The sequence below is a fragment of the Lentzea tibetensis genome (assembly GCF_007845675.1).
GTDB lineage: Bacteria > Actinomycetota > Actinomycetes > Mycobacteriales > Pseudonocardiaceae > Lentzea > Lentzea tibetensis.
Genome location: NZ_VOBR01000007.1, coordinates 281730 through 338927 on the forward strand (window position 1 = coordinate 281730; position 57198 = coordinate 338927).

Annotated in this window: 54 protein-coding genes (2 of these 54 running past the window's edge); 28 read left to right on the top strand and 26 right to left on the bottom strand. The window is 69.4% G+C overall.

Annotated features, from left to right (window positions below):
• The 4 genes from FKR81_RS13735 to FKR81_RS13750 form a co-directional block, all read right to left on the bottom strand.
• Window positions 1-568, bottom strand: partial view of a hypothetical protein gene (locus tag FKR81_RS13735; RefSeq protein ID WP_146351782.1) — the 5' portion only. The gene continues 215 nt to the left of window position 1, outside the view; 568 of the gene's 783 nt are visible here — the first part of the coding sequence; it begins with the start codon at window positions 566-568; the stop codon falls past the left edge of the window.
• The gene (locus FKR81_RS13740) at window positions 561-986 is read right to left on the bottom strand and encodes a hypothetical protein (RefSeq protein ID WP_146351784.1); all 426 of its coding nucleotides are present in this window, start codon (window positions 984-986) and stop codon (window positions 561-563) included. The genes FKR81_RS13735 and FKR81_RS13740 overlap by 8 nt, the downstream gene beginning before the upstream one ends.
• Before the next feature lie 109 nt (window positions 987-1095).
• Entirely contained in the window at window positions 1096-1566 is a 471-nt protein-coding gene (locus FKR81_RS13745; protein ID WP_146351786.1) for a hypothetical protein, read from the bottom strand.
• A complete protein-coding gene (locus FKR81_RS13750; RefSeq protein ID WP_235921521.1) occupies window positions 1566-2999 on the bottom strand; it encodes a helix-turn-helix domain-containing protein in 1434 nt (477 codons plus the stop codon). The genes FKR81_RS13745 and FKR81_RS13750 overlap by 1 nt, the downstream gene beginning before the upstream one ends.
• Window positions 3000-3440: 441 nt before the next feature.
• Here FKR81_RS13750 and FKR81_RS13755 point away from each other — a divergent pair, with 441 nt between their 5' ends.
• The 7 genes from FKR81_RS13755 to whiA all read left to right on the top strand — a co-directional run bounded on the left by FKR81_RS13755 (window position 3441) and on the right by whiA (window position 9645).
• A complete protein-coding gene (locus tag FKR81_RS13755) occupies window positions 3441-3863 on the top strand; it encodes a hypothetical protein (protein ID WP_235921522.1) in 423 nt (140 codons plus the stop codon).
• Between the two features lie 11 nt (window positions 3864-3874).
• Window positions 3875-4273, top strand: coding sequence for a Rieske (2Fe-2S) protein (locus FKR81_RS13760; RefSeq protein WP_186762960.1), 399 nt, complete (start codon window positions 3875-3877; stop codon window positions 4271-4273).
• 103 nt (window positions 4274-4376) lie between these two features.
• Window positions 4377-4880 carry a Rieske (2Fe-2S) protein gene (locus tag FKR81_RS13765; protein WP_235921523.1) on the top strand — a complete coding sequence of 168 codons (504 nt, stop codon included), beginning with the start codon at window positions 4377-4379 and terminating at the stop codon, window positions 4878-4880.
• A gap of 43 nt (window positions 4881-4923) precedes the next feature.
• Window positions 4924-6825 carry an excinuclease ABC subunit UvrC gene (uvrC, locus tag FKR81_RS13770; RefSeq protein WP_146351794.1) on the top strand — a complete coding sequence of 634 codons (1902 nt, stop codon included), beginning with the start codon at window positions 4924-4926 and terminating at the stop codon, window positions 6823-6825.
• A gap of 17 nt (window positions 6826-6842) precedes the next feature.
• The gene (rapZ, locus tag FKR81_RS13775) at window positions 6843-7700 is read left to right on the top strand and encodes an RNase adapter RapZ (RefSeq protein WP_186762969.1); all 858 of its coding nucleotides are present in this window, start codon (window positions 6843-6845) and stop codon (window positions 7698-7700) included.
• Window positions 7701-7702: 2 nt separating this feature from the next.
• Window positions 7703-8668 carry a gluconeogenesis factor YvcK family protein gene (locus FKR81_RS13780; protein WP_146351980.1) on the top strand — a complete coding sequence of 322 codons (966 nt, stop codon included), beginning with the start codon at window positions 7703-7705 and terminating at the stop codon, window positions 8666-8668.
• Entirely contained in the window at window positions 8659-9645 is a 987-nt protein-coding gene (gene whiA, locus FKR81_RS13785) for a DNA-binding protein WhiA (protein ID WP_146351798.1), read from the top strand. The genes FKR81_RS13780 and whiA overlap by 10 nt, the downstream gene beginning before the upstream one ends.
• 104 nt (window positions 9646-9749) lie before the next feature.
• Here the strand turns inward: whiA and FKR81_RS13790 are convergent, their stop codons facing one another.
• Window positions 9750-12149: an ATP-binding protein gene (locus FKR81_RS13790; RefSeq protein WP_146351800.1), complete on the bottom strand. Its 2400-nt coding sequence runs from the start codon at window positions 12147-12149 to the stop codon at window positions 9750-9752.
• Window positions 12150-12270: 121 nt separating this feature from the next.
• On the opposite strand from FKR81_RS13790, the gene FKR81_RS13795 reads away from it, so the two are divergent.
• The 7 genes from FKR81_RS13795 (at window position 12271) to FKR81_RS13825 (ending at window position 17327) form a co-directional block, all read left to right on the top strand.
• On the top strand, window positions 12271-12480 hold the full coding sequence (locus FKR81_RS13795) for a hypothetical protein (RefSeq protein WP_146351802.1): 210 nt from the start codon (window positions 12271-12273) through the stop codon (window positions 12478-12480).
• 138 nt (window positions 12481-12618) lie between these two features.
• Window positions 12619-13623 (top strand): type I glyceraldehyde-3-phosphate dehydrogenase, encoded by a 1005-nt coding sequence (gap, locus tag FKR81_RS13800; RefSeq protein ID WP_146351804.1) that lies wholly within the window; start codon window positions 12619-12621, stop codon window positions 13621-13623.
• 11 nt (window positions 13624-13634) lie between these two features.
• The gene (locus tag FKR81_RS13805; protein WP_146351806.1) at window positions 13635-14831 is read left to right on the top strand and encodes a phosphoglycerate kinase; all 1197 of its coding nucleotides are present in this window, start codon (window positions 13635-13637) and stop codon (window positions 14829-14831) included.
• Window positions 14831-15619, top strand: coding sequence for a triose-phosphate isomerase (gene tpiA, locus FKR81_RS13810; protein ID WP_146351808.1), 789 nt, complete (start codon window positions 14831-14833; stop codon window positions 15617-15619). Before FKR81_RS13805 ends, tpiA begins: the two co-directional genes overlap by 1 nt.
• Window positions 15620-15708: 89 nt before the next feature.
• Entirely contained in the window at window positions 15709-15951 is a 243-nt protein-coding gene (secG, locus tag FKR81_RS13815; protein WP_146351810.1) for a preprotein translocase subunit SecG, read from the top strand.
• Between the two features lie 66 nt (window positions 15952-16017).
• Window positions 16018-16362, top strand: coding sequence for an RNA polymerase-binding protein RbpA (locus tag FKR81_RS13820; protein WP_146351812.1), 345 nt, complete (start codon window positions 16018-16020; stop codon window positions 16360-16362).
• Between the two features lie 104 nt (window positions 16363-16466).
• A complete protein-coding gene (locus FKR81_RS13825) occupies window positions 16467-17327 on the top strand; it encodes a MarR family winged helix-turn-helix transcriptional regulator (RefSeq protein ID WP_146351814.1) in 861 nt (286 codons plus the stop codon).
• Window positions 17328-17460: 133 nt separating this feature from the next.
• Here the strand turns inward: FKR81_RS13825 and FKR81_RS44975 are convergent, their stop codons facing one another.
• Window positions 17461-18366: a hypothetical protein gene (locus FKR81_RS44975; protein WP_235921524.1), complete on the bottom strand. Its 906-nt coding sequence runs from the start codon at window positions 18364-18366 to the stop codon at window positions 17461-17463.
• 196 nt (window positions 18367-18562) lie between these two features.
• On the opposite strand from FKR81_RS44975, the gene FKR81_RS13835 reads away from it, so the two are divergent.
• Both FKR81_RS13835 and FKR81_RS13840 read left to right on the top strand, forming a co-directional pair.
• Entirely contained in the window at window positions 18563-19168 is a 606-nt protein-coding gene (locus FKR81_RS13835) for a hypothetical protein (protein ID WP_235921525.1), read from the top strand.
• Complete coding sequence (locus tag FKR81_RS13840) at window positions 19165-20796, top strand: serine/threonine-protein kinase (RefSeq protein ID WP_235921526.1); 1632 nt, start codon at window positions 19165-19167, stop codon at window positions 20794-20796. Before FKR81_RS13835 ends, FKR81_RS13840 begins: the two co-directional genes overlap by 4 nt.
• Window positions 20797-20840: 44 nt before the next feature.
• Here the strand turns inward: FKR81_RS13840 and FKR81_RS13845 are convergent, their stop codons facing one another.
• From FKR81_RS13845 to FKR81_RS13860, 4 genes are all read right to left on the bottom strand, one after another.
• On the bottom strand, window positions 20841-22016 hold the full coding sequence (locus tag FKR81_RS13845; protein ID WP_235921527.1) for a sensor histidine kinase: 1176 nt from the start codon (window positions 22014-22016) through the stop codon (window positions 20841-20843).
• Between the two features lie 164 nt (window positions 22017-22180).
• Window positions 22181-22828: a hypothetical protein gene (locus tag FKR81_RS13850; RefSeq protein ID WP_146351817.1), complete on the bottom strand. Its 648-nt coding sequence runs from the start codon at window positions 22826-22828 to the stop codon at window positions 22181-22183.
• Window positions 22829-22901: 73 nt separating this feature from the next.
• Window positions 22902-23543, bottom strand: coding sequence for a DUF4360 domain-containing protein (locus FKR81_RS13855; protein WP_146351819.1), 642 nt, complete (start codon window positions 23541-23543; stop codon window positions 22902-22904).
• Between the two features lie 53 nt (window positions 23544-23596).
• Window positions 23597-24220 (bottom strand): DUF4360 domain-containing protein, encoded by a 624-nt coding sequence (locus FKR81_RS13860; protein ID WP_146351821.1) that lies wholly within the window; start codon window positions 24218-24220, stop codon window positions 23597-23599.
• Between the two features lie 213 nt (window positions 24221-24433).
• On the opposite strand from FKR81_RS13860, the gene FKR81_RS13865 reads away from it, so the two are divergent.
• Window positions 24434-24817, top strand: coding sequence for a response regulator (locus FKR81_RS13865; protein ID WP_186762962.1), 384 nt, complete (start codon window positions 24434-24436; stop codon window positions 24815-24817).
• Here FKR81_RS13865 and FKR81_RS13870 read toward each other — a convergent pair whose 3' ends face one another.
• The 7 genes from FKR81_RS13870 to tkt all read right to left on the bottom strand — a co-directional run bounded on the left by FKR81_RS13870 (window position 24818) and on the right by tkt (window position 36147).
• Window positions 24818-27826, bottom strand: coding sequence for a substrate-binding domain-containing protein (locus FKR81_RS13870; RefSeq protein WP_146351825.1), 3009 nt, complete (start codon window positions 27824-27826; stop codon window positions 24818-24820).
• Window positions 27827-27910: 84 nt separating this feature from the next.
• Window positions 27911-28687 (bottom strand): 6-phosphogluconolactonase, encoded by a 777-nt coding sequence (pgl, locus tag FKR81_RS13875; RefSeq protein WP_146351826.1) that lies wholly within the window; start codon window positions 28685-28687, stop codon window positions 27911-27913.
• A complete protein-coding gene (gene opcA, locus FKR81_RS13880; RefSeq protein WP_146351829.1) occupies window positions 28684-29760 on the bottom strand; it encodes a glucose-6-phosphate dehydrogenase assembly protein OpcA in 1077 nt (358 codons plus the stop codon). Before opcA ends, pgl begins: the two co-directional genes overlap by 4 nt.
• Window positions 29757-31310, bottom strand: coding sequence for a glucose-6-phosphate dehydrogenase (gene zwf / locus FKR81_RS13885; protein ID WP_146351831.1), 1554 nt, complete (start codon window positions 31308-31310; stop codon window positions 29757-29759). Before zwf ends, opcA begins: the two co-directional genes overlap by 4 nt.
• Window positions 31307-32923 (bottom strand): glucose-6-phosphate isomerase, encoded by a 1617-nt coding sequence (locus tag FKR81_RS13890; protein ID WP_146351833.1) that lies wholly within the window; start codon window positions 32921-32923, stop codon window positions 31307-31309. The genes zwf and FKR81_RS13890 overlap by 4 nt, the downstream gene beginning before the upstream one ends.
• Window positions 32924-32932: 9 nt before the next feature.
• The gene (tal, locus tag FKR81_RS13895) at window positions 32933-34045 is read right to left on the bottom strand and encodes a transaldolase (RefSeq protein WP_146351835.1); all 1113 of its coding nucleotides are present in this window, start codon (window positions 34043-34045) and stop codon (window positions 32933-32935) included.
• Window positions 34042-36147, bottom strand: a complete 2106-nt coding sequence (tkt, locus tag FKR81_RS13900; RefSeq protein WP_146351837.1) for a transketolase — start codon at window positions 36145-36147, stop codon at window positions 34042-34044. The genes tal and tkt overlap by 4 nt, the downstream gene beginning before the upstream one ends.
• A gap of 231 nt (window positions 36148-36378) precedes the next feature.
• Here tkt and FKR81_RS13905 point away from each other — a divergent pair, with 231 nt between their 5' ends.
• Window positions 36379-37302, top strand: a complete 924-nt coding sequence (locus FKR81_RS13905) for a heme o synthase (protein ID WP_146351839.1) — start codon at window positions 36379-36381, stop codon at window positions 37300-37302.
• Window positions 37303-38108: 806 nt separating this feature from the next.
• On the opposite strand, the gene FKR81_RS13910 is transcribed toward FKR81_RS13905, so the two are convergent.
• The 3 genes from FKR81_RS13910 to FKR81_RS13920 form a co-directional block, all read right to left on the bottom strand.
• Entirely contained in the window at window positions 38109-38747 is a 639-nt protein-coding gene (locus FKR81_RS13910) for an HD domain-containing protein (protein WP_146351841.1), read from the bottom strand.
• A 63-nt stretch (window positions 38748-38810) separates the two neighbouring features.
• Entirely contained in the window at window positions 38811-39458 is a 648-nt protein-coding gene (locus FKR81_RS13915) for a hypothetical protein (protein ID WP_146351843.1), read from the bottom strand.
• Window positions 39459-39463: 5 nt separating this feature from the next.
• The gene (locus tag FKR81_RS13920) at window positions 39464-40525 is read right to left on the bottom strand and encodes a hypothetical protein (RefSeq protein ID WP_235921529.1); all 1062 of its coding nucleotides are present in this window, start codon (window positions 40523-40525) and stop codon (window positions 39464-39466) included.
• Between the two features lie 132 nt (window positions 40526-40657).
• Between FKR81_RS13920 and FKR81_RS13925 the strand changes: the two genes are divergently transcribed.
• On the top strand, window positions 40658-41239 hold the full coding sequence (locus FKR81_RS13925) for an FKBP-type peptidyl-prolyl cis-trans isomerase (RefSeq protein ID WP_146351847.1): 582 nt from the start codon (window positions 40658-40660) through the stop codon (window positions 41237-41239).
• A 62-nt stretch (window positions 41240-41301) separates the two neighbouring features.
• Here FKR81_RS13925 and FKR81_RS13930 read toward each other — a convergent pair whose 3' ends face one another.
• Window positions 41302-42261: a quinone oxidoreductase family protein gene (locus FKR81_RS13930; RefSeq protein ID WP_146351849.1), complete on the bottom strand. Its 960-nt coding sequence runs from the start codon at window positions 42259-42261 to the stop codon at window positions 41302-41304.
• Window positions 42262-42301: 40 nt separating this feature from the next.
• Window positions 42302-43909, bottom strand: coding sequence for a DUF885 domain-containing protein (locus FKR81_RS13935; RefSeq protein ID WP_235921530.1), 1608 nt, complete (start codon window positions 43907-43909; stop codon window positions 42302-42304).
• Window positions 43910-43947: 38 nt separating this feature from the next.
• Here FKR81_RS13935 and FKR81_RS13940 point away from each other — a divergent pair, with 38 nt between their 5' ends.
• The 3 genes from FKR81_RS13940 to FKR81_RS13950 all read left to right on the top strand — a co-directional run bounded on the left by FKR81_RS13940 (window position 43948) and on the right by FKR81_RS13950 (window position 45633).
• Window positions 43948-44229, top strand: coding sequence for a hypothetical protein (locus tag FKR81_RS13940; RefSeq protein WP_146351853.1), 282 nt, complete (start codon window positions 43948-43950; stop codon window positions 44227-44229).
• A complete protein-coding gene (locus tag FKR81_RS13945; protein WP_146351855.1) occupies window positions 44226-45074 on the top strand; it encodes an ATP-grasp domain-containing protein in 849 nt (282 codons plus the stop codon). Before FKR81_RS13940 ends, FKR81_RS13945 begins: the two co-directional genes overlap by 4 nt.
• Window positions 45075-45222: 148 nt before the next feature.
• On the top strand, window positions 45223-45633 hold the full coding sequence (locus FKR81_RS13950) for an RlpA-like double-psi beta-barrel domain-containing protein (RefSeq protein ID WP_222598261.1): 411 nt from the start codon (window positions 45223-45225) through the stop codon (window positions 45631-45633).
• A gap of 18 nt (window positions 45634-45651) precedes the next feature.
• Here FKR81_RS13950 and FKR81_RS13955 read toward each other — a convergent pair whose 3' ends face one another.
• Window positions 45652-47229 carry a solute symporter family protein gene (locus FKR81_RS13955; RefSeq protein ID WP_146351859.1) on the bottom strand — a complete coding sequence of 526 codons (1578 nt, stop codon included), beginning with the start codon at window positions 47227-47229 and terminating at the stop codon, window positions 45652-45654.
• Window positions 47226-47618 carry a DUF485 domain-containing protein gene (locus tag FKR81_RS13960; protein ID WP_146351861.1) on the bottom strand — a complete coding sequence of 131 codons (393 nt, stop codon included), beginning with the start codon at window positions 47616-47618 and terminating at the stop codon, window positions 47226-47228. Before FKR81_RS13960 ends, FKR81_RS13955 begins: the two co-directional genes overlap by 4 nt.
• 319 nt (window positions 47619-47937) lie before the next feature.
• On the opposite strand from FKR81_RS13960, the gene FKR81_RS13965 reads away from it, so the two are divergent.
• The 4 genes from FKR81_RS13965 to FKR81_RS13980 are packed head-to-tail and all read left to right on the top strand — an operon-like array spanning window position 47938 to window position 52251.
• The gene (locus tag FKR81_RS13965) at window positions 47938-50601 is read left to right on the top strand and encodes a sensor histidine kinase (RefSeq protein WP_235921531.1); all 2664 of its coding nucleotides are present in this window, start codon (window positions 47938-47940) and stop codon (window positions 50599-50601) included.
• A gap of 3 nt (window positions 50602-50604) precedes the next feature.
• A complete protein-coding gene (locus FKR81_RS13970; RefSeq protein ID WP_146351863.1) occupies window positions 50605-51024 on the top strand; it encodes a roadblock/LC7 domain-containing protein in 420 nt (139 codons plus the stop codon).
• 2 nt (window positions 51025-51026) lie between these two features.
• Window positions 51027-51653, top strand: coding sequence for a DUF742 domain-containing protein (locus tag FKR81_RS13975; RefSeq protein ID WP_146351865.1), 627 nt, complete (start codon window positions 51027-51029; stop codon window positions 51651-51653).
• Window positions 51634-52251: a GTP-binding protein gene (locus FKR81_RS13980; protein WP_146351866.1), complete on the top strand. Its 618-nt coding sequence runs from the start codon at window positions 51634-51636 to the stop codon at window positions 52249-52251. Before FKR81_RS13975 ends, FKR81_RS13980 begins: the two co-directional genes overlap by 20 nt.
• Window positions 52252-52845: 594 nt before the next feature.
• Here the strand turns inward: FKR81_RS13980 and FKR81_RS13985 are convergent.
• Entirely contained in the window at window positions 52846-54420 is a 1575-nt protein-coding gene (locus FKR81_RS13985; protein WP_146351868.1) for a carbohydrate-binding protein, read from the bottom strand.
• Complete coding sequence (locus FKR81_RS13990; protein ID WP_146351870.1) at window positions 54420-55961, bottom strand: glycoside hydrolase family 88 protein; 1542 nt, start codon at window positions 55959-55961, stop codon at window positions 54420-54422. Before FKR81_RS13990 ends, FKR81_RS13985 begins: the two co-directional genes overlap by 1 nt.
• A 156-nt stretch (window positions 55962-56117) precedes the next feature.
• On the opposite strand from FKR81_RS13990, the gene FKR81_RS13995 reads away from it, so the two are divergent.
• Window positions 56118-56582 (top strand): GbsR/MarR family transcriptional regulator, encoded by a 465-nt coding sequence (locus FKR81_RS13995; protein WP_146351872.1) that lies wholly within the window; start codon window positions 56118-56120, stop codon window positions 56580-56582.
• A gap of 9 nt (window positions 56583-56591) precedes the next feature.
• On the top strand, window positions 56592-57198 hold the 5' portion of the coding sequence (locus FKR81_RS14000) for an ankyrin repeat domain-containing protein (protein ID WP_146351874.1). The gene runs 500 nt beyond the window's last position; 607 of the gene's 1107 nt are visible here — the first part of the coding sequence; it begins with the start codon at window positions 56592-56594; its stop codon lies off the right edge, out of view.

The window sequence follows — 57198 nt, forward strand, 5'->3', positions numbered from 1 at the left end:
CGTCGCGGTCCAGCGCGGGTTCGAGCCGTTCCCGCACCACCTTTCGCACGGTCTTCACGGCGTCTTCGGCCGCCTGCTTGCGCTGCTCGAGCTCACCACGCTCGTGCAGGTATTCGGCGTGCGCTTGTTGCGCCAGCGCCAGCTGTTCGTGCGGTCGCTGTTGCGCGGTGACCACGAACGAGTCCCACTTCCGCTTGTGCTCCTTGAGGTTCCGCGCGCCCGGCCGGGTGAACGCCCGCGCGGCGTGCACCGCCTGCTTGAACTGCCGGAGGTAGTTCGCGCTCGCCTCCTCGGCCTTGACCAGCTTCAGCTTCGTGTCCGCGGCGCGCGGCAGGCTGATGCTGAAGTGGTCGCGGCACAACGCGATCACCTCGGGCGTGAGTTCGGGCCAGTCGTCGAGGTCCACCCGGTCCTGGCGCTCGGCGACCGCGCGCACCTTGCGCTCCACCGCCGTGATCCGGCTGGTGATGCTCGGCAGCTGCGACGCCGCGGCACTGCCCTGCTTCGCCGCCTCGTTCGCCGTCCTGCGCAGCTCGGCGAGCTGTTGCTTGAGCTGGTCGTCATCCACCGAAGGCACCTCCGAACACCAGGCACAGCAACGCCACGGCCACCGCGACCACCCCGGCGACGAGGCGCACCCGCGCGTTGTTCCCCGTCGGCTTCACCAGGAGCAGCACGCCCACCGCCACCGTCGGCAGCAGGAACACCAGCAACCACTTGCTCGACAGCACCGCGGCCACGACACCGAGCGCCGTGATCACGCCGCCGAGCACCTGGTTGACCGGTCTGAGCTTCTCGGCCTCGCGTTCCAGCCGGATCTCGTCGAGCTCCCTGCGGACGTCGAGCATGGCCTGGAGGCGGGCCTCGACGAGCGCGACGGCCGCCCGGCACGCCTCGCTGCCCGGCTCGGTCGCCTCGAGCCGGTCGATCTCGGTAGCTAGTTGGCGGCGGTGGTCATCCATGCGTGCGGCGGAATCGGCTGCCATGGCGGCTGATGGTGAACCGGCCGCGGCCGTGCCGAACACCCCGTACCGCCAGGAATAGGCCGCTCGGCGTCACAAGACCACTGGATCGGCGTCCGGCCGCGTCTGCCGTTCAGCCGCGACGCGCCCCGTCCGGCCACACGACCTCGACCCGCAGACCCCACGCGTGCGCCTCCTCGACGACGTCGCCGGTGCCACCCCGCCCACCGGGTTTGCCGTCCCACACGGCGACGAGCAGCTCGACGGACGCCAGCATGCGCTCGTTGGCCGCGACGTAGGCCTGCCGCCCGGAGAGCAACCGGGGCAGCACGCTCACCACCGTCGCGCGGGCGCGCAGCTCGTCGTAATCAGCGAGCTGGTGCGGCTTGAGCCGGTCGCGGTAGTCGAGTGCGGGCAGCACGACCTCGACCTGCCCGCCGCGGTCCAGCACGGCGCGCGCGAACACCTGGTCCGCGCCGGGTGCCAGGCAGGTCACGCCGACCAGCGGCGACGTGACCTGCGACAGCACGTCGAGAATCCCGGCCCGGACCAGGGGGACGCACGAGGGCACCAGGTTGCTGTGCCCGGTGATGCCGACCCGCATCAAGCCGTCCGGATGGCGCGGATCGCCTCGGTCGTGTCCTGCACGGCCTTGAGGTGGCGATGCCCCGCCGCTTCCTTGGCGAAGTCCTGCAGCTTGCGCAGGACCCGTCCGGACGAGAGCTTGGCCGCGGTCGGCAGCACCTCGTTGATCAGGCCGCACGCGGCCTCCGGGTCACCGGCGACCATCTTGGTGCGGGCCAGTCCGATCACGTCGAACGCCCGGTTGCGGACCTTCGACGGGTCGCGCAGCGCCAGGGCCCGCGTGATGTGCTGCTCCGCGTAGATCGCCTGCTTCGGGTCGTGGACGGCCAGGTCGCGGCACCGCGCCCCGATCACGCCCTCCAGCTCGGCCTCGTCGAAGCTGTGCAGGAACCGCGGCTCCTGGGCGGTCTCCCGCTGGGCGAACACGTCCTGCGCCATGCCGACGGCGTGGTGGAACTCGCGCACCCTGCCCATCTGCGCGTACGCCCACGCCTCGCGTGTCAGCAGCAGCGCCCGCAGGACCGGTGTGCCCGTCCTGCGCGTGCCGTACTGGCCGAGCTGCACCAGGTCCAGGCCGTCGTCCGCGCGACCGAGGTCGAACATCTGACGCGCCATCGCCGCGAGGCACAGCGCCGCGAAACCGTCGTTCTGGCCCGCCTTCGCCATCCGGACCGCCAGCACGTAGTAGCGCTGGGCCGCGTCGTGCAGCCCGGCGTCGAACGACATGCTGGCCGCCACCTTGGACAGCTCGGCACCGATGAAGAAGGCCCGTTCCGTCGTCGGGCCCGCCGGCGCGCGCTGCAGGCGTTCGGCCAGCTCGTCGAGCTGCCCGAGCACCGCCTTGCGCGCCAACCCGTATCCGCCACGGCCACCCCAGCCGCGCAGCCCGTCCGCGACGCGTTGCAACGCGGCGAGCTCCTCCTCGCTGATCGCCGACGCCGACGACCACCGCGACAGGTTGTGCAGCGGATGCAACCACCGCTGCAGCGGCTCGACCAGTGCGGACCCCACCGTCACCGCGGCGGCTCCGGTGAGCGCCGCTCGTCTGCTGATCGCCAAGTCGCTCCTCGCCGTCTCCTCGACCGAACGGGCAATGCTCGTCGCGTCCCACGGAGCCGCGAGCACATCGGGCGGAGCCGCGCTCGCGGGGCCCGCTTGGCTTGGGATGACGGCGCGGTCGAACCACAGCCGGTCGATCGGAACGCGCAAGACGTGCGCGAAGTGACGCAGCTTGTCCAGTCGCTCGATCGGGTTCTCCCCGGACTCGTAGCGCGACAGCTGCGCCTGGCTGATGCCCAGCCAGGCCGCCATGCGATCCTGCGTGACCCTGCTGACGTGCTGCGGGTTGTGCCGGTACGCGGAGATCACCGCGCCCATGTCCCTGTCCGCGAAAGCGGCCGCCATCGCCGGGTGCTCCCAGAACGACTCGGGTACGTCCGGGGGTCCGTGCACGTCAGATCGGGCGTTGCGGCGACACCGGTGGCAGAGGCTGTCCGAGTTGTCGGCCGCGATGAACGCCCCGCACGGGCAAGCGCGCCTGGTACTGGGTCTACCGGTTCCCATGCGCATCGCCCCCGTCACTGAGCGTGTTAGAAGTGTAATCGCTGGTGATCGATAGTCCATGCATCTCATGCATAAGTCGTAATGAGTGGCGTGTCGCGGGCCTTGTGCACCCGTCCGGCGGATGGGCTTGATGCATCCGCTGCATGAAAGTCATCCACGCCCCGAATGGTGTTGTCGACAACTGGGACGCACCCTGCACATCAGCAGGTGACGGGTCGATCCCCGACATCCGCTCCGCCTGACCCACCACCGGGGAGGACGTCGCCGATGACCATCACGACCGCGGATACCGGTAAATCCGGAATCCCTCAGAACAGAGCACATGATCGGTTGATCGGCGAGGCAGTCGCCGGATACCGCCTGCTCGGCTGGCAGGTGTCCGTGACCGAGCAGGGCGTGTTCCTCCCCTTGGGGCCGGCGACAACAGCGCTGGCCATGCCCGCCCGGATCGGGTCGCGCGTCCTCGCCGACCTCAAGTCGCGCATGCTGGCCGGCCCCGTCACGGTCATCCCCGGCCCGCGCGAGCACTGGATCTTCCTGGCCGAGCTGGTCGCACTGCTGCCGACGCACCTGAAGGCGCCGCCCGAGGTGCAGTTCGTCCGGTCGCCGCACCGGATCGCGCTCCCGCCCACCATGACCAGGTACGGCTCGCTGCGCTGGGCCAACCCGCCATCGCACAGCAGGCACTGGTTCCCGCCGTTCACGGCGGTGCTGGCGCTGGCCCGGACGGCGACCGCAGAGGACCGGCGGTAGAGAATCGCAGGGTGCATCGCCGAGCCCTGTTGTGCGGGCTCGCCGCAGCTGCCTTGACGGCCTGCGGTGGGTCCGCCCCGCGCAAGACCGGTGGAGTCGGGACCGCCCGCCCCGGTGACAAGATCGCCGCCGCCGCTGACGTCCCCGTTGGCGGCGGTGTGCTCGTCGACCTTCCGGGTGACGCGCAGCTGTTGCTCGTTCAGCCGGCCGAGGGACAGATCAAGGCCTTCAACCCCTCGTGCCCACATGTCGGGTCTCTGGTCAACCCACCGGCCCGCGGGGTGATCACCTGCCCCCTGCACGGAAGCACGTTCGACGCGGCGACCGGGGTCGTCGAAAAGGGCCCCTCACCTCGTGGTTTGGCCGAGGTGGCGGTCACTCGTTCGGGTGGAGATGTGCTGCTGGCCTAGCTGTGCGGAACCTGTGGATCTTCCAGGGTGGTGAACTTTTCGGACGGGTGGTTCGTAGTCGTGGGGTGAACCCGGACACATCCCACCACCACGGAGGAGCGTCTTGAACTCCACCGATCAGACCACCCGCCGGTCCATGCTGTGCGGCATCGCCGTCGCGCTGGCCGTGCCGAGCGGAATCCTCGTCACCGCCTGTGGGAGCACTCCCACAAGCGGAAGCACGGGCAGCGGGTCGGGGACCACGGGGAACACCGGGAGCGCGGGCAGCACCGGTAGCGGCTCGCCTCCCACCGGACGGGGCAACCCGAGCCTCAGCGCGCTGGTCGCGCTCGCGGACGTCCCCGAGGGCGGCGGCGCCGTGGTCGACAACCCCAACGGCGGCAAGATGGTCATCGCGCGCACGTCGGCGACCGAGGTGAAGGCGTTCAACGCGACGTGCCCGCACCAGGGCAGCATCGTGGGGGAGCCCAGCGGCGGCACGATCACGTGCCCCAGCCACGGCAGCCAGTTCGGCTCGTCCGACGGCTCCCTGAAGAAGGGACCCGCCACCAAGGGCCTGACCGCGATCAACGTCAAGATCGAAGGGGATCAGATCGTCCTGGCCTGAGGCCTGACGGTTTCTGTCAGACCCCAGCACTAGGCTGAACGGCGTGGCAGACCCCTCGACGTACCGCCCACCCGTGGGCACGATTCCCGAAGCCCCTGGCGTCTACAAGTTCCGCGACGCCGGGGGCCGGGTCGTCTACGTCGGCAAGGCGAAGAGCTTGCGCGGCAGGCTCAACTCCTACTTCGCGGACCTGGCCGGGCTGCACCCGCGCACCCGCCAGATGGTCACCACGGCGGCGAGTGTCGAGTGGACCGTCGTCAGCACCGAGGTCGAGGCGCTCCAGCTCGAGTACAACTGGATCAAGGAGTTCGACCCGCGGTTCAACGTCCGCTACCGCGACGACAAGTCGTACCCCGTGCTGGCGGTGACGCTGCACGAGGAGTTCCCCCGGCTGCACGTGTACCGGGGCGCGCGGAAGAGGGGCGTCCGGTACTTCGGCCCGTTCGCGCACGCGTGGGCCATCCGCGAGACGCTCGACCTCCTGCTCCGGGTCTTCCCGGCGCGCACGTGCTCCGCCGGTGTTTTCAAGCGGCACGGCGAGATCGGCCGCCCGTGCCTGCTGGGGTACATCGACAAGTGCTCGGCGCCGTGCGTCGGCAAGGTGTCCGCTGACGAGCACCGCGACATCGTCGACGACTTCTGCGACTTCCTCGCGGGCAAGACGGACCACATGATCAAGCGGCTGGAACGCGAGATGTCCGCCGCCTCCGAGGAGCTGGAGTTCGAGCGGGCCGCGCGGCTGCGCGACGACCTGGCCGCGTTGCGCAGGGCGATGGAGAAGCAGGCCGTGGTGCTCGGCGACGGCACCGACGCGGACGTGGTGGCGTTCGCGCAGGACGATCTCGAGGTCTCGGTCCAGGTGTTCCACGTGCGCGGCGGCCGGGTGCGCGGCCAGCGCGGCTGGGTGCTGGACAAGGTGGAGGACGTCGACGACAAGGTGCTCGTCGACCAGTTCGTCACGCAGTTCTACGGCGAGGACGTCGAGTCCGTGCCGCGCGAGGTGCTGGTGCCGGAGGTGCCGGACGACGCGGAGGCGTTGCAGAACTGGCTTTCCGTGCAGCGCGGCGCGAAGGTCCAGCTGCGGGTGCCGCAACGCGGTGACAAGCGGGCGCTCATGGAGACCGTTGCGCGTAACGCGGCGGAGGCGTTCGGGCAGCACAAGTTGCGGCGCGCGGGTGACCTCACGGCTCGTTCCGCGGCGCTGCAGGAGATCCAGGACGCACTGGGGCTCGACACGGCACCGCTGCGCATCGAGTGCGTCGACGTGAGCCACGTGCAGGGCACGGACGTCGTCGCGTCGCTCGTGGTGTTCGAGGACGGGCTCGCGCGCAAGTCCGAGTACCGCCGCTTCGCGGTCCGCGAGGGCGCCCAGCAGGGCGACGTCGGCTCGATCGCGGAGGTCGTGCGGCGGCGGTTCCAGGCGATGCTGCGGGAGAACACCAACACCGGGCCGAATCCGGGCATCGATCCGGAGACCGGCCGCGCGCGGAAGTTCGCGTATCCGCCTAACCTGCTCGTCGTCGACGGTGGTGCACCCCAGGCCGCCGTGGCGGCGGACGTGCTGGCCGAGCTGGGCGTCACGGACGTCGCGGTGGTCGGTCTCGCGAAGCGGCTGGAAGAGGTCTGGCTGCCGGGCGAGCCGGACCCGGTGATCCTGCCGCGCACCAGTGAGGGTCTCTACCTCTTGCAGCGGGTGCGAGATGAGGCACACCGGTTCGCGATCGCGTACCACCGGCAGAAGCGGTCGACGAGGATGACGGCGTCCGCCCTGGACGGTGTGCCTGGGCTGGGTGAGACGAGGAAAGCCGCTCTGCTCAAGCACTTCGGCTCGGTGCGCAAGCTCCGGCAGGCGAGCGTCGATGAGATCAGCGGGGTGCCCGGCGTGGGCCGGCGCACCGCCGAAGCAGTGTTCGCAACGTTGAGTCAAGAGGAGACGAAGTCGTGAACGCGGAGAAGTCCGGCATCGAAGTCGCGGTGGTGACCGGGCTGTCCGGCGCGGGCCGCAGCACGGCCGCGAAGTGCCTGGAGGACCTGGGCTGGTTCGTGGTGGACAACCTGCCGCCCGAGCTGATCGCGACCATGGTGGAGCTGGGCGCGCAGGCGCGCGGCGCCATCACCAGGGTCGCGGTCGTCATGGACGTGCGCAGCCGTGCGTTCACCGAGGACCTGGCGTCGATCATCAAGGACCTGGACGCCCGCGGCTACAAGCCGAAGGTGCTGTTCCTGGAGGCGACGGACGACGTGCTGATCCGCCGGTTCGAGGCGGTCCGGCGCGGTCACCCGATGCAGGGCGACGGCAGGCTCGCGGACGGCATCGAGGCCGAGCGCATCCTGCTCACGCCGCTGCGCGAGGAAGCCGACCTGGTGCTCGACACCTCGGCGCTCTCGATCCACCAGCTGCGCGCCAAGATCGAGGACACGTTCGGCAGCGAGTCGGCGCAGCGCACCCGCGTGACGGTGCTGTCGTTCGGCTACAAGTACGGCCTGCCGATGGACGCGGACCTCGTCATGGACGTCCGGTTCCTGCCGAACCCGTTCTGGATCCCCGAGCTGCGCGAGTTCACCGGACTCGACGGCGAGGTGCGCAACTACGTGCTGTCGCAGGAAGGCGCCGAGGAGTTCCTCGACCGCTACCACGAGCTGCTGCGCCTGATCGGCGCCGGCTACCGGCGCGAGGGCAAGCGGTACCTGACGCTCGCCATCGGCTGCACCGGCGGCAAGCACCGCAGTGTGGCGTTGTCCGAGGAGCTGGCCTCGCGGCTCGCGTCCGAGGACGGCATGGCGGTCAAGGTCGTCCACCGGGACCTGGGGCGCGAGTGACGTTGTCGGCAGTCGCACTGGGAGGTGGCCACGGCCTGCACGCCACGTTGTCGGCGTTGCGACAGCTGACCGAGGACGTCACGGCCGTGGTCACCGTCGCGGACGACGGCGGCTCGTCCGGCCGCCTGCGCCGCGAGCTCGGCCTGCTCCCGCCGGGCGACCTGCGCAAGGCCATGGCCGCTCTGGCGGGGGAGGACCGCGACAGCCAGCTGTGGACGGACCTGTTCCGGCACCGGTTCGGCGGCACGGGCGCGCTCGCCGGCCACGCCGTCGGCAACCTCGTGCTCGCGGGCCTGTTAGAGCAGCTCGGCGACCCGGTCGCCGTGCTGGACGTGGCGTGCCGCCTGCTGGGCGTGCGCGGCCGCGTGCTGCCGATGTGCAACTCGCCGCTGAACATCGAGGCGGACGTCAAGGGCCTCGACGAGGACGCGGAGGTGGTGCGCCGGATCAGGGGTCAGGTCGCGATCGCGACGACACCGGGACTGGTGCAACGCATCCGCTTGAGTGCCCCGATAGGGCGACCTGTCGGCTGCCCGCAGGCGGTCGAGGCTGTACTCGGCGCCGATCTCGTGCTACTCGGCCCCGGATCGTGGTTCACCAGCGTTTTGCCGCATCTGCTGGTGCCGGAACTGCACGACGCGTTGCTCCGAACGGCCGCGAAAAAGGTTCTCGTGCTCAATCTCGTCCCCCAACCGGGGGAAACCGAGGGTTTCTCCCCGGAGTGCCATCTGGACGTACTCTGCGAGCACGCACCCGGTCTCCGGGTGGACGCGGTGATCGCCGACGTCGACTCGGTGCCGACGCCGGACCGGCTGACGCGCGCCGCGGCGGTACTGGGGGCGCGGACGCACCTGGCCAGGATCGCCGCACCCGACGCAGCGGAACGACACGATCCAGGTGCACTGGCAGGCTGTCTTCTCCAGGTGCTGGGGAAGACCGGAGTGGGAGGAACGGGCACGTGGCGATGACCTCGGCGGTCAAGGACGAGCTGAGCAGGCTGGCCGTCTCGAAGACCTGTTGCCGCCGCGCTGAGGTGTCCTCACTGCTGCGCTTCGCGGGTGGCCTGCACATCGTGTCCGGCCGCGTGGTCGTGGAGGCCGAGCTCGACCTCGGCTCCGCGGCGCGCCGCCTGCTCAAGGAGATCCAGGCGCTGTACGGCCACCACGCCGAGGTGTTCACGATCTCGTCCAACGGCCTGCGCAAGGGCACCCGCTACGTCGTGCGCGTGGTGAAGGACGGCGAGGGCCTCGCCCGCCAGACGGGCCTGCTCGACCCGCGCGGCCGCCCGGTCCGCGGCTTGCCCGCGCCGGTGGTGTCCGGCGGCGTCTGCGACGCCGAGGCGGCGTGGCGCGGCGCGTTCCTGGCCCACGGTTCGCTGACCGAGCCCGGCCGCTCCTCTTCTATGGAAGTCACCTGCCCTGGCCCCGAGGCCGCACTGGCTCTCGTGGGTGCGGCGCGCCGGATGGGCATCGGCTCCAAGCAGCGCGAGGTCCGAGGCGCCGAGCGCGTCGTCATAAGGGATGGCGACGCCATCGGCGCGATGCTCACGAAGCTCGGCGCACACGACAGCGTGCTCGCGTGGGAGGAGCGCCGCATGCGGCGCGAGGTCCGCGCCACCGCCAACCGCCTGGCCAACTTCGACGACGCCAACCTGCGCCGCTCGGCCCGCGCCGCGGTCGCCGCCGCCGCACGGGTGGCTCGCGCGCTGGAGATCCTCGGCCCCGAGGCACCCGACCACCTCGCCGCCGCCGGGGCGCTGCGGCTGGCACACCGGCAGGCCTCGCTCGAGGAGCTCGGCCAGTTGTCCGACCCGCAGATGACCAAGGACGCGGTCGCCGGTCGTATAAGGCGTCTCCTGGCGATGGCGGACAAGCGGGCCAAGGACCTCGGGCTGCCGGACACCGAGTCCGCCGTGACCGCGGACATGCTGGAGGCCGAGGTCTGAGCGGGCTGCCGCAACCTGAGCGTTGACAGTCGTGAGTGATTGGGAGGCCTAGGGCACTCCTGATCACTCACGACCTTTGACCAGCTGCGATCGGGCATTCCGGCCTACTGGGTGTTGCGCCCCGCCCACACCGCGAGCTGCGCCCGAGACCGCAACCCGAGCTTGCTCCGCACGTGGGTGACGTGCCGAGCCACTGTGTGCGGCGAGATCCCGAGCCGCTGCCCGATCTGCCGATAGGTCAGCCCCTCGGCCACCAGCCCGGCGATGTGCCGCTCCCGCTCGGTGATCCGCTTGTCGGACGAGCCGCCGTTCTCGGGGAGCGCGGGCCGGTCGGTCAACGCGTAGTCGACGGCTTGCCGCATGGACATCCGCCGCCCGCTCGACTCGGCGGCCCGCGCCCGGCCCGCGGGTGTGCGGGCGAGCACGGCGTCCATGCCGACGGACAGCTGGTCCTGCCAGTAGGGCTCGGCCCGGTAGTCGAACTTGGTCCGCACGGCGGTCGCGGTGGCCAGCAGGCTCAAGGCGCACACGTCGTCGGCGCCGGTCCCGATCAGAGCCAGCGCCAGACCCTCCAGGTCGTAGAACTGGTCGGTCGGGTGCTCCAGGCTCGAGGTCAGGCTCTCGCGGAACATCTCGGCCGCGGTGTCGAAGTCGGAGCGGGCCAGTGCGATGGCGCCCGCGGTGTGCAGCATCGGGTTCAGCATGTGCTGCCAGCCGTGCTCCCTGATCAGGTCGACGGCCTCGGTCACCAGGGGTGTGGCGGCGTCGGCGTCGCCGTGCTGGAGCTTCGTCCACGACAGGGAGTTGAGGATGATGCCGACCGCGATCGGGTCGCCCACGTCCCGTGCCAGGCGCAGTGCTTCGGCGAACCGGGCGTAGCCGCCGTCGAGGTCGCCGAAGTAGCAGTCGGCCGAGGCGAGCACCTCCAGTGCGCGGGCGGTGGTGTCCGGGCAGCCCAGGGCCGTCTCGAGCTCGTAGGACAGGGTCGCGAAGCGGCGGCAGAGCTCCCAGTTGCCGCGGGCCCGGTGGTGGCCCGCGGCGACGTGCGCCAGCAGGCTGCGGTGCACCGGCGGCAGCTCCGGCCTCGCCAGTGCGGCGTTCAGCAGCGGGAGCGGGACGCCACGTGGTTTCTGGGGGTTCGCGGTCCACGCCGTCGCCGCGACGGCCAGTGCGTGCCGCGGCCAGTCGCCGACCTCGGCGGTGCGGGCGATCGCGATGTCGAGCACGCCCATGTGCCGGTCCAGGCGCCGCACGGGCTCCGGGCCCGGATCGAAGCGCGTCGCCTCGGGTTCGACCACGGACGCCACCCACTCGACGACGCGGTCGTGGACCACCGGCACGTCACCGTGCTGTTCGGCCAGTTCGCGGCCGAACAGGCGGATCGACTCCAGCTGGCGGAACATCGTCGCGCCGCGGGCGGCGCGGTCCGACACCAGCAGCGACTTGTTCTCCAAGCCCGCCAGCAGGTTCAGCGCGTCGTCGACACCGCAGGCCGCGGACGCGAGGTCCAGGTCGAACGGCCAGCCGAGCACGGCGAGCCTGCGCATGGCGGTCTGCTCGTCGGCGTCGAGCAGGTCGTAGCTCCACTCGATCGCCGCGCGCAGGGTGCGGTGGCGGGTGTCGGTGGTGCGCGGCGCGTCGGTCAGCAGAGCCAGGCGGTCGCCGACGCGCGCGAGGATGTCGGCGGGCGTGAGCAGCGCTATCCGCCGCGCGGCCAGCTCTATCGCCAGCGGCATGCCGTCGAGGCTGCGGCACAGCGCGACCACGTCGCCGACGGTGTCCTCGGTCAGCTCGAACGTGTGGTCAACGGCGTTCGCCCGCTCCAGGAACAGGCGCACCGCGTCGAACCGCGGCGCCATCGTCGCGTCCACCGGCGCGCCCGCGGCGGGCAGCTCCAGCTCGCCGAGTGCGAACACCTGCTCGCCTGCGACGCGCAGCGCCTCTCGCGAGGTCACCAGCACGCGCAGCCGGGGGCAGTTGGCCAGCAGTGACGCGACCAGCGTCGCCACGTCCTCCAGCAGGTGCTCGCAGTTGTCGAGCAGCAGCAGCATCTTCTGGTTGCCGACGGACGCCGCGATGCCCTCGGCCACCGGCCGCGTCGACGGCGGGCGGACGCCCAGCGCGGACGCCACCACGTGCCCGACCCGGCCCGGATCGCTCGTCGTCGCCAGGCCGACCCACCACACGCCGTCGGGGTAGTCCTTGCGGTGCCGCTCGCCGAACTGCACGGCGAGCCGGGTCTTGCCCGCACCCGCCGGCCCGACGAGGCTGATGAGGCGGTGTTCGTTGCTGAGCCTGGTGAGCGCGGTCAGCTCGGCGCGCCGCCCGACGAAGCTGTCGAGCGACGTCGGCAGATCGCCGTGCGCGTTCGAGTGTTCGTCAGTGCGCGTCGCCGAGCGTTCGCGGTAGGCGCGCTGACGACACGCGTTCGAGCAGTAGCGCCTGCCCCCAGCCGCGTCGGTCAGCGGGTTGCCGCACGTCTCACAGGCGGCGATTGCCGTCATGCGGCCGACCGTACCGGTCGTAACGGGTCGTAACACCCGCTGATTCGGGGTATTGCCGCCTCAAATCGGGCGCGGACATGATCTCGGTGCTGCCAGCCGCCACCCGGACGGAGGTACGGCGATGACTGTGCAGGTGAGATCGGCAGGAGGCGTGGTCCCGCGAGAGGACCGCGAGGTCGTCGACGAGTGGATCGCGCGGATCGTCGGCGTGGTGGGACCGGGAGCGGAGACGGGTGATCCCGTCGAGGCTTGCCGGACGGCCGCGGAAGCGGCCGAGGAGCTCAGCGCGTACCTGTGGATCCTGATCCGCAGACACCAGCGAACGGCCTGATGCGCTAGTCCGATCGGTCGATGCCGGTGGGCCCTGAACTTGCTCGATAAAGAGATTCCGGTGGCCTATGTGACCAGGGACTCCGTTCGGAAGATAGGGTGGCTTTGTTCCTGCCATCGAGCTTCAAGGAGTCCTGCCGTGACGGTTCGCGTAGGTGTCAACGGCTTCGGCCGCATCGGACGCAACTTCTGGCGCGCCGTTCGGGCCGGCGGGCACGACATCGAGATCGTCGCGTTCAACGACCTCGGTGACGTCGCCACCATGGCCCACCTGCTGAAGTACGACAGCATTCTCGGTCGTCTGGACGCGGAGGTGTCGGTCACCGACGAGGGGATCTCCGTCGACGGCAAGGTCATCAAGGCGCTGGCCGAGCGCGACCCCGGCAAGCTGCCGTGGAAGGACCTGGGCGTCGACGTCGTCGTCGAGTCCACCGGCTTCTTCACCGACGCGTCGGCCGCGCGCAAGCACGTCGACGAGGGTGGCGCGAAGAAGGTCATCATCTCGGCGCCCGCCAAGGGTGAGGACCTCACGGTCGTCCTCGGCGCGAACGAGGGCCAGTACGACGGCTCGCAGACCGTCATCTCGAACGCGTCCTGCACCACGAACTGCCTCGCGCCGCTGGCGAAGGTCCTGCACGACAACTTCACCATCGAGCGCGGCCTGATGACCACGATCCACGCGTACACGCAGGACCAGAACCTGCAGGACGCGCCGCACAAGGACCTGCGCCGCTCGCGTGCCGCCGCGCTGAACATCGTCCCGACCAGCACGGGCGCCGCCAAGGCCATCGGCCTGGTGCTGCCGGAGCTCAAGGGCAAGCTCGACGGTTACGCGCTGCGCGTCCCGGTGCCGACCGGCTCCGCGACCGACCTGACCGTCACCCTGGGCCGCGAGGTCACGGTCGACGAGGTCAACGCCGCGTACAAGGCCGCTGCCGAGGGCCCGCTGGCCGGCATCCTGCGCTACAACACGGACGAGATCGTGTCGTCCGACATCGTCACCGACCCGTACTCCTGCATCTACGACGCGCCGCTGACCAAGGTCATCGGCAACCAGGTGAAGGTCGTCGGCTGGTACGACAACGAGTGGGGCTACTCCAACCGCCTGGCCGACCTGGTCAAGCTCGTCGCCTCCAAGCTCTGAGGAAGTAGACGTTGAAGACTCTCCGCGAACTGATCGCCGAGGGTGTCGCGGGTCGGCGCGTGCTCGTGCGCGCCGACCTCAACGTCCCCCTCGACGGTGACCGGATCACCGACGACGGCCGCGTCCGAGCGTCGGTCCCGACCATCAAGGCGCTGTCCGACGCGGGCGCCCGCGTCGTCGTGGCAGCGCACCTCGGCCGCCCCAAGGGCGAGCCGGACCCCGCCTTCTCGCTGGCGCCCGTCGCCGCGCGGCTCGGTGAGCTGCTCGGTGCCGAGGTCGCACTCGCGCAGGACGTCGTCGGCGAATCCGCCAAGGCGGTCGTCGGCGCGCTGTCCGACGGCGGCGTCGCGCTGCTGGAGAACATCCGCTTCGACGCGCGGGAGACCGCCAAGGTCGACGCCGAGCGCGAGGCGCTGGCCCACGACCTGGCCGCGCTGGCCGACGTCTTCGTGTCCGACGGCTTCGGCGTCGTGCACCGCAAGCAGGCCTCCGTCTACGACGTGGCGAAGAAGCTCCCCGCGTACGTCGGTGGCCTCGTCGAGGCCGAGCTGGCCGTGCTGCGCAAGCTCACCGACGACCTGGCGCGCCCGTACGTCGTGGTGCTCGGCGGCGCGAAGGTGTCCGACAAGCTCGGCGTCATCGCGAACCTGCTGACCAAGGTCGACCGGCTGCTCATCGGCGGCGGCATGGCGTACACCTTCCTCAAGGCCCAGGGCCACGAGGTCGGCGGCTCGCTGCTGCAGGAAGACCAGCTCGACCAGGTCAAGGGCTTCCTCACCGAGGCGGAGAAGCGCGGCGTGGAGCTCGTGCTGCCCGTCGACGTGCTCGCGGCCACCGGTTTCGCCGCGGACGCCGAGCACGACGTCGTCGCGACCGACGCGATCCCGGCCGACCGGATGGGCCTCGACATCGGCCCCGCCTCGCGCGAGCTGTTCGCGTCGAAGCTCGCCGACGCCGCGACCGTGTTCTGGAACGGCCCGATGGGCGTGTTCGAGTTCGAGGCGTTCTCCGGCGGCACCCGTGCCGTCGCCGAGGCGCTGGTGAAGAGCGAGGCGTTCACCGTCGTCGGCGGTGGCGACTCGGCCGCGGCCGTGCGCGCGCTCGGTCTGCCCGAGGACGGCTTCTCGCACATCTCCACCGGAGGTGGCGCTTCACTGGAGTTCCTGGAAGGCAAGGAACTCCCCGGCATCAAGGTGTTGGAGTCCTGATGGCACCGCGTCAGCCGCTGATCGCGGGCAACTGGAAGATGAACTGCAACCACCTCGAGGCGATCGCACTCGTGCAGAAGATCGCCTTCTCCCTGCCGGAGAAGTACTTCGCCAAGGTCGAGGTCGCCGTGCTGCCGCCGTTCGTCGACATCCGGAGCGTGCAGACGCTCGTGGACGGCGACAAGCTGCTGCTCAAGTACGGCGCGCAGGACATCTCGCCGCACGACAAGGGCGCCTACACCGGTGAGGTGTCGGGCCCGATGCTCGCCAAGCTCGGCTGCCACTACGTGGTCGTCGGGCACTCCGAGCGCCGCGAGTACCACGGCGAGGACGACAAGCTCGTCAACGCCAAGCTGAAGGCCGCGCTGAAGTACGAGATCACGCCTATCTTCTGCTTCGGCGAGAAGCTGGACGTGCGCGAGGCGGGTGGGCACCTGGAGCTGGTCAAGCAGCAGCTCACCGACGGCCTCGCCGGCTTCACCGCCGAGCAGGTCGCCAAGATCGTCTTCGCGTACGAGCCGGTGTGGGCCATCGGCACCGGCCGCACGGCCAGCTCGTCGGACGCACAGGAGGTCTGCGCCGCCGTTCGCGCACTGGTCGCCGAGAAGTACGGCGAGGACACCGCGTCGACCGTCCGCGTGCTCTACGGCGGTTCGGTGAAGTCCAGCAACATCGGTGAGCTCATCGCCCAGAAGGACATCGACGGCGCCCTGGTCGGCGGCGCGAGCCTCGAGGCGGACGAATTCACCAAGCTGTGCGCGCTGGCCGCCGGTGGCCCACTACCCTAGCTAATTGTTCCCACCTACAACTCTGGTTGCACACGTTCGGCAGTCGAACAGGTACTCTGTGGCGTCGACTGCCTGACAGCGAGGAAGAAATGATCCTGTTCCTGCAGATCCTGTTGATCGTTGCCAGCCTGCTGCTGGTGCTGCTCGTGCTGCTGCACCGCGGTCGCGGCGGCGGCCTGTCCTCGCTGTTCGGCGGCGGTATGCAGTCGAGTCTGTCCGGTTCCAGTGTCGTGGAGAAGAACCTCGACCGCCTGACGCTGTTCGTCGGCGCGGTCTGGGTCATCGCCATCATTGGCATCGGACTGCTGGTCAAGCTGCCCGGCGCGGTCTGATCAGAGGTCAACAGGCAGAAGCCCTACGGGGCTTGGGGTAACCACTTGGTGGGGGTGTAACGGTCGATGGCTGGTGGTAACGCGATTCGCGGTACCCGCGTCGGCGCAGGCCCGATGGGTGAGTCGGAACGCGGCGAGTCCGCGCCCCGGCGTCGCGTGTCGTACTGGTGCGCGAACGGTCACGAGTCGCGTCCGTCCTTCGCGGTCGACGCGGACGTGCCGGAGAACTGGGACTGCCCGCGCTGCGGGCTGCCCGCCGGACGGGACGAGCAGACCCCGCCCGCTCCTCCGCGCAACGAGCCGTACAAGACGCACCTGGCCTACGTGAAGGAGCGACGCTCCGACGCGGACGGCGAGGCGATCCTCGAAGAGGCTCTCGCGAAGCTGCGCAGGCAGCGGGAAGAGCCGTAGAGGCCACTGCGCTGATACAGCGGTGACATGAGGAAGGCCCCGGTGCCCACAGCACCGGGGCCTTCCTCTTTCTCAGCCACTAGTTCTCTGACTAAGGTCAGAGGATGGACGTCACCCTGGTCGAAGGGGTAAGGCGGTTCAACCGGACCGTCACCCAGCGGATCGGCGCGCTCGACGACGCCTTCCTGTCCCGCGACCGGCCGCTCGGGCAGGCCCGGCTGCTGTGGGAGATCGGCGCCGACGGCTGCGAGGTGCGGGAGCTCCGTTCACGACTCGAGCTGGACTCCGGCTACCTGAGCAGGATGCTGCGCGGCCTCGAAACCGCCGGACTCGTCGTGGTGGACACCGGCGGAGCGGACGCGCGGGTGCGCACCGCCCGGCTCACCGCTGCCGGCCTGGCCGAACGGGCCGAGCTCGACCGACGCGCCGACGCGCTGGCCGCCTCGATCCTCCAACCGCTCAACGCCGGACAACGCGACCGTCTCGTCGCGGCGATGGCCGAGGTCGAGCGCCTGCTCGTCGCGTCCATGGTCGACGTCGCGGTCGTCGACGAGCGGCATCCCGACGCTGCTCACTGCATCGAGTCGTACTTCGCCGAGCTGACGCAGCGGTTCGGGTTCGACCCGGCGCGAACGATCCCAGCCGACCTGACGGCCTACCTCGTGGCGACGCTGCACGGCGAACCGGTCGGTGGCGCCGGGCTGAAGCTCGTCGATGCCGGGGTGGGGGAGGTGAAGCGCATGTGGGTGTCGGCGAGCGTGCGCGGGCTGGGGCTGGGCAGGCGGTTGCTCGCCGAGGTCGAGGCCGCTGCTCGTGGACGCGGTGTGCGCGTGGTGCGGCTGGAGACCAACCGGACGCTGGTCGAGGCGATCGCGCTCTACCTGGCGGCCGGTTACCGCGAGGTGGGCGCGTTCAACGACGAGCCCTACGCCCACCACTGGTTCGAGAAGGTCCTAGAGGCATAAAGCGAGCGCGGCGAAACCGGCGCGAACCAAAAGAAGGAGCGCCCGCCGCACTGGCGACCCCCGCACTGCCAACCGAGCCCCTCCCCACCCACACCGCGAAGAAGCCCGCAACACCATTCGCCGCGCCCAGGATCTAGGCCGTCGCGCGCAGGCCCACGAACTGACGACGCAGCATGGTCGCCCCGATCAGCAGGAAGAACACGAGCACGACGAGCGTGCTGGTCGTCCCGCCGGACGAGCTGGACAGCGTGACGTCGACGTTCCCGAGCAGCGTGATCCCGCACTCGGCGCGCACCACGTGCCTGCCGGGATCGATGGTCGTGAACCGCACGGGCGCGGTGAACTCGCCCTTGTCGTCGGCGACGGCCTTGCCGACGTTCTCGCCCTTCGACTTGAGCGTCACGGGAGCGCCCGCGGGGCAGCCGGTGCCGGTCGCGGTGAGCGGGTCACCCGGCTGGATGTTGTCCTTGTCCAGCACGAGCACGCCGTCGCCCGAGTCGAACGAGTCCGTTCCGGACGTGCTGCTGCCCGGTGTGGAGGACGACGAGCTGGAGTCGGTGGTCGTGGTGGTGCCCGGAGTGGTCGTGGTGGTCTGACCCGGCCGGGTGGTCGTGGTGGTGACGACCGGCGGCTTGGTGGTCGTCGTGGTGGTCACCGGGGGAGGCGTGGTCGTGGTGGTGGGCGGGACGACCACGGTGAACCGGGTACCCGCCTTGCTGCCGGGACACGGCGACGCCACGACGGCGATGGGGAACGTGCCCGCGGGGGAGTTGGCCGGTACCTTCACGCTCTGCTGGCCGGAGCCGCGCACCGTGTTGCCGGAGCCGATCGGCGTCTGACCGTTCCACAGGATCGACACCGTCGTCGTCTTGCAGTCGGGGTCGAAGAAGAACCCCGACCAGGCGACCGTGAAGGTGCTGCCGGGCGCGCCGGAGGCGGGCTTCACCGTCGCGCTCGGTGGTTGTTGCGCGATCGCGGGTGTGACGGCGAGCACGGTAACGCCGGCCACCGCCGCCACGAGTACAGCTAAAGACCGCATACCCTCTCCCCGGTTCCGAACGTAAGGTGCGCTAGTGAGACGTCGCGTGGCTGGTGCAGGTTGGCTGCTGTCGTGCGGAATTATGCTGCTCGCTCCTGCTGCCTCCGCGCAGGGTGGCACTGTCGGCCTCGAAGCCACAGTGGACGGTAGGCCGGTTGGAGCAAGCACTCTCGTGCTGGACCCCGCGGAAACGAACTTGAAGGTTTCCGTCACCGTCCGCAACGACACGGACACGGTGCAGCGCGTGAAGATCGTCCGGCTGTCCGGCACCGCGCTCGCGATGACGTTCTTCGCTTACGACACAACGGTTCCGTTCGACGTGCCCGCGAAGCAGACGGTCACCCGCGGCTTCCCGCTCGACCTCTCCGACCTCGGGTCGCAGGCCATCGGGCTGCTGCCGACGAAGGTCGAGGTCCTCACGCCGGAACGGGACGTGCTCGCCGAGGTCGAGGTGACCGGCGACGTGCGCGGATCGTTGTGGTCCGTGTACGGCGTGTTCGGGCTGGCGGTGCTGGTGCTGACGATCCTGTCGTGGTTGGGTGCGCTCATCGCGCTCGCGCGCAGGCGACTGCCCGCGAACCGGTGGCAGCGGGCGATGCGGTTCCTGCCCGCGGGCATCGGGACCGGGCTCGTGGCGGTGTTCTCGTTGTCGGTGCTGCGGTTCGTGCCGCCGTCGCCGACCGCCGAGATCCCGTTCATCGTCGGGGCCGCGGGCGCCGCGCTGCTGCTCGGCTACCTGACACCGCATCCGGGCGACGCATCGTCCGATGTGGATACGACCACGACCGTGAGGCTCACGTGACCGTTTCCCCGACCGTCGTCGCCGCGCTGCCGCAGTACGACATCGGCGGGCAGATCGGCGAAGGCGGGATGGGCGTCGTCTACGGCGGCGTGCACCGCCCGCTCGGGCGTCCGGTGGCGATCAAGCGGCTGCCCGGCGCGCTGGCGGAGGACCAGCGGATGAGTTCCCGGTTCGAGCACGAGGCGCGGCTGCTCGCGCGGCTCGACCACCCGCACATCGTGCCGGTCTACGACTACGTGCGGGACCGCGGCGAGCACCTGCTCGTCATGGAACGACTCGACGGCGGCACGGTGTGGTCGCGCTTCGCGTCCGAAGGTCTCACCGCGCAGCAGTCGTGCGGCATCGTCCTGGCCGCGCTGTCCGGGCTGCACGCCGCGCACGAACAGGGCGTGCTGCACCTCGACGTCAAGCCCAAGAACCTGCTCTTCACCTCCGGCGGCGTGGTGAAGGTGGCGGACTTCGGCATCGCCCAGGTCGTCAGCGAGGGCGCCACGCTCGTGACGCACGCGGGCGCCGTGCTCGGCACCCCCGCGTACATCGCGCCCGAGCAGGCGCTCGGCAACGCGCTCACGCCCGGTGCGGACGTCTACGCGAGCGGCACCGTCCTCTACGAACTGCTGACCGGCGACCTGCCGTTCGAACGCGGCGGCGGGCCGCTCGCGATGATCCAGCGGCGCGTGTACCAGGAGCCGCGGCCGATCACCGGCGTGCCGTCAGCGCTCGCCGAGGTCGTGATGCGCAGCCTCGTGCGCGACCCGTCCGGGCGGTACCGCAACGCCGAGACGTTCGCGATGGACCTCGCTGGTGCCGCGGCACTGGTGTTCGGGCCGGACTGGTTGATGAAGCTCGCGATGCCGGTGCACCTGACGCCTCAGGTCGCCGCGTCCAGCACGCACCCCGCGATGCGGCCGTCGCAGCCGCGCGACACGATGTCGATCACGCACGCGCGCGTGCGGGCCACGATGATCGATCCGGCGCTGAACCCGACGCCGCCCGTGGCGCACCTGTCCGACACGCTGATGCCCGCCGCCTCGGTGATCAAGCCCGGCGGGTCGTCGGTGTGGTTCACGCTGGCGGCGGTGCTCGCGGCGATCGTCCTGGTGGTGCTGCCCTTCGTGGTGTCCGGGCGGACGTTGCCGCTCTTGCCGCACGACCTCGCCACGCCGGTGACCAACGCCGGGGCCCAGCTGAAGGTCACCGTCGCCGGGGTGACGTTCGCCGACGTCACGCGCACCGAACCGGTGGGGTTCGTGCTGCCCGGCGCGGCGCGATGGATCATCGGCGGCGCGGCCACCGCGACCATCGACGGCACCGACTACCTGCTGCTGCCCGACCAGACACCGCTGCTGAGCATCATGGGCGCCGGGTCGATCGTGCTCCTGCTGTTCACCATCGCCTACCTGGAGTCGAACCTGCGGGCGCTGCGTCGGCGGCAGGCCGGAGCGGGCGTGGTGGTGCTGTGCGGCCCGCTCGGGTTCGGTTTCGGGCTCGCGGTGTGGCTCGTCGTCAGCGTGTTCCTGCGGCACGAGCCGACCTCGGGGCTCGCGCTCGTGTGCGGTGTGCTGGGCGCGGTGACCGGCGTGTGCGCCGCGGTGGCGACCCGCCGGTCCGGACTCCGCGCCTTCTGATCCCGGCGGAAAGGCGCACTCGGGTGCGAGTGCGCCTGTCGCCGTCAGTCGGACAGCTGGCGGGGCATCATCGGGAACGTCACGCGCACCGCGAAACCGCCGTCGTCCGTCGGGCCCGCCTTGAAGTCGCCGTTCAGCAGCTTGGCGCGTTCCGCGAGACCGACGAGGCCGTGACCACCGCTCGGCAGGGCCGCCTGGCACTGCTCGGTGTGGTCGTTGCGGACCTCGACGTGGACCTCGGACTCCGCGGTGACGACCAGGACCGTGGCGTGGGCGCCGGGCGCGTGCTTGCGGACGTTCGTCAGCGCTTCCTGGACGGTCCGGTAGATCGCGCCGGAGATCGGCGCGGGCAGCCGCAGCGCCGGGCCGGTGACCTCCAGCGAGGCGTCCAGACCCGAGTCGTCCACCAGCTCGTGCAGCTGGTCGATGCCGGGCTGCGGGTTCTCGTCGCCGTTGGTCGTGCGCAGCACCGACACCAGCTGGCGCAGCTCGTCGAGGGTGCGCGTGCTCAGCGTGCGGATGGTGCCCGCCACCTGCTTGTGCTGGGCGTCGGCCACCGCCATGCGCAGCGCGCCCGCCTGCATGGCGATCAGGCTGACCTGGTGGGACACCACGTCGTGCATCTCACGGGCGAGGCGGGCGCGTTCGTCGGCGCGGATCGCGTGCGCGTGCAGCACGCGTTCTCGCTCGCGGCTCGCCGCCAGTTCGGCTATCCGGTCGGACAGCGCCTGGCGAGCGCGGACGAGGAAGGCGATCGCGACCGGCAGGCCGACCACGACCAGCGCCCAGATCGCGTCGTGGACCATGACCTGCCACGGCTGGCCGAGGAAGTAGTCCGGCGGCCACGACATGAAGCGGCCGACCCACACCAGCAGGACGCCGACCAGCAGGCGCCAGCCCACGAAGCTGCGCCACGCGACCGTGCACAGCGCGATCATCGCCGCCAGCTGCGCCCAGCCCGCGATGAAACCGGGGATGGTGAGCAGCAGCGTGAGGAACGGGAAGCGTCTGCGCAGCAGCATCGCGGCCGCCGCGACACCGGACAACCAGTAGGAGTACTGCTGCACCTCGACCGCGAACGGCTGCGACGCGCCCAGCCAGACGTCGAGCGACGCGCCGATCACCGCCGCGGCGTCGACGGCGAGCTCGCGCTGTTTCCTGCTCAGCGGCCAGCGCCTCCCGGCCGGCGCGTCATCGCGTCCGGACGGCAGCTGTCGCACCGAGTTGGTGGTCAGCGCTCGACCTCCCGTGTCAGCCGTTCGGTCCTCACCGTACTGTGCGTATGTCGCGGTTGGCATGACCGCCCCTTTTCCCCGACCCGTCCCCGTTAACTGTCGAGACGAGTGAACGTCGCGTTCGGGACGTGGCAGCGGTCAGAAATGTGCTAGCGCACACGCAGCCCCTCGAGCATCAGGTGCGTGTACGAGTACGTGCCGTCCGGGTCCGGCAGCTCCAGCGCCGCCTTCTCGAGCGCGACCAGCGGGCCGTCGCCGAACAGCCACTGCTCGACGTAGCCGGGGCGCTTCTCGTCGACGGCCAGACCCCGCACGTAGTCGGCCAGCAGCGCGGGAGCGCCCTCCAGCTCCACGAGGAAGCCGCCGACCTCGTCGTGCGTGTCGGCCAGCCGCGCCAGCAGGTGCCCCACGTCGATCCGCACGTGACCGGCCAGCCCCGCCGTCCACAGCGCACGCAGGTAGCGCACGACCGCGGCCTGCTCCCGCGTCGTCCACGCCGGGTACCCGGTGGTGACCAGGCGCAGGTAGTAGTCGCTGTCGAAGTCGTCGATCTCGCCCGTGGAGATCAGCTCGAGGAACCGGGGGAGCAGGTAGCGCACGAAGCCCTCGTCGCCGATCGTCCCGCTCTTCAGCCAGAACACCCCGACCTGCTCCGCGGTCAGCGAGCGCAGCGGCACCGAGGTGAACGGCTCGAGCTTCGCGGGATCGACGCAGTGGTCGCAGCAGGCGACCTCGGCGGGACGCGGGGCCGCGAAGACCTCGTACAGGTCCTCCACGGCAGGGGTGAGAACGTTCACGCTGGTCAGGTTACGTGCCGGGGCCGGCTCGGCGACGCGAATTCGCGCGAGCCGACCCCGGAACACGCCTAGATCACGGCCGGGGCACGCATTCCTTCCACGCGAAGTGGTAGGTGGTGTCGATGCTGCCGTCGGTGGAGTCCATCGACATGAAGCTCGTCGTCGTCTTCGGGTCCGAAGTACCCGCGTTGACCCGGAGCTCCGTGTTGATGTTGAAGTTCCGCTGCTCACCGCAGGGGTGGTACACGATCGCGGCGAGCTCGGTGTTGTCCGTCGCCTGCCAGTCGTCGCTGAACGGGCCCGCGTAGCTGTGGGACACGTAGGCGGTCGGTGACATGCCCTGGAAGTAGTAGTTGGCTCTCTCGACGCCGGTAGCGCCGCTCTCGAGGTGGGCGAAGCCGCGGTAGTCGGCTGATGCGATGCCGTAGGTGAAGCCCTGTGGGACGTTCACTCTCAGGTTGAGCTGGCAGTTCTTCCTGAGGTCGGTCGGCTTGGCACCGACGCCGACCTGGGCCAGGAAGTCGCTGTAGGTGACCGTGAAAGCGGTGTTGTCGGGCGCGATGGCGACAGCGGCGGTTCCAGCCGGGCAGCCCGACCCGTTCACCGTGACGACATCAATGGTGATGTGATCGGGCGGCGGGGTGGCGCCCGGTGCTCCGCCCGGAGGAATGATGATGGATGCGGCCATCAGTGCAGCAGTCACCGTGTTCAGCATTGATACACCTTTCCGAACCAACTCGAAGGTGCGGCGGCGGTGTGCGGCACGAATTAGTCGCAGTTCTTCCAGGAGAAGTGGTAGAAGGTTTCTTCTTCACCACGGGAGGAGTCCATCGTCATGAAACTGGTGGCTCCTTCGCTACCCCGCGTGACGCGCAGCTCGGTGTTGATGTTGAGGTTGCGCTGCTCGCCGCAGGGTGCGTAGACGATTTTCGCGAATTCCGTCTCGTCCGTGTTGTGCCAGTAGTCGCCGTACGGACCCGTGAACCGGTGGTCGCGGATGTCGTTGGCCGGCTGGCCCTGGAAGTAGTAGTTGGCCCGCTGCAGGGCGGTCGCCCTCTCGGGGAGGTAGAGGAAGCCCTTGTAGTCCGCCCGCGAGATGCCGTAGCTGAAGCCCTGCGGAGTGTTGACCCGCACGGCGATCTGGCAGTTCTTGCGGAAGTCGGTGGGAGGTGCCTCGTTGCCCGCCACCACGTAGTAGTCACGGTAGGTGATCTTGAACCACGTGTTGTCCGGCGAGACGTACACCGATGCAGTGCCCTGCTTGCAGCCGGACCCGTTGACGGTCACCACGTCGACGGTGACCCGCTCCGACGGAATCGATGACGCATACGCGGGCGCGGACGACGTTAACAATAGGAGAGCCATGCCGGCAGCAGCCGTCGCTATACGCATGTGTGGCCTTTCTTGGAACCTTTCGGTGCGGTGGCGGCGGCGTTGATGGGCAGGGTATCGTAAAGACTCTTCACTAGTGTAGTCCGAACGGGGTACACAGATCTTTTCACACCAACGGACGAGTCAAAGTTGTGAAAAGTTGTCGCCATGCCGTCGGAATTCGAACAACGGGCCCGTTTCGCGGGCGTTGAGAACCTATTGCATACTTACGGGATGCAACCAACGAGTGGGCTCGTTCTCGTGGTCGAGGACGAGGATCCGGTGCGCAGGTACACCGTCGGACTGCTCGTGGAACTCGGATTCACGGTCCTTCAGGCGACCGACGGTTCGCAGGCGATCGACATCGTCAAGGAACGCCATCACGAGCTGAGCGCGATGCTGCTCGACCACAGCATGCCGGGGATGAGCGGCGAGGACGTGCTGGCCGAGCTGGAGCAGGCCGGGCTGCGGATTCCGGTCGTGCTGACCAGCGGCCACGACGTGGCGGACCTGCGGCGCCGGTTCGCCGGGCACGTGGTGGCCGGGTACCTGCAGAAGCCGTTCCGCATCGAGACCCTGGACGTGACGGTCCGCCAGGCGATAGCCCGGTCGGTCTGATCAGCCGGTCTGATCAAGCAGCAACCGGATCTGGTCGAGCAGCTCGTCCTCGGTGTACGGCTTGGTGAGCAGCACAGCGGTGTCGCCGAGCTTCTCCTCCGTCGTGTACCCGGACATGTAGAGCACGGCCAGGGTCGGCCGAATCCTGCGCAGCTCGGCCACCAGCTCGGGGCCACCCATCTTGGGCATCACGACGTCGGTCACCACCACGTCGATCTCCTCGGGGTGCCGGGTGGCGAGTTTCAGCGCCTCCCGCCCGTTGCGCGCCTCGATGACCACGTACCCGGCCTGCTCGAGCAGCCGCTTGGTCAGCGTCCGCACCTGGGCGTCGTCCTCGACCAGCAGGATCGTCTCCGACCCCCGGCGCGGCGACGCGCGGCGCGCCGGCTGCCCGGAGGGGCCGTCGGACGTCCGCGTGCGCGGCAGGTAGATGGAGATGGTCGTGCCGGAACCGGGTGAGCTCGCCAGGTCGATCTGGCCACCGCTCTGCTGCACGATGCCGAACACCGTCGCCAGGCCGAGGCCGGTGCCCTTCCCGACGGGCTTCGTCGTGAAGTACGGCTCGAACACCTGCGCCTGCACCGACTCGTCCATGCCGGTGCCCGTGTCGACGACGCGCAGCACCACGTAGTCGTCCGGCCGCACGCCCACGATCCGGCCCACGTGGTCCTCACCGAGGTAGACGTCGTCCGTCTCGATGGCGAGCACACCGCCGTCGGGCATCGCGTCCCGCGCGTTCGCCGCGAGGTTGAACAGGATCTGCTCCAGCTGACCGGCGTCGGCCCACACCGGCGACACGGTCTCCGGCAGGGTCAGCGTCAGCTCGACGTCCTCACCGACGAGCGTCGACAGCATCGAGCGCACCTTGGTGATCGTCTTGTTCAGGTCGACCTGGGTCGGGTGCAGCACCTGCTGGCGGGTGAACGCGAGCAGCTGGTGCGTCAGGTTCGTGGCGCGCTCGCCCGCGTGCCGGATGTCCTCGATCTCCGGGCGGCGCGGGTCGTCCGCCGCGGTGCGGCGCAGCAGCGCCTCGCTGTTGCCGCTGATGACGGTGAGGATGTTGTTGAAGTCGTGCGCGATGCCACCGGTGAGGCGGCCGATCGCCTCCATCTTCTGCGCGTGCCGCAGCTGCGTCTCCAGCCGCTCGCGCTCGGTGATCTCCTCCCACAGCGCGGCGGTGCGCTCGCGGACGCGGTCCTCCAGCTCGGAGTGCGCCAGCTCCAGCTTCTGCCGCGCCTCCTGGGCCTCGGCGACCGCCTGCCGTTCGCGTTCGAGCATCCTGATGCCGCGCAACGCGCTCGACAGCTGCTGCTGCACCGCCTCGTAGATCCAGCCCGTCTCCGAGCCGACCTCGAACAACACGAAACCCAGCTGCTCCTCGACGCCGAACAGCGGTGCCGCGAGGATGCTGCACGGCTCCGGCCGGTTCAGCGGGTACGGGGTGAGCTGGTCCGAGCGGAACGGCTCGCTGTCGGTGTCGCGGCGCAGCCTGCTCTGCTCGTAGGACACCATCGGCCGCGCCCACTCGGCGTTCGGCTCGTAGGTCATGACGTGGCAGCCCGGGATGCCGAGCCGGGGGAGCTCCTCCACCAGCGCGTCGGTCAGCTCGGCGACGTCGCGGGACGCGATCAGCCGCTGGCCGGCCTCGCGCACCGTCTGGTCGCGCCGCTCGTGCAGCAGGTACTGGAACGTGCCCGCGCGCTCGAACGCCTCCGCCACCATCAGCTGCACCCGCAGCCACAGGTCGCTCAACGCCAGCGCGTCCGGGATCCGCGCGGAGACGAACCGGTGCATGTCGAACAGCGGCGGCCACCACTGCTCCGGCTCGAACCCGGCCCGCGCGCTCGCCCGCAGGCATTCCGCCAGCAGGCCGAGGAACTCGCCGCCGTTGCCGTCGCGCCCGGCGATGAGGAACGTGCTGACGAGCCGTTCCGCCCAGCCCTCCGGCAGCAACGACGACCGCGTGCCGATCGCGAGCCGCAGGTTCTTCGCCACCGAGTCCGCGGTGAGCCGCTTGGGCATCGCCAGCGCGCCGTGCGCGGGCGCCGAACGCTTGTAGCCGGAAGGGAGACAGCCGCACGACCGGCGCACGACCAGCTCGGTCTTCATCGTCTCGACCTCGGGCGTCGCCTCGCCGCGCACCAGCGCGACGGCGAGCTCCGCCGCGCGCACGCCCATCTCGCGGAAAGGCGCGCGCACCGTGGTGAACGCCGGTGTGCCCGCGTCGATGTTGACCCGCCGCTGCACCGTCGACGTCGGGCCTTCGCGTTCGGGCGTCACGTAGCCGAGGTCGTGCGTGCGGACGTTGGTGTGGTTGTCGTACCCGACGACCGCGACGTCCTCGGGGATGCGCAGCCCCGCGTCCTCGAGCGCGGCGACGATGCCGAGCGCGTAGTCGTCGTTGGCGGCGGCGATCGCGTGCGGCGGCTCGTCGAGCACGTCCAGCATCTTCGCGACCGCGTCCGCCGCGCCCGCCGGGTCCCAGCTCCAGGAGCCGGGCATCGTCACCAGCGCCGGGTCGACCTCGATCCCGTGGCGGGTCAGCGCGTCCACGTAGCCGTAGTACCGCTCCTGCGCGCCCGCGTGGCTCTGCGGCCCGCGCACGAACGCGATCCGCTGGTGGCCGTGCACCTCGATGAGGTGGTTGACCGCGTTCTCCATGCCGCCGCGGTTGTCCATCAGGATCGTCGGCCAGTCCGCGAGCGTCGTCTCGACGCTGACGATCGGCATCGGCTCGAACCGGCGCGCGAACTCGCGCATCGCGGGCTCGCCGACGAGCTGCCCGACCCGCGTGGTCCAGATGATCAGCGCGTCGACCCGGTGCGGCGAGATCAGGTCGTAGACGGCGTTCGCGCGCCGCTTCTGCCGATCGGGATGGCCCAGCTCGTTGCCCACGAAGCAGACGAAGTCGCATCCGTTCGCGGTCGCGCCGTCACTGGCACCGCGCCACTGCTCGCCTGCGAGCTCGATGAGCGGTCCCGCGGTGACCATGCCGATGGTGGGTCGCACTTCTGGGCTGTCTCCCCGCGTGATCGATACCGACGCCAGATGATACGCACCTGGTGTGGCGTGGGTAACACATAGCGCGTGGAATCAGGCTAATGGCGGCTGGAACAGGTCCGGCACCTTCGACGCGGCGGCCTTGTCCAGCAACCACAACGTACGGCGCCCGAGTGCGCCCGCGGCAGGGATCTGCACCTCGCCCGCACCGTTCAGCGCCATCGCGACGGAGACGGCCTTCGCCTCGCCGGTCGTCATCAGCCACACCTCCTGGGCGCGGCGGATCGCGGACAGCGTCAGGCTGATCCGCGTGGGCGGCGGCTTCGGGCAGTTCCGCACCGCGACGACCGAGCGCTCCTGCTCGTGGACGGCGGGGGAGTCCGGGAAGATCGACGCGACGTGCCCTTCCTCGCCGACGCCGAGCATGCACACGTCGAACGTCGGGACGTCGCCGTGGTCCTCCGGACGTGCCGCCCGTGCGAGCACCTCCGCGTACGCCTCGGCCGCCGCCTCCGGGTCGTTGCCGAACTTCCCGTCGGACGGCGCCATCACGTGCACGCGGTCCGGGTCGAGCGGAACGTGGTCCAGCAGCGCGGCCCGCGCCTGGGTCTCGTTGCGCTCCGGGTCGCCGGACGGCAGGAACCGCTCGTCGCCCCAGTAGAGGTCGACGCGGCTCCAGTCGACGGCGTCGCGCGCACCGTTGCGGTTCAGGTTCTCCAGCACCGCGGCACCCGTGCGGCCGCCGGTCAGCACGACCGACGCGTACCCGCGCGCGGCCTGCGCGTCGACCATCCTCGTGACGAGCCGAGCCGCCGCGGCGGCGGCCAGCAGGCCGCCGTCGCGGTGCACCACGACCTCGGGACGGCTCACGAACCGGCCTTCGCCTTGGCCCTGCCCTTGGCCTTCTTGGGCGCGTCCCCGTTCGCCGACTCCGCCTTCGGTGCCTCGGCAGCCGGCTCTTCGGCCTTCGGAGCGGGCTCCTCTGCCTTCTTGGGCGCGGCCGCTGGCTTCGCCGCCGGGGTCCGGCCGCGGACGACCTTGCCGAGCGACTTCAGCGCGACCTCGTACACCTCGTCCGGGTCGAGCCTGCGCAGCTCCTCGGCCAGGCAGTCGCGGACCTCGCGGCGCTGCAACGCGATCCGCCGCGAGGGCTGACCGGGCTGCTCGAGCGTGCCGACCTTGCCGTCCGGCCGGTTCAGCTCCACCGCGCCGGACTTGCGGTCCAGCTTCACGTGCACGATGCCCTCGCCGCTGGTCGCCTTGAAGCGCTTCGCGGGCACCTTCAGGTACGCGGCGAGCCATGCGGCCAGCAGCTCGGAGGACGGGGAGTCCGCCTCGCCGCTCACCTCGGCGTCGATGATCTTGTCGTACGGCGGCAGGTCCAGCGACGACGCGAGCATCGCGCGCCACAGCGTGAGCCGCGTCCACGCGAGATCCGTGTCGCCGGGCGCGTAGTGCGCCCGCCGCGCCTCCAGCGCCTTGATCGGGTTCTTCTCGGCGGCGGAGTCGGTGATGCGCCGCTGCGCGAGCTGGCCGATCGGGTCCTTCGACGGTGCGGCCGGTGCGTCGAACGGCCACCACGCCACGACCGGGGTGTCCGGCAGCAGCAGCGGCATCACGCACGACGCGCCCTCGTTGGCGAGCTCGCCGTACAGCCGCAGCACGATGACCTCGGACGCACCCGCGTCACCGCCGACGCGGATCTGCGCGTCCAGCCGGGGCGCGGCCTTGCGGGCACCGCGGGCGACGACGATCACGCGGCACGGGTGCTCGCGCGAAGCGTCGTTCGCCGCGTCGATCGCGGCGTCGGTGCGCTGACCGTCCTCGGTGACGATCACCAGCGTGAGCACGCGGCCGAGCGTCGTCGCGCCGCCCTCGTCGCGCAGGCGGACCAGTTTCGAGTTGATCTGCGACGTGGTGGTCGATGGCAGATCGATGATCACGGACGCCTCCAGTGCCTTCCGGTCCGCGCGGTCATCGCGTCGGCCGACGGCGGTCCCCACGTTCCGGCCTTGTACTTCTCGAGCTGGGGAAGATCCTTCTTCGCCCAGAAGTCGAGGATCGGGTCGAGGATCTCCCACGAGAGCTCGACCTCGTCGTTCTTCGGGAACAGCGACGGCTCGCCGAGCAGCACGTCGAGCAGCAGCCGCTCGTAGGCCTCCGGCGACGACTCGGTGAACGAGTGGCCGTAGCCGAAGTCCATCGTGACGTCGCGGACCTCCATCGTGTTGCCCGGCACCTTGGAGCCGAACCGGATGGTCACGCCCTCGTCCGGCTGCACCCGCACGACGAGCGCGTTCTGGCCGAGCTCCTCGGTCGCCGTGTCGTCGAACGGCAGGTGCGGCGCGCGCTTGAACACGACCGCGACCTCGGTGACGCGGCGGCCGAGGCGCTTGCCGGTGCGCAGGTAGAACGGGACACCGGCCCAGCGCCTCGTGTTGATCTCACACGTGATCGCGCCGAACGTCTCGGTCCTGGAGTCCGGCGCGAAGCCGCCCTCCTCGTGCAGGCCGGGCACCTTCTGCCCGCCCTGCCAGCCACCGGTGTACTGGCCGCGCGCGGTCGTCTCCTCGAACGGCTCGGACGGCCGCGTCGCGGAGAGGATCTTCACCTTCTCCGCGCGCAGGTCGGTGGGGCGGAAGGAGACGGGCTCCTCCATCGCGATCAGCGCCAGCAGCTGGAGCAGGTGGTTCTGGATCACGTCGCGGGTCGCGCCGATGCCGTCGTAGTATCCCGCGCGACCGCCGAGGCCGATGTCCTCGGCCATGGTGATCTGCACGTGGTCGACGTAGTTCGCGTTCCAGATGGGTTCGTACAGCTGGTTCGCGAAGCGCAGCGCCAGGATGTTCTGGACGGTCTCCTTGCCGAGGTAGTGGTCGATGCGGAACACCGACTCCTCGGGGAAGACGTCGTTCACGGTCCGGTTGAGCTGCTTCGCGCTCTGCAGGTCGTGGCCGAACGGCTTCTCGATGACCACCCGGCGCCACTGCTCCGGGTTCTCCTTCGGCGCCTTGGCGAGCCCCGCGCGCTTGAGCTGGTTGATCACCTGCGGGAACGCGCCCGGCGGGATCGACAGGTAGAACGCGTGGTTGCCGCCCGTGCCGCGTTCCTCGTCGAGCTTCGCGAGCGTCGCCGCGAGGTTGTCGAACGACGTGTCGTCGTCGAACGTGCCCTGCACGAACCGGATGCCCTCGGCGAGCTGCTGCCACACCGTCTCGCGGAACGGGGTGCGCGCGTGCTCCCGCACCGCGTCGTGCACGACCTGCATGAAGTCCTGGTCCGCCCAGTCGCGGCGGGCGAAGCCGACGAGACCGAAGCCCGGCGGCAGCAGACCCCGGTTCGCGAGGTCGTAGATCGCGGGCATCAGCTTCTTGCGCGAGAGGTCACCGGTGACACCGAAGATGACCAGTGCGCTGGGACCGGCGATGCGCGGCAGGCGCTTGTCCCGTGGGTCGCGCAGCGGGTTGCGCCACGCCTTCGATGGTGCGCTCAAGAGCCGTCCTCCTGGACTGCTTCGACGAGTTGTGCGAGGCCGGCGACCCGGTCCGTCAGGTGCAGGCGCAGCACCGGACGGTCGTGGCCGGCCAGGACCTGGCCGTCACCCAGCGCCTGCGCGAGCTGCAGCGTCGCCAGGTCGTAGGGACGGTCCGGCACCTCCAGCGCGACCTCGGACGCGCCGGTGATCTGCAGGAAGACACCGTTCTGGTGACCGCCCTTGTGGTACTGGCCGGTCGAGTGCAGGAAGCGCGGGCCCCAGCCGAACGTGGTCTGCAGGTGCGTGCGCTTGGCGAGCTCCGGGCGCAGCAGTGCGAACGACGCGTCGTCGATCCGGTCCAGGTAGGTCTGGACGGACAGGTAGCCGTGCTGTGACGTGGCACTGACGAGCGCCTGGATCGCCTCGGCGACCGTGCTCACGCCGTTCGGCAGCCAGCCGTCGCTCGGGTACACCTCGACCGGACCGTCCACAAAGGCCGGTGCGGAAGCGCTTGCGGCCGGTGCGTCGAGCAGTGCGCGGGCCGCCTTCTTGGCCGCCTCGACGTCCGGCTGGTCGAACGGGTCGATGCCGAGCACCTTGCCGACGAGCGCGGTCGCGTACTCCCACAACAGGAACTGCGCGCCGAGCTTGCCTTCGACGGCGAGCGCCGACGAGCCGGTGGCCGGGCCGATGGCGACGGTCGTGGCGTCACCGCGGGCGTCGACGAAACCGGGCGCGCCCGGTCCCTCGACGACGACGGGCAGCAGGCCGGTGCCGTTCTTACCGGTCGACTCGGCGATCAGCTGCTCGGCCCAGTCGCCGAAGCCCTTGATGCCGGAACCCGAGTCGGCGAAGACGATCTTCTCCGCGCCGTTCGCGTGTGCCGCGCCGAACACGCCGGCGAGCACGAGGGCCGGGTTGTCGGGGGAGTCCTGCGACAGGATCTCCGCCGCCGCGGCCGCGTCGTCGAGCAGCTCGGCGACGTCGGCGCCCGCGAGGTACGACGGCACGAGCCCGAACGCGGTGAGCGCCGAGTAGCGGCCGCCGACGTGCGGGTCGGCGAGGAACACCTTGCGGTAGCCGAGCTCCTTGGCCAGCGCCTCGAACGGCGAGCCGGGGTCGGTCACCACGACGATGCGCGATGCGGCGTCGATGCCCGCCTCGGTGAAGGCCTTCTCGAAGATGCGCCGATGGCTGTCGGTCTCGACCGTGCCACCGGACTTGGACGACACGACCAGGACGGTGCGCTGGAGGTCGCCCTCCAGCGCGTCCGCGACCTGGGCCGGGTCGGTGGTGTCGAGCACCACGAGGGGCACACCCGCGGTCTGGGTGATCACCTCGGGCGCCAGGGACGAACCGCCCATACCGGCCAGCACGACCCGGTCGACACCTTCTGCGTGCAGTTCTTCCCGCAGCTGCGCGATCTCCGCGAGCAGCGGACGGGACGTCTCGTGCAGCTTCGTCCAGGCGAGGCGGATGCTCGCCTCGGACTCGGCCTCCGGGCCCCACAGGGTCGGGTCCTGCGCGGTCAGCTTGCTCGCCACCGAATCCGAGACCAGGTCAGCGACGATCGTGCTGACCTGGTCGGAGTTGGGCGAACGGACGATCTCCACGGAGATCACGTCGCTCATGGGGAAAACTCAGCCCTTCGCTTGCGCCAGCTGGTTGGTAACCGTCTCGAGGAGCTCAACCCAGGACTTCTCGAACTTGTCGACGCCCTCGGTCTCGAGCACCTGGAAGACGTCGTCCAGGTCGATGCCCACGGCTGCCAGCTTGCCGAAGACCTCCCTGGCTTCCTGCTCGCGTCCGGTCACCTTGTCGCCGTCGATCTTGCCGTGATCGGCGACCGCGTGCAGCGTCTTCTCCGGCATCGTGTTGACCGTGTTCGCGACCACGAGCTCGTCGACGTACAGCGTGTCCTTGTAGGCCGGGTCCTTGACGCCGGTCGAGGCCCACAGCGGGCGCTGCGCACGCGCGCCGTCGGCGACGAGCGCCTCCCAGCGCGGGCCGCTGAACGCGCGCTCGTACTCGGCGAACGCCAGGCGCGCGTTGGCGACGGCGGCCTGGCCGCGCAGGGCCTTGGCCTCGTCCGTGCCGATCGCGTCCAGGCGCTTGTCGATCTCGGTGTCCACGCGGGACACGAAGAAGGACGCCACCGAGTGGATCGTGCGCAGGTCGTGGCCGTTCGCCTTGGCCTGCTCGAGTCCGTCGATGAACGCGTTCATGACGCCCTGGTAGCGCTCGACCGAGAAGATCAGCGTCACGTTGACGCTCACGCCCTCGGCCAGCGTCCGCGTGATCGCGGGCAGGCCTTCCTTCGTGGCCGGGATCTTGACCAGCAGGTTCGGCCGGTCGACGGTCTTCCACAGGTCGAGCGCCTCGGCGACGGTCTTCTCCGTCTCGAACGCCAGCCGCGGGTCGACCTCGATCGAGACCCGGCCGTCGACGCCGTCCGTGGCCGCGTAGACGTCGCGGAACACGTCGCACGCGTTGCGCACGTCGGTCGTCGTGACCTCGCGGATCGTCGCGTCCGTGTCCGCACCGCGCGCGGCGAGCTCGCGAACCTGCTCGTCGTAGGACGCGCCCTTGGACAGCGCGCCCGCGAAGATCGTCGGGTTGGTCGTCACGCCGGTCACGTTCCAGTCGGCGATCAACTCGGCGAGGTTGCCGCTCGTGAGCCGCTCCCGTGACAGGTCGTCGAGCCAGATGGAGCAGCCTGCCTGGCTCAGTGCCGTCAGGTTCTCGTTGCTCACTTCTCTCCCCTCACCCGCTGCAGCGACTTCTTGGCGGCTGCAACGACGTTCTCAGTGGTGAAGCCGAACTCCTTGAACAGCGTCTGGTAGTCGGCGGACGCACCGAAGTGCTCGATCGAGACGATCTCGCCCGCGTCACCGACGAAGCGGTACCACGGCTGGGCGATACCGGCCTCGACCGACACGCGCGCCTTGACCGACGCCGGGAGAACGGTCTCTCGGTAGTCGGCGTCCTGCGCGTCGAACCACTCGACGCTCGGCATGGACACCACACGGGTGGGAACGCCCTCGGCCTCGAACACCTTCCGCGCCTCGACGGCGATCTGGAGCTCGGAGCCGGTGGCGATGATGATCAGTTCGGGCTTGCCGCCGGACGCGTCCGCGAGGACGTAGCCGCCCTTCTTCACGCCCTCGGCGCTGGTGCCCTCGAGCGTGGGCACGTTCTGCCGGGTCAGCGCGAGGCCGACCGGGCCGCGCTGCTCGATGGTCGCCTTCCACGCGTACGCGGTCTCGTTCGCGTCGCCGGGGCGGAGCACGGTGAGACCGGGGATCGCGCGCAGCGCGGCCAGGTGCTCGATCGGCTGGTGCGTCGGGCCGTCCTCGCCGAGGCCGATGGAGTCGTGCGTCCACACGTAGGTGACCGCGGACTGCATGATCGCCGCGAGCCGCACGGCCGGGCGCATGTAGTCGGAGAACACCAGGAACGTGCCGCCGAACGGGCGGGTCGGGCCGTGCAGCGCGATGCCGTTGAGGATCGAGCCCATGGCGTGCTCGCGGACACCGAAGTGCAGCGTGCGGCCGTACGGGTTCGTCTTCCACATGTCCGTGGAGATCTCCTCCGGACCGAAGCTCGGCTCGCCCTTGACCGTGGTCAGGTTCGACTCGGCCAGGTCGGCGGAGCCGCCCCACAGCTCGGGCAGCTTCTTCGCCAGCGCGTTGATGACCTCACCGGAGGCCTTGCGCGTCGCGACGCCCTTCGCGTCCACCGGGTAGACCGGCAGCTCGTCGGCCCAGCCGGCGGGCAGCTCGCGCGCGACCAGGCGGTCCAGCAGCGTCTTGCGCTCCGGGTTCTTCTCGGCCCACGCGTCGAACGACTTCTGCCACTCGGCCTTGGCGTGCTCGCCGCGCTTCACGACCTCGCGGGCGTGCGCCAGCACCTCGTCCGCGACCTCGAAGGTCTGCTCCGGGTCGAAGCCCAGGATCCGCTTGACCTCGGCGACCTCGTCGTTGCCCAGCGCGGCGCCGTGCGCGGCACCGGTGTTCTGCTTGTTCGGCGCCGGGTAGCCGATGATCGTGCGCAGCAGGACGAAGGACGGACGGCTCGTCTCGGCCTTCGCGTTCTCCAGCGCCTCGAGGATGCCCTTGACGTTCTCGCCGCCCTCGACGACCTGGACGTGCCAGCCGTAGGCCTCGTAGCGCTTCGCGGTGTCCTCGGACAGCGCGATGGTCGTGTCGTCCTCGATGGAGATCTTGTTGTCGTCGTAGATCACCGTGAGGTTGCCGAGCTGCTGCGTGCCCGCGAGGGACGACGCCTCGGAGGTCACGCCCTCCTCGATGTCACCGTCGGACGCGATCACGAAGATGTCGTGGTCGAACGGGCTCTCGCCCGGCGCGGCGTCCGGGTCGAACAACCCGCGCTCGCGGCGCGCGGCCATCGCCATGCCGACGGCGCTCGCCAGACCCTGGCCGAGCGGGCCGGTGGTGATCTCCACACCGGCCGTGTGGCTGTACTCGGGGTGGCCGGGGGTCTTGGAGCCCCACGTGCGCAACGCCTTCAGGTCGTCGATCTGCAGCCCGTAGCCGGACAGGAACAGCTGGACGTACAGCGTGAGGCTCGAGTGACCCGCGGACAGCACGAAGCGGTCGCGCCCGATCCAGTCCGGGTCGGCCGGGTCGTGCCGCATGACGCGCTGGAAGAGCGTGTAGGCGGTTGGGGCGAGGCTCATGGCGGTACCGGGGTGACCGTTGCCGACCTTCTGCACGGCGTCAGCCGCGAGCACCCTCGCCGTGTCGACAGCGCGCCTGTCGAGCTCGGTCCAGTCTTCGGGCAGATGGGGCTCGGTCAGCCGGGTGATGTCGTCGGACACGGACTTGCGCTCCACTCTTCGTCGGGTAGGGCGGGTCGCGCTCGGGGTGAATCGATCCCGATGACCTGACCCGCGATTCTCCTCGTCCGGTTGCCAGCCTAGTCCGGACGGAGGGCGAAACTGCTCTGGTACTGGTTACCTCGTTGTGTGCCCAGGCACACCAGTACCCGAACGGGCCTGGTTTCCCGTCGCTGGTTACTATCAGTCGCCGGTCTTTCCCCGTCTTGATTCGAGGAGTTCATCGCGATGAGTGCCGTCCTGGAGGCCCCCGCGCGGACGCCTCGTCAGGTCGTTGGCGCGTACGTGGCGCTGACCAAGCCCCGCGTCATCGAGCTCCTGCTGATCACGACCATCCCGGCCATGCTGCTGGCCCAGCGCGGACTCCCGCCGCTGTGGCTCATCGCCTGCACCCTCACGGGCGGCACCCTGGCCGCCGGCTCGGCCAACGCCCTGAACTGCTTCGTCGACGCCGACATCGACTCGGTCATGAAGCGCACCACGGCGCGACCGCTGGCGCAGAACGCCATCCCACCCCGCAACGCCCTGATCTTCGGCATCGCGCTCGGCGTGGTGTCCTTCGCGTTCCTCTGGCTGACGACGAACCTGCTCTCGGCGGTGTTCGCCGTGGCGACCATCCTCTTCTACATCTTCGTGTACACGCTGGTGCTGAAGCGGCGGACGTCGCAGAACATCATCTGGGGCGGCATGGCGGGCTGCATGCCCGTGATCATCGGCTGGTCGGCGGTGACGGGGACCGTTGAGTGGCCCGCGCTGGTCATGTTCGGCGTCATCTTCTTCTGGACGCCGCCGCACACGTGGGCGCTGGCGATGAAGTTCAAGGAGGACTACGCGCGCGCTGGGGTACCGATGCTTCCCGTCGTTGCCACCGCTACGCAGGTGACGCGGCAGATAGTCATCTACTCCTGGATCACAGTCGTCTGCACCCTGCTCCTGGCGCCGGTGACGTCCTGGATCTACGTGGCGGTCGCCGCCGTGTCCGGCGTGTGGTTCGCCGTGTTCGCGCACAAGCTCCACAACGTCGTGCGGCGCGGCGGGTCCACGAACACCATGAAGTTCTTCCACATGTCGAACCTCTACCTGATGCTCGTGTTCTGCGGCCTCGCCGTTGACGCCGTCGTCGGGCTTCCTGTGCTTGGGTTGCCCTTCTAGTTCCTGCACCTCACGGGTTACGGCTCGTGGGTCTGTCCGGTTCAGCCGGGTGTGAAGTGGGCATCTTTCTTCCCCGGTTCGGGGTATCTGGTTGTTGGGCCTTCCGTGGTGGGGTGGGGAGGTCCTCGCTGATCACCTCACGGTCGCCACATCGAAAAGCCCCTGTCAAGGCGGAAAAGCTGCCTTGACAGGGGCTTTTCGATGTGGCAAGGCTTCGCCTGATCAGCGAGGACCTCCCCACCCCCTGCCCTCCGGGAAAGTTTGCTCTGTTCATTTGGCTGCCGGTTTGGGTTGTGGGGCCGCGCCCAGTTGGCAGTGCGGGGGCTGGGAGTGCGGCGGGCGCTCCTTCTTTTGGTTCGTGCCGGTTCTCGCTGTGCTCGCTTGGTACCTGCCGGTTTCGTCGGGCTCGCTTGGTTCGTGCCGGTTTGGTCGGTGCTCCCTTGGTGCCTGCCGGTTTTCGCTGGGCTCGCTGGGCTCGCTTGGTACGTGGCGGTTGGTCGGGGTTCGCGCGGTTCGTGACGGGTCGGCGGGCGGTGCTGGCTTCGCTTCGCTCGCTGGCTGGGCTGACTCGTCTGAGGGGCGCGGAATTGTCGGTGCTGGCTGGGAGCATCGGTTCGGGGGGTTCTCGCGTGCGGGGACGCCTGCGTGAGCGCTGCCCGAGGCCAAGGGCGCGGCAGGGAAGCGGGCACGTCGGCACGCGGGTCCGAGGCCGTACCCCGGGCCCGACGCGACGCACGCTCGGCCGTACCCCGGCCCCGGCGTCATGCACGCTCTGCCGCACCCCGCCCCGCAGCGGGCTGGCCTGCTCAGGAAGCCACGGCGGACAGCAAGTCCTCCACGCAGGGGTCGTCCAGCGACTCGACGATGCACTGCCAGAGCTTGAGGTTCGCGCTCGCCCACTTGGAGTACGTGGCCGCGGCCTCCGTGTCGTAGAAGTAGAACCCCGCGTCGTGCTTGCCCTGCTGCTCCCCGACGATCTTGTGCGCCAGCTCCCGCAGGGTGATGCCGTTCTCCTGCAGGTACTTGTGCGCCAGCACGACGGGCGTGACCGGCAGCGCCTTGAACAGGGTGTCCGCGTCGGACAGCGCCTGCGCCTCGAGTGAGATGTACCGGTCGCGGGTGCGCATCTCGGCCTCGATGACGATCCGCTCGATCCACTCCGAGACGGTGGGATCCACGCCCGCCGAGGCGAGCACCTTGGCGCGCAGTTCGGCGCCGTCCATGGGCAGTGAGTTGCGCCTGACCATGTAGTTGAGGTCGTGCACGAGTGCGGCGACGTGGGCCACTTCGACCGAGGCGCCGTTGCGCTGCGCGAAGTGGATCGACTTGTCGCGGACGAAGCTCACGTGGTGCCAGCCGTGGAACTGCAGGTTCGCGGCCAGGTCCTGGCACAGCTGCCACACCTGGCGTTCCACGTCCTCGATGACGGACATCGGGATGCGCATGACCAGCCCTCCCAATCGGGTGGGCTGATCGTAGGTGTGCGTCGGCTCCTGCCGTAGGGGCTTTCAGAGGTTGTTGGTCAGGTCCTCCAGCCGTTCCTCCACCGGGACGTGCCGGTGGCTGACTCCGGTCTCGGGGTCGAAGGAGAGGCTCCACGGGGTCACCGCGCGGGACTTGACCAGGAACGTCATGGTGCCGTTCGCGGCTCGGGGGATGCGGTGGAACTCGTGCGCCAGCAGGGAACCGGTGGCTCCGACCGCGCACTGGGCGCGATTCAGCAGGGACGTCGAGATCACCGCGCGGCCGCCGATGCCCAGCTTGGCCGTGAAGCGTTCGTGCAGGTAGGAGCCGCTGAGGATGGTGGTGCAGAAGTGGTAGCGGTGGTTGTGCACCGAGTCGGCGTAGCCGGCGCGCCAGTCCTGCAGCGGCTTGTACTCGTGGAGCCAGAACGTGTACGGCTCGTGCGGCTCGTCGCGCAGGCACCAGGCGAAGTGAGTCGTCGTTTCGCGTGAATGAGCTATCACCCACATGGCTTCCTGCGGTGACAGGGTGTTGAGGTGTTCTCGCAGTTCCTTGCGCAGCTTCGGTCGTGCGGCCCAGTCGCGGAACCACACGCCGACTTGTGACCAGTTGTCGACGACAGGGGAATCAACTCTGGAGAGACGGGATGCGAGTTCCGCGAGTGCGGTCAGCCCGGTGAACTCGGCTAACAAGAAGATCAGCTCCTCAGCTGTGCGGAGGCGGAGAATTCACGACGGAAAACGTGGAACTTGTCCTCCAGCTCACGGAATCCGTCTGCGGTCAGGGGATCGCCGGTGATCTTCTCGAACAAAGCGAGGAAGTCGTCACGGGTCGTGCTCGGCCTGATCGTGAAGTGGTATCCGGCGCGGGAATTGCTGATCCGCAGGAACTCGGCGCGCTCCATCCCGTAGAGGAAGGAGCTCTCGGTGAAGCGCAAAGTCCTGGGATACGGCCGGATCACTCCGGCGGTGTTGCTGTACAACGTGAGCCAAGCGCTGTCGTCGAACAGCTCGAGGCGGTCGAGCGGTGGGTCGGACACGATCGTGCCGTCGATGCGGCTGCACCGGCCGCGCGCGAGGTAGAGGCCGACCAACCCGATCGACACCTGTTCGCGCAGCTGCGCCTGGATCGTGCCGTAATCGCCGTCGGCACCTTCGTTGCGCAGCAGGTATCTGGCCCGGCCGCTGATCGCGTCGTTGTCGCGCGGGTCCGCGAGCACAGCTCTCAGCTCGCACTCCGACTGCGAGAGCAGCACCCGGCACGCCGCGTACCTGCCCGCGAATCCGCGAAAGCAGTACAGCCTCGTGCGGTCCAGGTCCTGCATCATCAGCTGGTTGAACACCGGATCCGGCTTCGCGGTCGGCTCGAACACGTGGCTGGGGAAGAACTCGCGGTCGAGCGCCCGGTACTCGGCGGTCAGGTCCTGCAGCGCCTTGCGGCTCTCCTCGACGACGGGAGCCACCAATGCGCGTTGCGCGGCGGAACTGGTGATGAGCGTTTGCGTGAAGCTCACCACCGCGGAAATCAGCGTGCCGGTGCCCACTGATGTCACGAAGTTCCGCAGTGCACTCGCTTCCATTTGACTGGAAAAGGCCAACGACACACCGGAAGTGACCACGAGTACGAGGAGGAGCAAGCCTGTGCGGGTCCAGAAGATTTCCTGGATCAGGTTGCTGCGGATGCCCCTGGCGTCCGCTGACACGTTCGTCACCTCCTTGGTCGGCACACGAACGGACGAATGCACTGGGTGTCTGATCATGTGCGCGGAGTTACTGTACGCGCCGGTCAAAAGTTAGGGAAGCAGGTATTCGATGCGATTTTCAAAACGCAATAAATGATCTCTCAGGCCCTGCCGACAGGCTGCCGCACCCGTGCTCATAAGCTCCCCGGCATGCGCAACGTCCTGCTCATCGCGTCCCTGGCGGTCGTGGCGGCGGCCTCCATCGGCTGCTCTTCCAGCGACCGTCCGTCCACCCAGACGCTCGGCAACACCCCGTCCGCGACGGCTCCGAAGGCCCAGACGCCGTCGAGCACGTCAGCAGCCAAGCCCACCGGACCGGTGTGCACGGCCGCGGACTTCAAGGTGGCTGGTGAGTTCGGCGCCAAGCCGACCGTCACCGTCCCGACCACGTGCCAGCCGGGCCCCGAGCTGATCATCTCCGACCTCAAGCCGGGCACCGGCCCCGAGGTCAAGAAGGGCTCGACGGCCGAGGTCAACTACCAGCTGACGACGTTCTCGGACAAGCAGATCGCCGACGAGTCGTTCGGCACCGGCCAGACGTTCCCGGTCGAGAACGTCGGCGCGGCCAGTGTCATCAAGGGCTGGAACGAGGGCCTCATCGGCCTGAAGGAGGGCGGCCGCAGGCTGCTCATCATCCCGCCGTCGCTCGGCTACGGTCCCCAGGGCAGCGGCTCGATCCAGCCGAACGAGACCCTCATCTTCGTCGTCGACGCCGTGAAGGTCACCGGCTGAGTCCGTCAGGGGCACCCGTGCGACGCACAACGCCGCAAGGGTGCCCCTGACGGCACTCCAACTCAGGGGACGAGCAGCAGCTTGCCGGTGGTGCGGCGGGCCTGCAGGTCCTCGTGCGCCCGCGCCGCCTCGGCGAGCGGGTAGCGGCCGCCGATCCGGATGGACAGCGTGCCGTCGGCGACCGCGGCGAGCACGTCGCCCGCCCGCCACTCCAGCTCCTCACGCGTGAGGAGGTACGCCCCGGTGCTCGGCCGGGTCAGGAACACCGACCCCGCCTGGTTCAGCCGCTGCGGGTCGACCGGCGGCACCGCGCCGCTCGCCGCCCCGAACAACGCCACCAGCCCGCGGATCCGCACGCTCGCCAGGCTGCCGTCGAAGGTGTCCTTGCCGACGCCGTCGTAGACGACGTCCACGCCGCGGCCGTCGGTCAGCCTGCGCACCTCGGACGCGAAGTCGCCGTAGCGCAGCACGTCGGACGCGCCCGCCTCGCGCGCGAGCTTCTCCTTCTCATCGGTCGACACGGTGCCGATGACCCGCGCGCCCTTGGCCTTCGCCCACTGCGTCAGCAGCAGGCCCATGCCGCCCGCGGCCGCGTGCACCAGAACGGTCTCGCCCGCCTTGACCTCGTGCGTCGAGTGCAGCAGGTAGTGCGCGGTGATGCCCTGGAGCAGCGACGCCGCGGCCAGCTCGTCGGACACGCCCTCGGGGATCTTCACGGCCGCCGCCGCGGGCACGACCGCCAGCTCGGCGTAGCTGCCCAGCACGGACATCCACCCGACCCGGTCACCGGCCGCGAAGCCGTCCGCGCGCGACTCGACGACCTCACCGGCGCCTTCGAGCCCGAGCGTCGCGGGCAGCTCCAGCGGGTAGCCGCCGGACCGCTGGTAGGTGTCGATGTAGTTCACGCCGCTGGCGCGCACCCGCACCAGCAGCTCACCGTCACCCGGCGCGCGCACGTCGACGTCGCTGTACTCGAGAGCTTCCGGACCGCCCGCGGTCCGGACCACCACTGCTTTCGTCATGTCCGGGTCAACCTCTCGGCAGAAGGTGATGTTCCCCGTCTCACCTGCCGAGAACGGCCCTGCGCGCGAGGCCGAGCGGAAGTGCACCCGATCCGGCGATGGTGTCGTGGAACTCCCGCAGGGTGCCCCGCTGCTCGGCGACGTAGTCCGCGCGGATCCGGTCGATCTCCAGCGCGCCGGTGAGGTACGACGGCGCCTGCGTCGGCCACGCGCAGTACCGCAGCACCTCGGCCGCGGCCGTGCCGGCCGTCAGCGCCGTGTTCGCCACCAGGTGCGCCTCGGCCTCGTCGGTGCTCATGTCGCCGCAGTGCAGCGCCGTGTCGACGACCATGCGCGCCGCGCGGAACAGCCGCGCCTCGACGTGCGCGAGCTCCTGCGCCGTCGACGTGAAGAAACCCTGCTCCCGCAACAGCTTCTCGGAGTACAGCGCCCAGCCCTCCGAGAAGTAGGGGGTGCGGAACACCTTGCGCACCGGCCGGTCCTGCGCGGCCAGCCACGACAGGTGCCAGTGGTGTCCGGGGTAAGCCTCGTGCACGGAGATCGTCGCGAGCTGGGCCCGAGCGTTGGTGCGCAGCCGCTGCGTGACCTGCTCGGCGGTGAACCCGTCCGGCGTGAACGGCACGAAGAAGTGCCCGACGCGGCCGTTGGTCAGCGGCGGCGGCTGCATGTACGACGCGACCGCGACGATCGGCCGGTGGAACGTCGGCGAAGGCACCACGCGGCACTCCTCGCCGTCGGGCAGCGTCACGAGCCCGTGCTCGACCAGGAACCGCCGCGCGCGCTCGGTCTCCGCCTCGTACTCGCGGCGCATGTCCTCCAGCGTCGGCGGGTGGTCGTCCTGCAACGACGTCATGACCGCGTGCCAGTCCGGCGTCCCCGCCAGCTCCTTCAGCTCCGCGTCCAGCTCGGCGTACGCGGCCTTGCCGCGCTCGTGCAGCTCGCCCGCGCCGTAACCGAGCACCTGGTGCTCGACCAGCAGGCTGGAGTACAGCTTCTCGCCCATGCGCCAGTCGCCGTTCGCGCGCTCCGCGAACTCCTCGAGGAACACCACGAGCTCGTCGAACGCCCGCGCCGCGGGTTCGGCCGCTTCCGCGAGCTTCGCGCGCAGCTGCTCGTCGCGCACCTCGGCGGGCAGCGCGGAGGTGAGGAACGCGCGTCCGGTGCGCGCCTGGTCGAGTCCGCGCCGGACGATCATCGGCGACGCGATCGCGGGGTCGAGGTTCGCCCGGCACGCGGCCAGGATCGCGGGCACCTCGGCGAGCCGGGAGATGACCGCGTCGACCAGCTCGGGCTCGGGCCGCAGCCCGTAGGTGAACGCGGCGTGCAGCGGGTAGAGCGCGGTCGACGTGTACACCGACGGGTCGCGCCGCCACTCGGGCCACGACGCCCGCAGCTGGTCACCCCGCAGCACCGAGGCGATCAGGTCGCGGTCGATCTCCTCGTCGAGCGTCGACGGACTGGACGCGGTCAGCCTGCCGAGCCACGCGTCCACCTCGCGTTCGGTGCTCTCGAACGCCGCGGCGGAGAAGTCCCCGAGCGTGTGGTCGTGGTCCAGCGAGCCGAGCATCGACGCCGTCGCCGGGTTGCGGTCGAAGTACCAGCTCAGGAACTCGCCGACCAGCGCCGGCTGTGGAGTGTCTGCGGTCACTCCACGGAAGTTACCCGCTGGTTCTAAGGTGGTGAGCTGTGGCGGACAAGAAAGCTGTGAAGCAGGCATCGGAATTCCTCACCGCGCACGGCAAGACGGCGCGTGCGGTGATCGAGCCGATCGGCCGCGCCGGTGCGCGGATCGTGCTGGTCGGTGAGGACGGCGCGATGGGTGACCTGGTCCTGCCGACCGTCGAGGCCGCGTCCGAGGTCGTCGCCGCGGTGCCCGAGCTGGTCGAGGCCGAGTGGGACCGCGAGACCACGTCCCAGATCAAGATCGGTTCCCCGCACCGCAAGAAGATGGCGCGGATGCAGCGGTGAAGGTCCTGCTCGCCTCCTGCCCCGGCAAGCCGTTGGGAGACGGTGACGACGACGCGGTGATCGACGCGCTGGCCTCGGTCGACGTCGACGCCGCGTGGTCGGTGTGGGGTTCGCCCGACGTCGCCGACCTCGTGGTGCTGCGCGCGACGTGGGACTACACCGAGCGGCTGCCGGAGTTCCTCGACTGGTGCGAGTCGGTGCCCGTGCTGGCGAACCCGCTTTCCGTGGTGCGCTGGAACACCGACAAGTCCTATTTGGTCGAGTTGGCGCAGGCGGGCGTCGGCGTCGTGCCGACTTCCGTTGTGGCGCCGGGGGAGCGGCCGTCGTGGCCGTCCGGCGAGTTCGTGGTGAAGCCCGCGATCGGCGCGGGCTCGCGCGGTGCCGCGCGGTTCGCGGCCGGCGAGTTCGAAGCCGCGGTCGAGCACCTGGACTCCTTGGCCGCCAAGGCGCTGGTGCAGCCCTACCAGTCCCGTGTGGACGGTGAGGGTGAGACGGCGATGGTGTTCTTCGCCGGTGTGTACTCGCACGCGTTCACCAAGGGCGCGATGCTCGCGCCGGACCGGGAGACCGACGAGTCGGGCCTGTACGTGCTGGAGAAGCTCGCGCCCGCCGTCCCGTCGGCCGCGCAGCGCAGGCTCGGCGAGGACGCGCTGGACGCGGCGGCCGGGCTGCTCGGCCTGCGTTGCTCGGAGCTGCTCTACGCGCGCGTCGACGTCGTCGCTGGCGAGGACGGGCGGCCGTTGCTGCTGGAGCTGGAGCTCACCGAGCCGTCGCTCGGCTTCCGGCAGGCAGACGCGGGTGCTCCGCTGCGGTTCGCCTCGGCTGTGCGCGCTTTCGCGCGTTAATCGTCTAGACCGATAGGCGTTCGACAGTCACCATAGTTCTATTGATACGTGCCTTTCGTCTGTCGCACGTACGGTGGATGCCGGTGGCAATTCGTCGTGGCAAATTCGGTGGCGTCGAAATTCACTCATTCCCGCAGGAGGAATTGTGTTGTCTGCTGCCACCGCGGTCGGGGCCGTGGCGCTGGCTGCCGCCGGACTGGTCGCGCCGCCCTATGCCGGGAACCTCGGAACCGCCACCTACCAGGGCAAAGCCACCTTCACCGAGGACTACAAGCCGGACTGGGACAAGGTCGCGTGCCCGAAGTCGGAAAACCTCAAGACGCTTCCGAAGGAGTTCATCGCCGGTCTCAACCGCGAACAGTTCGGCAAGGGGGACAAGAGCCCGAACTGCGGCGTGATCGTCGAGGTGACAGGCCCGAAGGGCAAGTTCAAGGTGCAGATCGTGGACGTCGCCGAAGGCCCCAAGAAGGGTGACCTGAACCTCGACAAGGCCGCGTTCGCGAAGATCGCCGACGTGAACGACGGCATCGTCAAGATCAGCTGGGCTGTCGCCAAGTAGCGACAGCCCGGCGCACGGCTACCGCAGGCCCGAACCGATGCCGGTGAGCGCGCGGACCTCCATCTCGGACTGCTTGTGGGGGTCGGCAGGCTTCTTGCTGAAGATCGTGCCCAGGTAGCCGGCGAGGAACGACAGCGGGATCGACACGATTCCGGGGTTGCTCAACGGGAACCACGCGAAGTCCGCGCTCGGGAACACCGACGACGGCGACCCGGAGATCGCGGGGGAGAAGGCGATCAGCACGATGCACAGGCTCAGGCCGCCGTAGATCGACCACAACGTGCCCGTGGTGTTGAACCTCTTCCAGAACAACGAGTACAGCAGGGTCGGCAGGTTCGCCGACGCGGCGATCGCGAACGCCAGCGCCACGAGGAACGCGACGTTCTGGCCGTTGGCCGCGATGCCGCCGATGATCGCGAGCACGCCCACCACGATCGCGGTGAGGCGGGCGACCCGCACCTCGGAGCGGGGGTCCGCCTCGCCGTGCTTGATCACGCTGGCGTAGACGTCGTGCGCGAAGGACGCGGACGCCGTCAGCGTCAGACCGGCGACCACGGCGAGGATCGTCGCGAACGCCACCGCGGCGACGATGCCGAGCAGCACGGCGCCACCGATGTGGAACGCGAGCAGCGGGGCCGCCGAGTTCTCACCACCGGGCGCCGAGGTGATCTCGTCCGTGCCGACCAGTGCCATCGCGCCGAAGCCGAGCACCAGCGTGCACAGGTAGAAGGTGGCGACCATGCACGTCGCCCACACCACCGAGCGCCGCGCCTCGCGGGCGTTCGGCACCGTGTAGAAGCGCATCAGCACGTGCGGCAGCGACGCCGTGCCGAAGAGCAGCGCGAGCGCGAGGGACAGGAAGTCGATCTTGGAGAGGTCGGACGCGCCGTACTTCACGCCGGGCGACAGCACCGCGTCGCCGAGCGGCGACTTCTGCGTGGCCCGCTCCAGCATCGTGGACAGGTCGAACCCGAACTTGCCGATCAGGAAGATCGTCAGCAGCAGCACGGAGAGGATGAGGAAGCCGGCCTTGATGATCTGCACCCACGTGGTGCCCTTCATGCCGCCGACGAGCACGTACAGCACCATGATGATGCCGACGACCGCGATGATGGCCGCCTGGCCCACCTTGCTGTGCACGTCGAGCAGCAACGCCATCAGGCCGCCCGCGCCCGCCATCTGCGCGATCATGTAGAAGAGCGAGATCACCAGCGTCGCGTTCGCCGCGGCCGCGCGCACCGGGCGCTCGCGCATGCGGAAGGCCATGACGTCGCCCATGGTGTAGCGGCCGGTGTTGCGCAGGCGCTCGGCGATCAGCATGAGACCGATCAGCCAGGCGACGACCCAGCCGATCGAGTAGAGGAAGCCGTCGTAGCCGTTGACCGCGATCGCACCGGAGATGCCGAGGAACGACGCGGCGGACAGGAAGTCACCCGACAGGGCGATGCCGTTCTGCGCACCGGTGAAGCCGCCGCCCGCGGCGTAGTAGTCGGACTTGGTGACGTTGCGGCTGCCCGCCCGGTACACGATGTAGAGGGTGATCAGGACGAAGATGCCGAAGACGCCCAGGTTGATCGCGGTGTTCGCGCCGTTCACAGCTGCTCCTCGTCGGCGTCGACGAGGCTGCGGACCGCGTCGACCTGGGGGTCCAGCCTTCGCTTGGCGTAACGCGAGTACGCCAATGTGATGATGATGGTGCTGGCGAACTGGAGGAATCCGAACACGAGTCCGACGTTGATCACACCGAATACCGGCTGGCTCATGAAATCGTCGGCGTACGCGGACAACAACACGAAGGTCACGTACCAGCTGAGGAACAGCAGTGTGGCCGGGATAACGAACGTCGCGATCCGTCTGCGGAGCAGCTGGAAATCGGCGCTCTGCTGGATCCGCCCGAAATCGGGCTCTCCGTCACCGTCCAACAGCAATCCGTGATCGTGGTCTTCGAACGTCGCGAATCCGGGCGAGGGCAGCGCCTTCGTCATCTACAACTCGCATTCGTGGGCGGGGGTGCCCGCGCGCCCGAGAGCGCAAGGATGATCACTGTGCGTGACCACGCTGCGGGCGATGCGGCGGGGAGGCGCTCAGCGTAACCACGCACGGCCACGAGTCAATCCCCGAGCGACGAGCACCACCCGGACGGGGCGTGCCCACCGTTGTAGCCGCAAGCTCCCTGGCCTACTATCCCGCAGCAACACGTTCCGTCACTTGCGAAATCGCTCGCCCACCAAGTCATGCGGTGATTCGCCAGGCCAGGAGGTAGCCGATAGTGGGGCACTTCGAGCGCGCCATGGGGATCAATTCGTGAATGCCCGCAGTTGGAGAAAGATCAGTGACTGGCGCAACTGGCGCCTGCCCGTCAAGCTCGCCGCGGTGCTGCTCGTACCGGTGAGCGTGGCGGTCGGTGCCGGTGTTCTGCAGATCGCCGGGTACGTGGACAGGTCGAACTCGTACGTGCAGATGCAGCAGCTCGTCCGGTTGCGCGCGGACATCGCCCCGCTCATCTCCAGCGTGCAGCAGGAGCGCACGCTCGCCGCGCAGAGCTCGACGAGCGGCTCGGGTGTCGCCGCGTTCCAGAACCAGATCAGCTCGACGGACAACGCCGCCGCGACCGTGCGCCGCCGCGTCGACCGCACCGCGGGCCTGAGTGACGTCGCGAACTCCCGCTATCGCGAGCTGACGGACCAGCTGAGCGCCCTCAAGGCGTTGCGCGAGCAGACCTCTTCCGGCACGGCGGACGCCACCGCCGCGACCGCGGGCTACACCGGCGTCGTCAAGTCGCTGCTGGACTTCGAACAGGCCCTGATCAGCCAGTTCGGCGACGAGGCCATCTCCGGCACGGCGATCGCGTTGCACAACATGGTGATCTCGCAGGAGCAGGTCTCGCAGCAGCAGGCGATCGTGCTCGCCGGCATCGGCCGCGGCAAGCTGCTCGGCACCGAGGTCCGCACGCTGGAACAGTCGGACATCCGCCTGCAGGACCGCGTCAACGACTTCCAGGCCATCGCCACCCCGGCGCAGCGCCGCAGCTACGAGCAGACGGTCACCGGCGCCGACGTCGCCACCCGCACCAAGCTCGTCGAGAAGGCGCTGACGCAGCCGGAGCAGCAGCCCGCCAACCGCACGGGCACCAACGGCAGGCAGGCCCCGGCCACCGACCCGACGCTGGGGATCGCGGTCGAGGAGTGGAACAAGACGTCCGGCACGACGTCCCGCCTGATGGAACAGGTCGGCAGGCAGCTGCAGGACGAGCTCGCGGGTACGGCGGCGCGGCTGCAGGACGAGACGTCCGACAAGGCCGGTGCGGCCGCGGTGGTCCTGCTGGCCATGCTGATCCTGGCCGTGGCGCTCGGCTTCGTCATCGGCCGCTACCTGCTGCGCTCGCTGGAGGAGCTGCGGCGTTCCGCGCTCGACGTGGCGCACCACCACCTCCCGCAGGTCGTGGCGGCGATCCGCGCGGACCGCAAGCCGGACACCGAGATCGAGCCGGTGCCGGTGCACACCGTCGAGGAGTTCGGCCAGCTGGCGCGCGCGTTCGACGCGGTGCACGAGCAGGCCATCCGCTCCGCCGTCGAGCAGGCGTCGCTGCGCGGCGGGATGCGCAACATCTTCGTCAACCTGTCCCGGCGGTCGCAGGGCCTCGTCGAGCGCCAGCTCAAGCTCATGGAGGAGCTGGAGCGGCACGAGGAGAACCCCGAGCAGCTCGCCAACCTGTTCAAGCTCGACCACCTCGCGACGCGCATGCGCCGCAACAACGAGAACCTGATGGTGCTGTCCGGCACGGACGTCGCCCGCAGGTTCACCCAGCCGGTTCCGCTCGCGGACGTGCTGCGCGCCGCCGCGTCGGAGATCGAGCACTACCAACGGGTCGTGGTGAAGTCCACGCCGTCGGTGGAGATCGTCGGCTACGCGGCGAGCGACCTCGTGCGTCTCGTCGCGGAGCTGCTGGACAACGCCACGGCGTTCTCCGCGCCGACCACCCAGGTCGTCATCGGCGCCCGCGCCGACCGCGACGGCGGCATGCTCGTCGAGGTCGCCGACCAGGGCATCGGCATGGGGCCCGCGGAGCTGACCGAGGCCAACGAGCGGCTCAGCTCGGAGGCCGAGGACGAGGTGCCCGTGTCCCGCCAGATGGGACTGTTCGTGGTGGGGCGCCTCGGCAAGCGCCACAACGTCACGGTGCGGCTCCGCGCGGCGGGGGAGGGCCGCGAAGGCCTCCGCGCCTTCGTGCTCGTCCCGGCGGAACTGGTGCGCAAGAACGTCGAGGAGGAGCAGGCGCCCTCCACGCCGAGGCACGCCGCGCTCCCGCAGCCGAAGCCCCCGCTGCCCGAGCAGTCCCGGCACGCCGACCCGGCTCACCGGCCCGCTGAAACTTCAAGGCTGCCGGAGACGCCGCGGTTGCCCGAGCCGCCGAGGGTGCCGGAGCAGCCCCGCGTCGTGGTGAAGACGCCGAACCTGGCGCCGCGCCCGCCGCGTGCGGAACAAGCCGAGAGCGACGTCAGCAACGGCAACGGTGGCTGGTCCTCGTTCCGCGGCGCGACCATCGACGAACCCGTGACGTCCAACGGAAACGGGCCAGTTGAGACGGCGGCTGAAGAAACCAACTCGTCGTGGTTCGGATCTTTCGAGGCGCAGAACGGCTCGGTACCGCAACCTTCGTCGACGCCCTCACCAGCATCGTCACCGTCCGTCACCGGATCGTGGTTCGGAAAAACCGGCACCGCGTCGGTTTTCGACGAGCCGCCGGGTGACGCGGAGGACGCTGGTGAGACGGGCGCCGGGTTGCCGAAACGAGCGCCGCGTAAGAACCTGCTCCCCAATCTCGCCGAACGCCCGGAGTCGCAGGGCACACTGTCTCAGAAGCGTGACCCGGAACGGGCCAGGGGCTTCCTCAGCAGCTACCAGACAGGACTGCGGCAGGCTCCCTTGGGAGGCAACGGCAACGGGCAGCGGAACGGGCAGGAGTAGGGCATGAGCACACCTCAGTCGCGCCAGGTGCACCAGTTCGGGTGGTTGATCACCAACTTCACCGAGCGGGTGCCCGGAGTGGCGCACGCCGTGGTGATCTCGGTCGACGGCCTGATGCTGACGAAATCCGCAGCTCTGCCGCCTGACAGAGCCGACCAGCTGGCCGCGATCGCGGCCGGCGTGGCCAGCCTGACCCAGAGCGCCTCACGATGTTTCGAAGGTGGCGGTGTGTTGCGCACCGTAGTCGAGATGGATTACGGGATCATGCTTCTCATGTCCATTCGAGACGGGTCTTGTTTGGCGGTCCTGGCCGCCCCCGACAGCGATGTCGGCCAGGTGGCCTACGAGATGACCGTGGTCGTCGACCAGGTCGGCCAGATCCTCACCCCAGAACTGCGAGCACAGCTCCACAGTGTGAGGTGATCATGAGTTCCGCTGATGGCCACCGCCGCCGCAGCAAGCACGCTGAGGCACCCGCCGAGCAGACGTTCGCCGACCTCATGAACGGGTTCAGCCTGGACAGTGGCCGGCGCAAGTCGCGAAGGGACCTGCCGCCGACGCCGCGCGCGACCCCCGAGGCGCCCGCGGCACCCCAGCACGCCGATTTTTCGGGGCCTGCCGGGGTTTCCGGGTACTCCGACGAGTACTCCGGGCACGGCGACTGGCCGACGCTCGCCGAGGAACCGGTGGCCTCCACACCCATTCCTCCGGCCGCGTCGATCGTTCGTGCATATGCCTGGACCGGTGGGCGCACTCGGTCCAACGTGAATCTCGAGATCGAGACACTGGTGTCCGCGAATGATCAGGGACACCACTCGGCAGGTATGTTGCAGGCTGAGCACCAACACATCGTCGAGCTGTGCCGCTCCCCGCGCTCCGTCGCGGAGGTGGCCGCACTGATGCGAATCCCGCTGGGAGTCGCGAAAGTGCTGCTCGGCGACCTGGCGGAACGCGGGCTGGTGGAAGTACACCTGACCGCGACCTCCGGTGGTGCCGACATGCCGGATCTCGGGTTGATGGAGAGAGTGCTGAGTGGACTACGTCGGCTCTAGATTTCCCGACTACGGACCTCCGGGGTCCTCAGGCCGTGAGCTCACGTCCGCCAAGATCGTCGTGGCGGGTGGGTTCGGTGTCGGGAAGAGCACGTTCATCAGGTCGATGGTGAACGGAGATCTCCTCACCTGCGCCGCGCTGCCCCCTGAGCGCGCCGGTGCGGTGACCGAGCTGGTCCGGATCGAGTTCGGGCGCCTGTGGCTTGATCCGGGGCTCGCACTGCACCTCTTCGTGGCCCCGCAGTGGCAGACGCCGCAGTCGGGGTGGAACGACGTGGTGCGCGGGTGCGTGGGCGCGGTGATCCTGCTCGACGTCATGCGCCCCGCCGACTCGGTGGACGCCATGCGGTACTTCGAGGACCACCGGATCCCTTACGTGATCGCGTTGAACAACATGCACACGCATCCGCGTGGCGACGTGGCCGCTGTGCTGCGGTCCATGGGCGTCGACCCCAGTGTGCCCGTGGTCAACTGCGACCCCCGGTACCGGCACCTGGTGCGGCAGACGCTCATCTCGTTGGCCGAGCACGCCAAGCTGGACCGGTGGCGGCGGGAGCCTGGGCCAGGTGACACCACGCCGCTGGCGCCGGTCTGCTGAATCTCGGGTGGTGGGTGGGGAGGTCCTCGCTGATCACCTCACGGTCGCCACATCGAAAATGCCCTGTCAAGGCGGAAAAGCTGCCTTGACAGGGCATTTTCGATGTGGCAAGGCTGCGCCTGATCAGCGAGGACCTCCCCACCCCTGGCCCTTCGGACGCTTGGGATCATTCGGCTGCCGGTTTGTGCTCGGGGGCCGCGCCCGTTCGGCAATGCGGGGGGCGCCAGTGCGGCGGGCGCTCCTTTCTTTTGGCACCTGCCGGTTTCGTCGGGCTCCCTTGGTGCCTGCCGGTTGGGTGGGTGCTCGCTAGGCTCGCGCCGGTTGGGTGGGTGCTCGCTTTGCTCGCGCCGGTTGTCGCGGTGCTCGCTTTGCTCGCGCCGGTTGGGTGGGTGCTCGCTTTGCTCGCGCCGGTTGGGGCGGTGCTCGCTTGGTGCCTGCCGGTTTGGGCGGCGCTCGCTTGGTCCGCGCCGGTTTGGCGGTACTCCCTTGGTACGTGCCGCTTTCGTGGTGGGTCACCTGGCGTGCTGGCATCGCTTCGCTCGCGGGGTGAGGGGGAGCCTTCCCAGCGAGGCAAGGCTCCCACCCCCCGTCCCACTAGTTGATGTCGAGGTAGTCCAGGTTCGCCGCGCCGTTGGCCGTGGTCGCCGTGGCGCGGATCTTGTTCTCACCCGCGACGAGCGTCACGGTCGCCGTGACGGTGCTGTAGGTCGTCCACGCCCCGGTTCCGTTGAACGCCAGCTCGTCGCGCACCAGAGCACCGTTCAGCGTCACGTCGACCGGCCGGTTCGCCGTGGTGCCGTTGGCGAAGCCGAAGGTCAGCGTCGCGGTGCCCGCCTGCGTGGCGTTGACGGTCCACTCGACGTACGGTCCGACGGCGTTCACGGTGTTGACGAAGCCGGTGCCGGAGAAGCCGGCGTGGTTGGACTCGACGACGCCCTGCGAGAGAACGGCGTTCTCCGCCTCCAGGCGGTTGATCGTGCCGGACGGCGTGACGCGGTACAGCACCGTGCCGTGGCCGGGCACCGAGGCGCTGATCGCGCCCGTGGTGGTGCGGACCTGCTTGGACCACAGGTCCTTCAGCGAGTACGACGCCGAGCCGCCGAGACCGATGGCGGACGCCGTGGTGCTGATCGTCGCGGCCGCGGTGTTCTCGTTGGACAGCGCGACCGCGCGGTCGCCGTTCGCGAGGACCTTGCTGTAGACCACGAGGCCGCCGGAGTTGGACACCACGGTGCCCTGCTTGCCGAGCGGGTCCTGGTCGATCGCGATCACGTCGGTGTTCTTGAGGATCGTGAACGTGTCCTCGTTGACCTTGCGCAGGTCCGCGCCGATCAGCAGGGGAGCGGCCATGATCGCCCACAGGCTGAAGTGCGTGCGGTACTCGGTCGCCGTCATGCCGCCGTTGCCGACCTCGAGCATGTCCGGGTCGTTCCACGCGCCCGGCTTCGCGTACTGCGCGAGCACCCGGTTCGACTTGGCCTTGCCGATCATCGACGACCAGTTGTCGGCGATGTCCCCCGTGGTGCGCCACAGGTTGCCGGTGTTCGGGCCCCACGTCCACACCTTCGGGTCCGACCGGCCCCACTCGCAGATCGAGTACACGATCGGACGGCCGGTGCGGGCGAGTGCGTCGCGCATCTTCGTGTAGCGCTGCACCGCGTCGACGCCCTGGTTGTTGCAGTTGTCGTACTTCAGGTAGTCGACGCCCCACGACGCGAACAGGTCCGCGTCCTGCTGCTCGTGGTTCAGGCCGCCGGGGAAGCCCGCGGTGTTGCACGTCTTGGTGCCCGCGCTGGTGTAGATGCCGAACTTGAGGCCCTTGCTGTGCACGTAGTCCGCGACGGCCTTGATGCCGTTGGGGAAGCGCGCCGGGTCGGGGCGCAGGTTGCCGTCCGAGCCGCGGGTCGGCAGCGCCCAGCAGTCGTCGATGTTGACGTAGGTGTAGCCGACGTCCTTGAGGCCGCGGTTGACGAAGATGTCCGCGATGCCCTTGATCATGGCCTCGTTGAACGTGTTCGTGCAGTGCGTGGTGTTCCAGTTGTTGAAGCCCATCGGCGGCGTGCGCGCCAGGCCGTTCTCCAGTGCCAGCACCTGCGGCGCCGTGATCGTCGGCACGATGACCGTGCTCAGTGCCAACGCTGCTGCTGTGAGGATTCTGCCGAGTCTCATCACACACCCACCCTCGTGAACTGCTCGCTCATGATCAGGAACGCGCCGAGCCCGTGGAAGTCGTTCGTGGCCCGCTCACGCGCGATGTAGTAGCCGTAGTCGCCGACGTTCGTGCCGATCGAGATGTCGGACACCTGCGTGCGCCCGTTCGACCCGATGGACGTCTTCTGCAGCACGCCCTGATAACCCTTGGCGGCCACCGCTTTGTACGACGGGTCGAGGTAGCCGCGTTCGACGCCGCGCGAGAGCGCGAAACTGAACATCATCGAACACGACGTCTCGAGCCAGTTGCCGGACTGGCCGCCCTTGTCGACGACCTGCCACCAGCGACCGGTGGCCGCGTCCTGGTAGCGCTGGATGCCCACCACCAGCTCGCGGAAGTCCGTGAGCGTCTGCGCGCGGCGCGGGTGGTTGGCCGGGACGACCTCGAGGATGTCGATGGTCGCCATCGCGTACCAGCCGATCGCGCGGCACCAGTACTCCGGCGCCAGCCCGGACTGCGGGTTGGCCCACGACTCGTCCTTCGCCTCGTCGTAGGCGTGCTTGAGGATGCCGCTGGGCTGCTGCAGGTGGCTCGCGTAGACGTTGAGCTGCTTCAGCGCCTCCTCGTTCGCGTACGCCGAGTCGTTGAACGTCTTGCCGTACTCGGCGAGGAACGGGTTCAGCATGAACACGCCGTCGGCCCACAGCTGGTTGTGCCTGCTCTCGCTGGTGGAGTGCCAGAAGCCGCCGTCGCTGGTGCGCGGGTAGGTGTTGAGCCGGTTGCGGATCTTCTTCGCCGCCGTCTGGTACTTCGCCTGCCCGGTCTCCTTGTAGAGGATGTTCAGCAACCGCCCGGACAGCATGCTGTCGAGGTTGTTGAAGTTCTGCGTCATGTTGCCGCCGCTGTCGACGAACCGGTCGACCCACGCCTTGATGTAGCTGAGGTAGCGGGGGTCCTTCGTGCGCTGGTACACGAGGTACTGCCCGTACAGGTACAGCCCGCGCGTGTACGACCAGCCGCCCAGCTGCGCGGGGGTGTACTGCGCCATGGTCGACTCGACGACCGCGACGGACCAGTCGGTGCCCGTGGTCGCACCGACGGTCAGCGAGTCGAGGTTGGGCCCGCCGTTGCTCGTGGTCGCCGAGGCCCGGATCTTGCTGGTGCCCTGCGGCAGCTGGACGCTGATGGTCTGCGCGCGCCAGGACGTCCACGCGCCGGTGCCCGCGAAGTTGATCGTGCCCGCCGACGTTCCGTTGACCGCGACGTCGAGCGGACGGTTGGTCGTCGTGCCGTTGGCGTACCGGAAGGACAGCGGCACAGCCTGTGCGGTGTCGTTGGTGATGGTGAACTCTACGTAGGAACCTGAGGCATTGTCGTAATTCACGAACCCGGTGCCGGTGAACCCGGCGTGGTTGGACTCGACGACGCCTCGCGAGAGGACCGCGTTCTCGGCCTCGAACCGCGTTTCCGCTGCTTGTGCCGGTGGTGCGGTCATCATCGCCGCCACCAGAGATATCAACAGCACGCTCGATCTGAGAGCGCTCCCACGTGCCACCATGCCCAGCCCCTTCGATGGGTTGTGTGTAGCGGCGGCACGCTAAGTCTTCACAGGAACAGACGTATGTCAACAAACAGCCACAAGAAGCCACCGACCGGCGCAGCATTGACAAGATCGCTACGATAGCTTCAGTGTTAACCGAAAGAATGGGGTCTCGTGAGCGTCGGACGTGAAACTCGGCTCTCCGCCTGGATCGAGCGCTTCGCCGCGCACTTCGCGGAGGAGGGCATCCCGCTGATCGGCGGCCGCATCCTCGGCTACCTGCTCATCTGCCAGCCGAGCGAGCGCACGGCGGCCGAGCTGTCGCAGGAGCTCGAGGCGAGCAGCGGCTCGATCAGCACGAACCTCAAGTTCCTGGTGAGCGCGGGCCTCGTGACGAAGCGGACGCGGCGCGGCAGGCAGGCCGCGCAGTACCGGATCGACGAGAAGCGGTGGGTGGACCTGGTGCAGCGCAAGCTGGACGCGCTGGTCAGCGTGCGGGACCTGACCGAGTCCGGCATGCGGTTGCTGAGCGGCGACCCGGAGCGGGCGATGCGGCTGCGCACGGTCGACCAGCTGTACACCTGGCTCGCGGACGAGCTTCCGCCGTTGTGGGAGCGCAGGCCCGCCACACCGAAGTAGCGTGGTGTCATGTGGCACCCGTACCGGGACGACGTCGACTACTACGAGGAGCGGGCGCGCGGGTTGCTCGCGTCCGCGTGGGACGGCACGCCCCAGGCGCTCGAGGTCTTCGGTGACACGCCGCTGACCGAGGAGGGCGCGCGCGAGGTGCTGGCGCACCGGCACGGGTGCACGGACTGGCGCATGCTCGAGCGCCACATCCGCAACCCGCGCCCGTTCGCCCGCGCCTACCAGGCCATCGAGACCTACAACCCCGGCGAGCTGCAGGCCGTGCTGTCGCGCTACCCCGAGCTGGCGAAGGCCAGTGGCACCAACGGGAACGACCTGCTCGGCATGGCCGCCGCCACGTGCGACGAGCGGCTGGTCAAGGTGCTGCTCGCGGCGGGCGCGGATGTCGGGCACCAGAACGTCCACGGGTGGACCGCACTGCACCAGGCCGCGTACCGGGGTCTGCCGCTGCTGGCCAGGATTCTCCTCGACGCCGGCGCGCCCACGAACGTCTCGGCGCGCGGCGACGGCGGCACGCCGCTCGCGGTCGCGCTGTTCTGGGGACACCGCGACGTCGCCGAAGTCCTCGCGGGCAACGGGGTGCACCCGGCGAACCTGCGCGTCGCGG

Bases quoted from the DNA above. Each gene is read 5' to 3' on its own strand.
- FKR81_RS13860 (WP_146351821.1), bottom strand. From the start codon at position 24,220: ATGCGTATAGCGACGGCTGCTGCCGGCATGGCTCTCCTATTGTTAACG.
- FKR81_RS13855 (WP_146351819.1), bottom strand. From the start codon at position 23,543: ATGCTGAACACGGTGACTGCTGCACTGATGGCCGCATCCATCATCATT.
- FKR81_RS13825 (WP_146351814.1), top strand. From the start codon at position 16,467: ATGGACGTCACCCTGGTCGAAGGGGTAAGGCGGTTCAACCGGACCGTC.
- tpiA (WP_146351808.1), top strand. From the start codon at position 14,831: ATGGCACCGCGTCAGCCGCTGATCGCGGGCAACTGGAAGATGAACTGC.
- FKR81_RS13925 (WP_146351847.1), top strand. From the start codon at position 40,658: ATGCGCAACGTCCTGCTCATCGCGTCCCTGGCGGTCGTGGCGGCGGCC.
- FKR81_RS13890 (WP_146351833.1), bottom strand. From the start codon at position 32,923: ATGAGCGACGTGATCTCCGTGGAGATCGTCCGTTCGCCCAACTCCGAC.
- FKR81_RS13975 (WP_146351865.1), top strand. From the start codon at position 51,027: ATGAGTTCCGCTGATGGCCACCGCCGCCGCAGCAAGCACGCTGAGGCA.
- FKR81_RS44975 (WP_235921524.1), bottom strand. From the start codon at position 18,366: ATGCGGTCTTTAGCTGTACTCGTGGCGGCGGTGGCCGGCGTTACCGTG.
- FKR81_RS13985 (WP_146351868.1), bottom strand. From the start codon at position 54,420: ATGAGACTCGGCAGAATCCTCACAGCAGCAGCGTTGGCACTGAGCACG.
- FKR81_RS13865 (WP_186762962.1), top strand. From the start codon at position 24,434: ATGCAACCAACGAGTGGGCTCGTTCTCGTGGTCGAGGACGAGGATCCG.
- FKR81_RS13960 (WP_146351861.1), bottom strand. From the start codon at position 47,618: ATGACGAAGGCGCTGCCCTCGCCCGGATTCGCGACGTTCGAAGACCAC.
- FKR81_RS13930 (WP_146351849.1), bottom strand. From the start codon at position 42,261: ATGACGAAAGCAGTGGTGGTCCGGACCGCGGGCGGTCCGGAAGCTCTC.
- FKR81_RS13920 (WP_235921529.1), bottom strand. From the start codon at position 40,525: ATGATCAGACACCCAGTGCATTCGTCCGTTCGTGTGCCGACCAAGGAG.
- secG (WP_146351810.1), top strand. From the start codon at position 15,709: ATGATCCTGTTCCTGCAGATCCTGTTGATCGTTGCCAGCCTGCTGCTG.
- FKR81_RS13745 (WP_146351786.1), bottom strand. From the start codon at position 1,566: ATGCGGGTCGGCATCACCGGGCACAGCAACCTGGTGCCCTCGTGCGTC.
- FKR81_RS13740 (WP_146351784.1), bottom strand. From the start codon at position 986: ATGGCAGCCGATTCCGCCGCACGCATGGATGACCACCGCCGCCAACTA.
- FKR81_RS13970 (WP_146351863.1), top strand. From the start codon at position 50,605: ATGAGCACACCTCAGTCGCGCCAGGTGCACCAGTTCGGGTGGTTGATC.
- FKR81_RS13795 (WP_146351802.1), top strand. From the start codon at position 12,271: ATGACTGTGCAGGTGAGATCGGCAGGAGGCGTGGTCCCGCGAGAGGAC.
- FKR81_RS13790 (WP_146351800.1), bottom strand. From the start codon at position 12,149: ATGACGGCAATCGCCGCCTGTGAGACGTGCGGCAACCCGCTGACCGAC.
- FKR81_RS13990 (WP_146351870.1), bottom strand. From the start codon at position 55,961: ATGGTGGCACGTGGGAGCGCTCTCAGATCGAGCGTGCTGTTGATATCT.
- FKR81_RS13910 (WP_146351841.1), bottom strand. From the start codon at position 38,747: ATGCGCATCCCGATGTCCGTCATCGAGGACGTGGAACGCCAGGTGTGG.
- FKR81_RS13905 (WP_146351839.1), top strand. From the start codon at position 36,379: ATGAGTGCCGTCCTGGAGGCCCCCGCGCGGACGCCTCGTCAGGTCGTT.
- FKR81_RS13820 (WP_146351812.1), top strand. From the start codon at position 16,018: ATGGCTGGTGGTAACGCGATTCGCGGTACCCGCGTCGGCGCAGGCCCG.